Annotated in this window: 40 protein-coding genes and 1 rRNA gene (1 of these 41 cut by a window edge); 6 read left to right on the forward strand and 35 right to left on the reverse strand. The window is 56.3% G+C overall.

Annotated elements, in window-relative coordinates:
- From HMPREF2891_RS02130 to HMPREF2891_RS02195, 14 genes are all read right to left on the reverse strand, one after another.
- Positions 1–581: the start of an FtsW/RodA/SpoVE family cell cycle protein gene (locus HMPREF2891_RS02130; protein WP_070663732.1), read on the reverse strand. It extends 646 nt beyond the left edge of the window; 581 of the gene's 1,227 nt are visible here — the first part of the coding sequence; the start codon lies at positions 579–581; its stop codon lies off the left edge, out of view.
- Positions 574–2,073: a UDP-N-acetylmuramoyl-L-alanine--D-glutamate ligase gene (gene murD / locus HMPREF2891_RS02135; protein WP_070663733.1), complete on the reverse strand. Its 1,500-nt coding sequence runs from the start codon at positions 2,071–2,073 to the stop codon at positions 574–576. The genes HMPREF2891_RS02130 and murD overlap by 8 nt, the downstream gene beginning before the upstream one ends.
- A complete protein-coding gene (gene mraY / locus HMPREF2891_RS02140; RefSeq protein WP_070663734.1) occupies positions 2,055–3,143 on the reverse strand; it encodes a phospho-N-acetylmuramoyl-pentapeptide-transferase in 1,089 nt (362 codons plus the stop codon). The genes murD and mraY overlap by 19 nt, the downstream gene beginning before the upstream one ends.
- Before the next feature lie 21 nt (positions 3,144–3,164).
- Entirely contained in the window at positions 3,165–4,544 is a 1,380-nt protein-coding gene (gene murF / locus HMPREF2891_RS02145; protein ID WP_070663735.1) for a UDP-N-acetylmuramoyl-tripeptide--D-alanyl-D-alanine ligase, read from the reverse strand.
- 43 nt (positions 4,545–4,587) lie between these two features.
- The gene (locus HMPREF2891_RS02150) at positions 4,588–6,207 is read right to left on the reverse strand and encodes a UDP-N-acetylmuramoyl-L-alanyl-D-glutamate--2,6-diaminopimelate ligase (RefSeq protein WP_070663736.1); all 1,620 of its coding nucleotides are present in this window, start codon (positions 6,205–6,207) and stop codon (positions 4,588–4,590) included.
- A gap of 7 nt (positions 6,208–6,214) precedes the next feature.
- Entirely contained in the window at positions 6,215–7,969 is a 1,755-nt protein-coding gene (locus tag HMPREF2891_RS02155; protein ID WP_070663737.1) for a peptidoglycan D,D-transpeptidase FtsI family protein, read from the reverse strand.
- Positions 7,970–7,981: 12 nt separating this feature from the next.
- Positions 7,982–8,371 (reverse strand): cell division protein FtsL, encoded by a 390-nt coding sequence (locus HMPREF2891_RS02160; RefSeq protein WP_034510357.1) that lies wholly within the window; start codon positions 8,369–8,371, stop codon positions 7,982–7,984.
- Complete coding sequence (gene rsmH, locus HMPREF2891_RS02165; RefSeq protein WP_083311199.1) at positions 8,368–9,366, reverse strand: 16S rRNA (cytosine(1402)-N(4))-methyltransferase RsmH; 999 nt, start codon at positions 9,364–9,366, stop codon at positions 8,368–8,370. Before rsmH ends, HMPREF2891_RS02160 begins: the two co-directional genes overlap by 4 nt.
- A 97-nt stretch (positions 9,367–9,463) precedes the next feature.
- Entirely contained in the window at positions 9,464–9,895 is a 432-nt protein-coding gene (gene mraZ / locus HMPREF2891_RS02170) for a division/cell wall cluster transcriptional repressor MraZ (RefSeq protein ID WP_034510360.1), read from the reverse strand.
- 264 nt (positions 9,896–10,159) lie between these two features.
- On the reverse strand, positions 10,160–10,777 hold the full coding sequence (locus HMPREF2891_RS02175) for a response regulator transcription factor (RefSeq protein ID WP_070663739.1): 618 nt from the start codon (positions 10,775–10,777) through the stop codon (positions 10,160–10,162).
- Positions 10,778–10,779: 2 nt separating this feature from the next.
- On the reverse strand, positions 10,780–11,886 hold the full coding sequence (locus tag HMPREF2891_RS02180) for a sensor histidine kinase (protein ID WP_070663740.1): 1,107 nt from the start codon (positions 11,884–11,886) through the stop codon (positions 10,780–10,782).
- Positions 11,883–12,668: an ABC transporter permease gene (locus HMPREF2891_RS02185; RefSeq protein ID WP_070663741.1), complete on the reverse strand. Its 786-nt coding sequence runs from the start codon at positions 12,666–12,668 to the stop codon at positions 11,883–11,885. The genes HMPREF2891_RS02180 and HMPREF2891_RS02185 overlap by 4 nt, the downstream gene beginning before the upstream one ends.
- On the reverse strand, positions 12,665–13,567 hold the full coding sequence (locus tag HMPREF2891_RS02190; RefSeq protein ID WP_070663742.1) for an ABC transporter ATP-binding protein: 903 nt from the start codon (positions 13,565–13,567) through the stop codon (positions 12,665–12,667). Before HMPREF2891_RS02190 ends, HMPREF2891_RS02185 begins: the two co-directional genes overlap by 4 nt.
- A gap of 68 nt (positions 13,568–13,635) precedes the next feature.
- On the reverse strand, positions 13,636–14,115 hold the full coding sequence (locus HMPREF2891_RS02195) for a SixA phosphatase family protein (RefSeq protein WP_070619785.1): 480 nt from the start codon (positions 14,113–14,115) through the stop codon (positions 13,636–13,638).
- 77 nt (positions 14,116–14,192) lie between these two features.
- Here HMPREF2891_RS02195 and HMPREF2891_RS02200 point away from each other — a divergent pair, with 77 nt between their 5' ends.
- Complete coding sequence (locus HMPREF2891_RS02200) at positions 14,193–14,483, forward strand: hypothetical protein (RefSeq protein ID WP_070619782.1); 291 nt, start codon at positions 14,193–14,195, stop codon at positions 14,481–14,483.
- On the opposite strand, the gene HMPREF2891_RS02205 is transcribed toward HMPREF2891_RS02200, so the two are convergent.
- Positions 14,480–16,090, reverse strand: a complete 1,611-nt coding sequence (locus HMPREF2891_RS02205) for an ABC-F family ATP-binding cassette domain-containing protein (protein WP_070663743.1) — start codon at positions 16,088–16,090, stop codon at positions 14,480–14,482. The genes HMPREF2891_RS02200 and HMPREF2891_RS02205 overlap by 4 nt on opposite strands.
- Positions 16,091–16,151: 61 nt before the next feature.
- On the opposite strand from HMPREF2891_RS02205, the gene HMPREF2891_RS02210 reads away from it, so the two are divergent.
- The 4 genes from HMPREF2891_RS02210 to HMPREF2891_RS02225 all read left to right on the forward strand — a co-directional run bounded on the left by HMPREF2891_RS02210 (position 16,152) and on the right by HMPREF2891_RS02225 (position 21,085).
- Positions 16,152–16,823, forward strand: coding sequence for a queuosine precursor transporter (locus HMPREF2891_RS02210; RefSeq protein ID WP_070663744.1), 672 nt, complete (start codon positions 16,152–16,154; stop codon positions 16,821–16,823).
- Positions 16,816–18,144 carry a tRNA guanosine(34) transglycosylase Tgt gene (gene tgt / locus HMPREF2891_RS02215; RefSeq protein ID WP_070663745.1) on the forward strand — a complete coding sequence of 443 codons (1,329 nt, stop codon included), beginning with the start codon at positions 16,816–16,818 and terminating at the stop codon, positions 18,142–18,144. The genes HMPREF2891_RS02210 and tgt overlap by 8 nt, the downstream gene beginning before the upstream one ends.
- 9 nt (positions 18,145–18,153) lie before the next feature.
- On the forward strand, positions 18,154–19,245 hold the full coding sequence (locus HMPREF2891_RS02220; RefSeq protein ID WP_070663746.1) for a type II CAAX endopeptidase family protein: 1,092 nt from the start codon (positions 18,154–18,156) through the stop codon (positions 19,243–19,245).
- A 145-nt stretch (positions 19,246–19,390) separates the two neighbouring features.
- Positions 19,391–21,085 carry an AMP-binding protein gene (locus HMPREF2891_RS02225; RefSeq protein WP_070663747.1) on the forward strand — a complete coding sequence of 565 codons (1,695 nt, stop codon included), beginning with the start codon at positions 19,391–19,393 and terminating at the stop codon, positions 21,083–21,085.
- Positions 21,086–21,143: 58 nt separating this feature from the next.
- Here HMPREF2891_RS02225 and HMPREF2891_RS02230 read toward each other — a convergent pair whose 3' ends face one another.
- The 8 genes from HMPREF2891_RS02230 to HMPREF2891_RS02265 are packed head-to-tail and all read right to left on the reverse strand — an operon-like array spanning position 21,144 to position 27,769.
- Positions 21,144–21,551, reverse strand: a complete 408-nt coding sequence (locus tag HMPREF2891_RS02230) for a metal-sulfur cluster assembly factor (RefSeq protein WP_070619765.1) — start codon at positions 21,549–21,551, stop codon at positions 21,144–21,146.
- Positions 21,548–22,012 carry a Fe-S cluster assembly sulfur transfer protein SufU gene (gene sufU / locus HMPREF2891_RS02235; RefSeq protein ID WP_070619762.1) on the reverse strand — a complete coding sequence of 155 codons (465 nt, stop codon included), beginning with the start codon at positions 22,010–22,012 and terminating at the stop codon, positions 21,548–21,550. The genes HMPREF2891_RS02230 and sufU overlap by 4 nt, the downstream gene beginning before the upstream one ends.
- The gene (locus HMPREF2891_RS02240) at positions 22,013–23,308 is read right to left on the reverse strand and encodes an aminotransferase class V-fold PLP-dependent enzyme (protein WP_070619759.1); all 1,296 of its coding nucleotides are present in this window, start codon (positions 23,306–23,308) and stop codon (positions 22,013–22,015) included. It abuts the gene before it with no gap.
- A 13-nt stretch (positions 23,309–23,321) separates the two neighbouring features.
- Positions 23,322–24,074 (reverse strand): Fe-S cluster assembly ATPase SufC, encoded by a 753-nt coding sequence (gene sufC / locus HMPREF2891_RS02245; RefSeq protein WP_070663748.1) that lies wholly within the window; start codon positions 24,072–24,074, stop codon positions 23,322–23,324.
- An 11-nt stretch (positions 24,075–24,085) separates the two neighbouring features.
- A complete protein-coding gene (locus tag HMPREF2891_RS02250) occupies positions 24,086–24,412 on the reverse strand; it encodes a Rieske (2Fe-2S) protein (protein WP_070663749.1) in 327 nt (108 codons plus the stop codon).
- Positions 24,409–25,596, reverse strand: coding sequence for a Fe-S cluster assembly protein SufD (gene sufD / locus HMPREF2891_RS02255; RefSeq protein ID WP_070663750.1), 1,188 nt, complete (start codon positions 25,594–25,596; stop codon positions 24,409–24,411). Before sufD ends, HMPREF2891_RS02250 begins: the two co-directional genes overlap by 4 nt.
- Positions 25,597–27,045 (reverse strand): Fe-S cluster assembly protein SufB, encoded by a 1,449-nt coding sequence (sufB, locus tag HMPREF2891_RS02260; protein WP_070619750.1) that lies wholly within the window; start codon positions 27,043–27,045, stop codon positions 25,597–25,599.
- A gap of 10 nt (positions 27,046–27,055) precedes the next feature.
- Positions 27,056–27,769 (reverse strand): helix-turn-helix transcriptional regulator, encoded by a 714-nt coding sequence (locus HMPREF2891_RS02265; protein WP_070619747.1) that lies wholly within the window; start codon positions 27,767–27,769, stop codon positions 27,056–27,058.
- Positions 27,770–28,074: 305 nt separating this feature from the next.
- Between HMPREF2891_RS02265 and HMPREF2891_RS09835 the strand changes: the two genes are divergently transcribed.
- Positions 28,075–28,197 carry a hypothetical protein gene (locus tag HMPREF2891_RS09835; protein WP_261666660.1) on the forward strand — a complete coding sequence of 41 codons (123 nt, stop codon included), beginning with the start codon at positions 28,075–28,077 and terminating at the stop codon, positions 28,195–28,197.
- A 77-nt stretch (positions 28,198–28,274) separates the two neighbouring features.
- On the opposite strand, the gene HMPREF2891_RS02270 is transcribed toward HMPREF2891_RS09835, so the two are convergent.
- The 12 genes from HMPREF2891_RS02270 to rrf form a co-directional block, all read right to left on the reverse strand.
- Positions 28,275–28,919 (reverse strand): NUDIX domain-containing protein, encoded by a 645-nt coding sequence (locus HMPREF2891_RS02270; RefSeq protein ID WP_070663751.1) that lies wholly within the window; start codon positions 28,917–28,919, stop codon positions 28,275–28,277.
- Positions 28,920–28,928: 9 nt separating this feature from the next.
- Positions 28,929–30,551: a murein biosynthesis integral membrane protein MurJ gene (murJ, locus tag HMPREF2891_RS02275; protein WP_070663752.1), complete on the reverse strand. Its 1,623-nt coding sequence runs from the start codon at positions 30,549–30,551 to the stop codon at positions 28,929–28,931.
- Positions 30,552–31,364 carry a hypothetical protein gene (locus HMPREF2891_RS02280; protein ID WP_070663753.1) on the reverse strand — a complete coding sequence of 271 codons (813 nt, stop codon included), beginning with the start codon at positions 31,362–31,364 and terminating at the stop codon, positions 30,552–30,554.
- A complete protein-coding gene (locus HMPREF2891_RS02285; protein ID WP_070663754.1) occupies positions 31,357–32,367 on the reverse strand; it encodes a copper transporter in 1,011 nt (336 codons plus the stop codon). The genes HMPREF2891_RS02280 and HMPREF2891_RS02285 overlap by 8 nt, the downstream gene beginning before the upstream one ends.
- A gap of 11 nt (positions 32,368–32,378) precedes the next feature.
- Positions 32,379–33,581 carry a putative cytokinetic ring protein SteA gene (gene steA / locus HMPREF2891_RS02290; RefSeq protein ID WP_070663755.1) on the reverse strand — a complete coding sequence of 401 codons (1,203 nt, stop codon included), beginning with the start codon at positions 33,579–33,581 and terminating at the stop codon, positions 32,379–32,381.
- Positions 33,578–35,245 carry a DNA repair protein RecN gene (gene recN, locus HMPREF2891_RS02295; RefSeq protein WP_070663756.1) on the reverse strand — a complete coding sequence of 556 codons (1,668 nt, stop codon included), beginning with the start codon at positions 35,243–35,245 and terminating at the stop codon, positions 33,578–33,580. The genes steA and recN overlap by 4 nt, the downstream gene beginning before the upstream one ends.
- On the reverse strand, positions 35,242–36,081 hold the full coding sequence (locus tag HMPREF2891_RS02300; RefSeq protein WP_070663757.1) for an NAD kinase: 840 nt from the start codon (positions 36,079–36,081) through the stop codon (positions 35,242–35,244). The genes recN and HMPREF2891_RS02300 overlap by 4 nt, the downstream gene beginning before the upstream one ends.
- Positions 36,082–36,089: 8 nt before the next feature.
- Positions 36,090–36,923: a TlyA family RNA methyltransferase gene (locus HMPREF2891_RS02305; RefSeq protein WP_083311201.1), complete on the reverse strand. Its 834-nt coding sequence runs from the start codon at positions 36,921–36,923 to the stop codon at positions 36,090–36,092.
- Positions 36,911–37,048, reverse strand: coding sequence for a hypothetical protein (locus HMPREF2891_RS09620; RefSeq protein ID WP_156956943.1), 138 nt, complete (start codon positions 37,046–37,048; stop codon positions 36,911–36,913). Before HMPREF2891_RS09620 ends, HMPREF2891_RS02305 begins: the two co-directional genes overlap by 13 nt.
- Positions 37,045–39,819 carry an HAD-IIA family hydrolase gene (locus tag HMPREF2891_RS02310; RefSeq protein WP_261666828.1) on the reverse strand — a complete coding sequence of 925 codons (2,775 nt, stop codon included), beginning with the start codon at positions 39,817–39,819 and terminating at the stop codon, positions 37,045–37,047. The genes HMPREF2891_RS09620 and HMPREF2891_RS02310 overlap by 4 nt, the downstream gene beginning before the upstream one ends.
- 461 nt (positions 39,820–40,280) lie before the next feature.
- On the reverse strand, positions 40,281–41,003 hold the full coding sequence (locus HMPREF2891_RS02315; protein WP_070619727.1) for a hypothetical protein: 723 nt from the start codon (positions 41,001–41,003) through the stop codon (positions 40,281–40,283).
- A 521-nt stretch (positions 41,004–41,524) separates the two neighbouring features.
- Positions 41,525–41,642 (reverse strand): 5S ribosomal RNA (gene rrf, locus HMPREF2891_RS02320).
- Between the last annotated feature and the right edge of the window lie 119 nt (positions 41,643–41,761).

Raw genomic sequence — 41,761 nt, forward strand, 5'->3', positions numbered from 1 at the left:
ACCACGACTAGAGCTGTACCGAGGTCATGACCCGCCATAATGCCACCCAGGCCAACCGCGAGGGGCAAACCCACATTTACCGCGATGTGCGTAAAATTCGTGCGATCCAGATTCAGCCTGATAATGACCCAGCCAATAAACAGTGCCATCCCGACCTTTAACGCTTCTGATGGCTGGATTAGAAAGGATATGCCGGGGATCATGATCCAGTTAGTGTTACCACCGGATTCTACGCCCAGAGGGGTGACAACCAAGAACTGCAGTATTAAGGTCGCTATAAACACCCAGGGAGCAGCGCGATACCAAAACCGGTTTGGTAGCCTCATAGCCACGACCAGGGTGAATACCCCAAACGCCATGATTAGAAGATTGCGAAGGTAGGCAGTATATGGATTCTCTCCCTGCGATATGACACGCACGGTTGAGGCAGAAAACACCATCACGAAACCTATCGCGATGAGGCAAATGACCGGCACCAAAATCAGGTAATACGTGGTGACCGGAGAAGGCTCAGCGCGGCTTCCCGTTCCAAATTGGAGCTTCGGGATGCTTCTGGCGCGGGTCTTCAGCTTTTCAATCACCGGGTAGCTCCTGCGGGGTTTGCCACGCCTCGTCCAAACGTGCAACGGCCTCGCGGAACACGTCACCGCGTTCGGCGTAGCTATTGAATTGGTCCCACGACGCAGCGGCAGGAGCTAATACAACCGTGTCTCCAGGCCGCGACAAAGCCACGGCCTCATTGACCACGGAATACATCCAATCTTCATGCCCATCCACAACCACGTGCGGAATTTGCGGCGCAACGTCAGTAAGCGCACTCGTGATTGGCGTAGGGTCAGCACCTATCACCACCACGCCGCGCAATGCCGGCGCAACAGCCTTCACCAGGGAGTGGAAGTCCTGGCCCTTAGCGTCCCCTCCGGCGATCCAAATGACTGTTCCCGGGGCGAAACCTGACAGGGACGCGGCAGCCGCGTGCGCATTAGTAGCCTTCGAATCATCAATCCAAATCATGTCGGCAACCTCGCCAATCACTTGGCGCCGGTGCCCGGCCGGATGGAATGCACGCAGCCCCGCAACCACAGCACTAGAATCAATGTCCTTCTTCGAATACGCGCCGTAGGCTCGAGCAAGCGCGATTGCGGCCAAAGTGTCTTTGATGATCGCAGCAGAAGGGGATGGACCCGCGAAGTGAGCCACGTCGGCGAGCGTGGCAAGAGCCGCTGCCTGCGTATGCCGGTTAGCTACAAAAGCACGGTCAACGATGAGCACCTCATCCTCATCTTGGGCAAGGCCGATCTGGGACACCGCCGGAACGTCAAGAGCGTAGCCAATTGCTCGTGCCCCTTCGGTCACATCAGCCTGCATCACCATGTTCTCGACAACTAAATCTGCCGCGTCATACACACATGCCACGCGCGTGTTCTCATACACTCGCGCCTTCGCCTTCGCATACTCCTCAACCGTTCCATGCCAATCCAGATGATCAGCATCCACGTTCAGGCAGACAGACGCTACGGGCTCCACTGATTGCGTGGAATATAGCTGGAAGCTAGAAAGCTCAACAGCCAGCACGTCCACGTCCTCGTTCATCACAACGCTGACGATCGGCATGCCAACGTTGCCAACCACGCGTACACGCTCAGAAGCCGCCTCTAAAATCGCACCTAAAAGACCAACCGTGGTGGTCTTGCCGTTGGTGCCAGTCACGGTGAGCCAAGCGATGTCTTTACCGAGGTGCTGCTGGATCTGCCAGGCGAGTTCAACCTCGCTCCACACCGGTAAGTTCAGATTCCGCGCCGCTTGAAACACTGGAGAATGCGGGGCAACTCCGGGAGATACCACCACTAGGCCGAAATCATCCGCCAGAGCGCTAGCCTGTTCTGCCTCACCACCAATAACGAACTGCTGGTTACCCGATTCAAATGACGCAAACCCTTCGGGCGCCTTCAAGTCGAAGCCAACCGCCCGCACCCCAAGCTGACCTAAAGCATCCATAACCGCGCGGCCCGTAGTTCCCAGGCCGATCACCGCGACTTTAGACTCAAGCCAGCTCACAGTCCAGCCACCCATTCCGCGTAGAACAGCGACAGCCCAAGCACGGCAAACAAGCCTGCAATAATCCAGAATCGAATTACGATCGTGATTTCTTTCCAACCCAAAAGTTCAAAATGGTGGTGAAGCGGCGCCATTCGGAACACGCGCTTACCCGTCATCTTGAATACGCCAATCTGGATCACGTCAGACATCACGATAATCATGAATAGTCCGCCAATAATGATCGCCAGAAACTCCGTTTGGGTAAGAATCGACATTCCCGCAAACGCGCCACCCAGAGCGAGCGAGCCGGTGTCACCCATAAAAATCTGTGCCGGGGCTGCATTCCACCAGAGGAATCCAAACGCCGCGCCCACTATCGCCGCGGAAGCTACAGCGAGCCCCAGAGAATCCCTCACCTCATAACACAAGGCGGCGTTCGCAACCGTTACCGCACAGGATTGGTAGTACTGCCATATCGCGATCACGGTGTACGCGCCAAAAACAAACATCGATGAGCCCGTTGCCAGGCCATCAAGACCATCCGTTAAGTTCACCGCATTAGACCAAGCGGCCACGAGGAAATTCGCCCACAAAATAAACAGGATCACGCCTAGCGCCGTGCCGGCGAAAGCTAAGTTTGCCCAATCCAGATCGCGCACGACCGAAATCTTCATCGAGGCGGGAGTATTGCCCCTGGCATCAGGGAAGCTAAGCGCTAATCCGGCAAAAACCGTGCCGACGGCCAATTGTCCCAGGATCTTTGCCGCCGGATTCAAACCAAGTGAACGGTGTCTCTTAATCTTGATGAAATCATCCAAAAAGCCAACGATGCCAAGTCCAACAAACAAAAACATGAGCAGGCTAGAAGATAAGTCCGGCAACCGCCCAATCGAAATATGCCCTACCAGCCAGCCAATCAGCGAAGCAGCAATTATCACGACACCGCCCATAGTTGGCGTGCCGCGCTTCGTAAAGTGCTGGGTTGGCCCGTCCTGACGGATGAACTGCCCGTACTCTTTACGAATCAGCAGCTTAATAAAAGCTTTGGTGCCGAACAGCGCGATGACCAACGATACGGCCGTCGCAACGACAATGGCTACCACGTTTAAGCCCTCCGGTCCTAACTACGCTAAAAACTCGTCGGCGATTTTCCAGACCCCCGAACCATTCGATCCCTTCAAGAATACGAAGTCTCCCGCTTGAACCAAATCGCGCAACTTAGCTCCCGCCTCTTCCGCACTCTCAAAGTGATAAATGTCGGCCTTTCCAACAAGCGGCTCGCCAATTGGTTGAGCACCCTCACCAACCGTGATCAGCACATCCACGCGGGCCTCATCAGCCAGGCGCCCTACCTCCCGGTGCAGAGACGTTGAACTTTTCCCCAGCTCAAGCATCACGCCAAGCACAGCGATGCGCCGCGCCCCATTTTCTCCCAGCTTTCCAAGCACCTCCAGGCCCGCCTTCATCGAATCCGGATTCGCATTATACGAATCGTCGATTATCGTAATGCCGCGTGTGTGCGTGACACTCATACGGTGCGGGCTCTGCGCGCGTAGCGAATTTAGCGTCTCGACGATCTTTTGCGGATCCAAACCAAGAGTCAGGCAAACGCTGATGGCCGCGAGCGCGTTGGATACCTGATGACGGCCCACAAGGCCGAGCTTTACCTTCTTCAGAACGTCTCCCGCCTCAAGATCGAAGGTAGCGCAAGACGAGTCATCGAGCTTTACGTTAACGGCGCGCACTTCCGCGTCAGACTTACCTGCAGCAGAAAAGAACAAGACCGCGCCCTTGGCTAGCGACTGCATATCGCGAACATTTGGATCGTCGCGATTCAAAATTGCTGTGCCGCCCTTAGCTAGACCCTCAACAAGCTCCGCCTTAGCGTGTGCCAATGCCGGAACCGAGCCGAAACCACCCAGGTGCGCCTTGCCCACCGCAAGCTCAACTGCAATATCTGGAGAGGCAATCTTCGCAAGGTACTGCAAATGTCCCGGCCCGGAAGCCCCCATCTCCAATACCAAATAACGCGTGTTCTCATCCGCTCGAAGAACTGTCAACGGCATGCCAACCTCGTTATTAAACGAAGAAACCGGCGCAACAGTGGGCGCGAACGCGCGCAAAATTCCCGCCGTTAGATCCTTCGTGGTGGTCTTGCCTACAGAGCCGGTGATCCCCACAACGTCGATATCGCCCGCTTCGCGAAGCTTCTTCAGATGGGCCTGCGCCAGCAACCCCAGCGCCTTCGTTGCATCTTTCACCACGATCTTGGTCAGATTCTGCGGCCCCGCGTCCTCTCGCGTCACAATCGCCGCAACAGCGCCACGTTCAACCGCCGAATCAAGGTAATCATGACCATCGGCGTGCTCACCGACACGCGCAATGTACAACGATTCTGGGGTCACCTCACGCGAATCCGTGTACACGCCACCGGAAACGACCGTGTTATCACCAACCAGTCGACCGTCGACGACTTTCGCAATCTCGTCTGCTGAGTACCTCATTCGCCTCTCCATCTAAACGCCGCGACACGTCCTTGTATCAGTATTACTGAAAATCTTCCCACGTTTTGCTGATCATTCGTAACTTTGGCAACGCGGTTGTTGCCGGCTCGCCAGTTCCCAGCGACGAAGTGCGTGAGGAACGCTTCGAAAGAGCGGCTCGCGCCTCCACCCGATCGTCCAATACGTGGGGTTTTTCACCAATCATCTGGATCGTCTCATGTCCGCGGCCCGCGATCAGCACCGTGTCGTCCGGGCTTGCTGCCAGCACGGCCTCGTAAATCGCACTCTTGCGGTCATCACTTTCCCACGCGGCACGGGTCCGACCTGGTGCGCCTTCAAACCCAGCGGCAACCTCAGCGCGAATCTGTGCCGGATCTTCTCCGTAGATGTCGTCATCAGTGAGCACCACAAAATCAGCTGAGGCCAGCGCCACCGCGCCCATTTCCGGCCGCTTACCGCGATCTCGCTCTCCCGTTGCACCAAACAAAATCCACAACGCCCCCGGCGTTACCGGGTCTAGAGCCGCGCACGCGCTCGCAATGGCATCGGCTGTGTGAGCGAAGTCCACGATAACGAGTGGCGCGGACGGTGAGCGTTCCGCCACTACCTCCATACGCCCGGGGACCCCCGGCGTGCGAGCAAGCTCCTCGCACACCCTGGCAGTCTCAAAACCTAAACTGACCAAGATAGCCAGGGCCGTCAGCTCATTTTGCACGTTAATCATTCCCGGCAGTGGGCAATGCAGACGCACATTAGTCTTACCTTCGCGGATCGTCATATCCGTTCCCGCATCCACCTGGTTAAGCGAGTGTGAAATGACGTGCCAATCAGCCTCGGAATTGGTTGAAACCGTCACCGTGGGTATGCGCACCATTTGCGCCAGCCGTTCTCCCCACTCGTCATCTACACAAATCACTGCTCGCTTCGAAAGACAACCGTCAAACAGGCTGGCTTTTGCCTCGAAGTAGCTCTCCATCGTTTTATGGAAATCCAAATGATCGCGCTGCAGATTCAAGAATGCTGAAACGTCAAACTTCATCCCCGCCACGCGGTGCAGACTCAATGCGTGGCTAGAGACCTCCATGACCACGTTCTTTGCGCCGCGCTCTAATGCCCAGGCCAAAACACGATGCAAAACGGGTGCTTCGAGAGACGTGCGTGCAGAAGAAACATGCGTGTCACCGAGGCTCACCCCCACCGTCCCGATCAACAGCGTGGGTCCTGACATCTGCGAAAGCACGTGATGCACAAAGTGTGCAGTTGTGGTCTTACCGTTCGTTCCAGTAATTCCAATAACGCTCATGGACTCGCCGGGATTGCCATAAACTTGGGTCGCCGCCAACCCTGCGAATGCCCGCGGATCTGCTACCTCCAGCAGTGCAAAACCCTCTGTGCCCTCGAGCATAGAAACCCCTGCAGCGTCTGTGACAACTGCGACGACACCCCCCGCAATAGCTTTAGGGGCGAACTCTGCGCCATGACGTTTGAAGCCGGGAATCGCAACGAATAGGTCCCCTGGCTGCACATCCGCCGAATCGAGCGTTACCCCGGTAATCAGCGGATCGGAATCCGCACGGCGGATTGTAGCCCCCAGCGCACTCGCAAGATGCTGCGCGCTGATTCCCCTTACCGAGCTAGGACGTAAATCTTTTAGTTCACTCATAGCAGTCCTAAGGCTTCATCGGGTAAAGCACGGCCTCTTCAGACGAGCCTGGAATACCCAGATTTTGCACCGACTCTGTAACAATTGATTTGAACAACGGGCCCGCAGACTGAGCAGCAAGGATTCCGTACTTTGGCAGGTACAAGATAACCGAAACCGCAATAACCGGCTTATCGGCGGGAACAACACCTGCAACTGTCGTGGCCGTACCAATCGTCAGCCCATTCTCGAAAACCTCGGCACTACCCGTCTTCGCAGCTATGCGATAACCCTCAACGTTAAACGTATAGCCCGTGCCCTCTTCATCGGCCGTCGTTGATTCAAGCATCGTCAAAACCGTCTTAGCCGTATCTGCGTCGAGCGCACGTTCCGGTTCGCGCTGCAAAGCGGCCTCGTAAGTACCGTCCGGACTAGTCCACCCTTCAATCAGGCGGGCAGGCTGATACACACCCCCGTTAGCAAAGGCAGCCATCATTCCAACCTGCTGGAGCTGGGTTACCGCGTAACCTTGCCCAAACATAGTGGTGTAGCGCTGACGTCCATCCCACTGTGACGGCTCTACCAAAATACCGGGAGCCTCCCCCGGCAGACCGATATCAATTGCCTCGCCAAGGTGCATTGCTTTCATAAGCTTATAGCGCTCATCGTCAGTAACCATCGATCCGACACGGACGGTAGCGGTGTTAGAAGATTCCGCAAGGACACCCGTTGCGGTGAGCGTGTAGTCAGGATGCTCGTGTGAATCCTGAAACTCTTGCCCATCTGGCGTTGTGTACTTGTACTGCGACAGCACCGGGGTGACGGGGGTAATTTTTGCTTCGTCAAGGGCAGTGGCAAATGTCAAAATCTTGCCGATAGAGCCGGGCTCCACCGAGTATTGCACGCTCTTAACCGGCTGTGGCTGGTTGGTAATTGGTTTGTTTCCCGATTCGGCCATGGCCAAGATCTTGCCCGTAGAGATCTCTTGAACAATGGCGCTTCCCCACTGGGCCGAATAGGTTTCCACGGCCTTATTTACAATCTCCTCAGTGGAGTGTTGTAGATCCAAACGTAGCGTTGTGTGCACGGTCGCGCCTTGAACAGCTGGTTCCGAGATCGTTTTGCCACCCGGAATGACCTCACCGTATGGGCCATACTCTTGGACCATGCGACCAGGCTGACCCGTTAGCTTAGCGTCCTGCGTGAGTTCAAGACCCGACGAGCCCTTTCCTTCGGCATCGATGGTTCCAATAATCGAGGCTGCGACCGTGTCGTTTGGGTACACGCGCTTGTAGGAAGGCTCCCACTCGATGCCGTAAATCTGTAGTGCACGTACCTTCCGCCAGGTCTCAACGTCAACGTCTTTCTTCAGATAGTGGTACGTGGAGTTGCCAATCAGTTGGCCTCCCACCTCGGCCTCGTCCATCTGCAAAACCGGAGCAAGTTTTTGCGCAACAAAAACGGGGCCCGCCCCAATTTGGGTTCGGTTACCCTCTTCGTCGATGTCCCACACTTTGGTGTTGGCGATATTCACCTGGTTTACCGCAATGTGGTAGGTCTCCACTGTGGTTGCAAACGTGCTTCCATTAGCATCTACGATGTCTCCGCGCCGCGGATCAATCGTTGCCGCATGCATGCGCACCGACCTACCCTGCTCGGCCAGATCAGCTCCTTGACTTATCTGCACATTAATCAGCTGCAGCATAATCGCAACGAAAAAGAAGATAGCGATGCCAAAAAATACACGTGTCGCCGTTTGCGAGCCGGCCTGCGTTTTACTCACCTGGCCTCCTAACTAACGAACGGCTGCGATTCCGCCCTCTACACTACCTTCACTCAGTTTAATGAAACCCGCCTGACCTGCAGGGACCATGCCCTGCGCGTCCGCCGCCTTTTGCAACGCTGCCGGAGATGAGGCCACCTGCAACTTCTGCCGTAGTGTTTGCGTCTCTTCAGTCAGCCGAACAAGCTCCGCACGTGAGTCGCGAATCTCGTAGGCGGTTTGCGCCATTTGGGTAGTGATAAACAGGTTCACAGCAAGTACCGCGATCAACACCAACGCAACTATAGCAATCACGGGGAAAGCAGCTCGCGGACCAGCCTCGGACGCGATAACGCGAAGAGGAGGACGTGATTGCTCGCGCCTTGGCTGAGCCGGCCGCGTTCTTAGAGCGCTCGACGTCATTGGGAGCTCCTTTTATCTTGCTTGTTGTAGGGAGTGTTAAGTTGGACCGCGCGCAAGCGCACCGATTTAGCCCGCGGATTCACCGCAACTTCAGCCTCCGACGCTTGAATCGCCTTCCTCGTAAGAAGTTCCAAAGGAGCTTGCGGCTGTTCACTAGGCCGGATCGGTAACCCCTTTGGCATTTGCAGGGGTGTAGAGCCTTCTTTGAATAGGTGCTTAACGATGCGATCCTCGAGAGATTGGTACGACTCCACCACCAAGCGACCCCCAACGCGCAAAGTCGACAGCGCGGAGGGCAACGCCCGTTCCAAAATCGTGAGCTCATCATTTACAGCTATTCGAAGGGCCTGGAACGTCCGCTTCGCGGGGTGTCCACCCGAGCGCCGCGTTGCCGCCGGAATCGTTTCACGAACCAGCTCCGCTAGTTGCAAAGAGTCCGTAAGCGGCTGCTCCTCGCGTGTCAAGACAATGCGTCGCGCGATCCGGCTGGCAAACCTCTCTTCGCCATAAACTCGCAGGATTCGAGCAAGCTCAGCTTCACTAGCAGACGCGAGCAAATCCGCAGCACTCATTCCGCCGGTTTGATCCATGCGCATATCTAGGGGTGCCCGGCGTGAATACGAGAAACCCCGTTCATCGTCATCGAGCTGAAGGGATGAGACACCCAGATCCATGAACACCGCATCAACCGCTGATAGACCAGCCTGCGCAATGACGCTTTCAATCTGATCATAAGTGGCGAGAAACGGAGTAAAACGAGATCCGAACTGCGCAAGGCGCGCACTGGCCAGCTCAATCGCACGCGGATCTCGGTCAATACCGATAACCGAAGCATTTGGGAAGGCCTTAAGAACCGCCTCGGTATGGCCACCCATACCGAGAGTCCCGTCTACCAGCACACCACCATTGGCCAAAACTGGATCCAGCAATTCAAGAACGTTGGATACGAGAACGGGATCATGTAGCTCACTGATTGCTTCAGGCGAAAGCTCCACGATGCCCCCTCTCATTACGAACTAGTTCAGCCAGGACTCCCACCGCGTCCGCCGCCGGGGAAGTGACTTCGGATTCTCGGTTGGAGACCAGGATGAACTAGAACATTCCCGGAATAATTTCGTCGGCAGTAGACGAGAAGACCTCTTCTTGATTCTCGAGGTACATTGCCCACTGCTCGGCGTCCCAAATCTCCACCCGCGCGCCAGCTCCTATGACAGCTAGATCGCGAGTAAGACCCGCATAGGTGCGAAGGTTCTGCGGGATCGTGATTCGCCCCTGCTTGTCCGGCAACTCGTCTGAAGCGCCCGAGAGCATCACGCGAACGTAATCGCGTGCCTGCTTTGAGCTCAGCGGAGCCTGCCGTAGCTGGTCGAACATGCCTTCAAACTCGGACTTTGGAAACGCGTACAGGCACCTGTCCTGACCTCGCGTTAGCACCAAGCCTTCCAAAAGCTGTTCACGAAACTTTGCGGGCAAGATCACGCGCCCCTTCGGATCTAGCTTTGGCTCATACGTACCTAGGAACACGTTTCACCTCCCCGTCGCTAACCACACCTATTCGGTTATCACCACTTTACCCCACTTCCAACCCCATTGGAACAATATAAGCGCGATTTCCAAATGTTGAACATAAATAAAGCCTGCTAAATAGCCAAAATTAAGTGTGGAGTGAGGTGGAGGGATTTTTGTGTTTTGCGTCAATCTTCGGAACCAGGAGGAGCACCGTGGACGCGAAAATGGGCTGAGAGGAAAACCTCTCAGCCCAAACAGGATGCGTGGTTCGAAGTGGAGCTACAGCCAGCCGCGGTCCCGAGCTATCCTCGACGCCTCGTAACGGTTGTCTGCCCCAACCTTTGCTATAGCCGACGAAATATGGTTTCGCACCGTTCCTTGGCTTAAGCCCAACGCCTCGGCTACATGTTTGATCGACCCACCCGCAAGGGCGGCTCGTAACACGTCTGCCTCCCGCTCCGATAGCGGAGAACGCGGCGTAAACAAGGACTCTTCCGCGAGCGCAGGGTCGATCACGCGCAGACCGCGATGGACGCGCCGCACCGCTTCAGCTAGCTGCGACGATGGCGTGTCTTTGACGATAAATCCGAGGGCCCCAGCTTCAAGAGCTCGCTGTAAGTATCCGGGGCGACCGAACGTAGTGACTATTAGAACCCGCGCAGGCAGGTGAAGTTGCGATACTTTCTCAGCAACTTCAAGGCCAGTTAAGGATTCCTCCCCCATTTCAATATCCAGCACCAGCACGTCCGCTTCCTTGCGGCGCGCGATGTCAAGCGCTTCATTACCCGTTGCAACGTCCGCCACCACCTCAATGTCAGTTTCGAGAGCCAGCAGAGCGGCAAGTGCTCCGCGCACGAGATGCTGGTCGTCTGCGATTACGACACGGATTGCTTCCATCGCTAGTTCCTCCCCGCCATGCGAACTTCAACCGTTGTGCCCTCATCGCCCGTTATAGCGACGCTTCCCCCGGCCTCTTCGACTCTACGCTTCATACTGGAAAGACCGGACCCACCTGCGCCGACTTGCTGAAATCCACGCCCGTTATCACTAACGGTTATGGATGTGGGCGTGACGTTGATGGTGCAGGAAGATGCGTCCGAGTGACGCACCACGTTGGTTACGGCTTCACGAAGCACCCACCCAAAGAGATAGGAGTTCACGCCGGCGACGCGAGCTGACTCTTCTGGAGCCGGAGACTGGACTGCGATGCCTGCAGTTTGCAAAGCCCTTCTTGCAGCTTGCATCTCACCGGCAAAGTCTGGCATTCGGGTGCGAGTTACTGCAGCGCGCACTTCTGCGAGGGCAACTCTTGACAGGCCCGCGATCTCATCCAGGCTCTCTTTTACTACTGCGGTGTTCTCCGGCTGGCGTTCAGCTACCTTCGCCGCAACATCTGCCTTCAGGGAAAGGAGCGTGAGGGTTTGCCCCAGCAGGTCATGCAAGTCGGCTGCTATCTCTTCACGTTCGTGAGCTATCGCAACCTCGGCAGCGAGGGCATCTTGACGCTCAACCTTCTCCGACACAAGCGCGATTGGAAGCATCAGGATTGGCGACAGTAGCGCGTGGCCTAACCACACCATCAAGATCGTTTTACTTGGCGCAAAGAGCAGCGCGAGGACGGTGCACGCCGCCACCAATATTGCTGCCAGCCAAAGCCGCACTGGCCCACGTAGTGTGAATACCGTAATTGCGAACATGTAGGGAAAGAACACGTAGCTGAACAGAGGGCTCACAAAAATACTGAACCCGATTATGGGGATGCAGAGCACCGCCCACCAAAAAGCCACACGCTGACCAACTGGCCCCTCTGGCCAACTACCTAAATACCCGTTGGCAATGGGATACATCAGCGCGAACATGATGAGGAAGACGAATCCGAACGTGCGCTGCGGGCTAGGCATGTTATCCGTGGCTAGCGAGACGATCGAGAAAACTAAGAAGATTAGCCAGACGGAAGCATAAGCACTGTCAGTCCAGCTGAACTTCGCTGCGGCCTTCATTTTCATTGTCTCTCCAAGGTCCTCCTGCGAAGTAGCGCGGTTGCCAAGGCGAACACGGCCGCCCACACCAATATGTTAACTATCCCTACCCACAGATCATGCTGTACAAACCAAGGATCTTGAGAAATGCTTTGTGCCCCATCGGTTAGCCAGTAACGAGACAGTGCAGATGGACCATACATGGGTGTGAACATGCCGATCTTCAACATCGTGGGCGATATCGGGGCGAACATGTTGCCAAAAAACGCTAACGGAACCAATGCAGTAGCAGCGATTGACACGGCTGTTGGAGAACGAAACGCGTATGCGACTGCCGAACCATAGAACGTGAATGGAATGGATGACAGGCATGCAAACACGAAGCCAGTAGCCCAAGCCTTTGCGCTCATTTCAGATCCCGTCAAGAATCCCGTGAGGAACACGGCGGCAACCGGAAGTACGACACTCACCAAGGCGGGCACGATAAGCCCTGCTATCCTCTTCCCTCGAGTAAGTGGAGTGAGGGCGAGCTGGCGAGACCATCCGGTGTTCGATTCCACCACCACGCTGCCAATCTGCCCAACCGCCCCGGTTATTCCACCGTAAACAGCCATTGAGATCATCACGTAAGCCGCGAAGTTTCCGTGCGCCAAGCGTACATCCATGTCTGTCAAGGTGGCGCCAAAAACCAGGTAGAGAACAACGGGTAAGCCGATGCCAAATGCTAATAGCGACCAATCTGAAAGCAGCCTCTTTACGTTGTAAAACACGTACGCACCTGGGCGCGAAGCTACCAAGTTTGCGCTCATTTTCCACTCCTTTCCGTCAGCTCAAAGAACGTGTCTTCAAGCGAAGCTGAACTAATGCGAAGATTCGTTGCCCCAGCATCTAGCAAGCGCCGTGCAACAGCGTCTGAAAGACCCGTTGAGATAGACACCTTCTGCCCCTCCGGGTGAGCACTTAGCACCTCCGGCCATGCACGCACCTGCTCCAAAGTCAAGGCGCCATCAATATGGGCTTCCACCGTGGTGCCGGCAACCAGACCGCGCACCTCATCAACGGTTCCGTCAGCTACGACCTCGCCCTCATTCATAAAGATGACGCGCTTAGCAAAATGTTCCGCTTCTTCGAGGTAGTGCGTAGCGAAGATGATTGTGCGTCCGCGCTTAGCCTGTGACTCCATGGTGGTCCAGAAGTCGCGCCGGGCACGAGGATCCATGCCAGCCGTAGGCTCATCAAGGATTAGGAGGTCAGGAGCTCCCAGTAGGGCCAACGCAAACCGAATGCGCTGCATTTCGCCGCCCGAGCATTTCCCCACCTTGCGTCTAGCAATCTCGGAAAGGTTAGCCTCTTGCAGCACCTGCGCTACCGGAATGTGCTTCGGGAATGCGGCCGCGACCTCACTAACCGTGTCACGCACAGAAACGTTTGGTAAAAGACCACCCGTTTGCATGACGACTCCCACCAGGGATTTCGCAATGGCTTCGCTTGCGGTAAGGCCAAAAAGGCTAGTACTTCCGCTATCCGGCTTGGAAAGTCCAAGAACAGTGTCTATCAGTGTTGTTTTGCCAGCCCCGTTTGGTCCAAGAATCGCAACTATGTCACCACGTTCAATCTCGAACGACACGCCTTTTAGTGCCTGCACGGATTTGAACGATTTGGCAACTGAAGCAACCGAGACCGCGGGAGCATTCGTTTTTGTTTCCATACTCCAACTACACCAGGGATCGGCTTCTTGGCCCCCTGCCTGTAGTCACAATTTTGGCATTACAAAAGTCACCGAGCGGGCGTGACAATCAAATCTTTTAGGGCGGCGCTGGCCCGCCGTAACTGGGTTAAGTCGGGGATCTCGAACACGTAGGCAGTGGCGGTTGGACAGCCCCGGGCGACGATGAGGTCACTGCCCTCACCGAGTGCGATCAGCGCAGCCGCGTACGGGATGGTCGGCGCGTGACCTACCACCATCACAGGGCCGGTTAACGCAGGTATGGATCGCAACAGATCATATTCATCCGCGTAGTAAAGCTCGTTCAGTTGCAGAAGCTGACCGCCGCTCTCGCGGGCAATCTCCCGCGCGGTCTGTAAAGCACGGACCGCCGGAGAATGCAGAATCACACCATTGCCTATTAAATTTTTTACTCTACGGGCAAGTTGTCGAGCCTGCTCTTGGCCAGCCCTGGTCAACGGGCGCAACTCGTCCCGCATACCCCCGTGACGCGCCTGGGCGTGACGGACAAGAATCAGTGTTTGCCCCATGCCTCAACTCTAAGAGATCGCGCACTGGTTTTGTAGGGCGAATCGAGGACCTTGCGGGCAAACTATAGTATTGGGGCGTGAGCGAAAAGCATTTCCACGTCTGTTCAGCCCGCCAGTGCACCGAAGTAGCTCGCTGGGCGGTTATCTGGTCTAACCCAAAGATCCATGCTGCGCGCGAAAAAACCTGGCTGGCGTGCGAGAGGCACCGCGATTTCCTCACCGAATTTGTCAGCTTACGGTCTTTCCCCCATCGCGTTGTTCCTATCAGCGAGGTTGAAGCGGCCACCGCACCAGCCCCCAAGCCCGTAGACCCTCGCTCACTCACCGAAGAAGAGCGCGCAAGCTTAAACGATGGCCACCAGCTTTAAGTGAGAGTCACGAGCTCCAAGTAAGAGTCATCCCACAGGTCCTCATCCCCGTCGGGTAGCAGAAGCACGCGATCTGGCTCCAGCGCTTTCACCGCACCCGGGTCGTGCGTTACGAGCACCACCGCCCCCTCGTATGTTTTCAACGAATAGAGGATTTCCTCTCGTGAGGCTGGGTCGAGGTTGTTAGTTGGCTCGTCAAGCAGCAGAACGTTAGCGGCCGATACCACTAGCGTGGCCAGAGCGAGCCGGGTCTGCTCCCCACCTGACAACACAGCCGTAGGCTTATCCACGTCCTCACCAGAAAACAGAAACTGGCCAAGGACATTGCGAACCCGGGTGTCGTCGAATGCGGGTGCGGCCGCAACCATCGTCTCCAGCACGGTTTTGTTTGGATCTAGCGTCTCGTGTTCCTGCACATAGTAACCGAGCTTCAATCCATAACCGGCTTCAACCTCGCCAGTATCGGGGCTGAGAGCTCCAGCCAGGATCCGAAGAAGCGTAGTTTTACCCGCACCATTCAGCCCAAGCACTACCACTTTCGAGCCGCGGTCAATGGCCAAATCAACGCCTGTAAAGACTTCGAGCGATCCATAGGTTTTCGAAAGCGAAGAGGCACGCAACGGCACCTTTCCGCACGCAGCAGGCTCTGGGAAACGCAGACGCGCAACCTTCTCTACCTGTCGCACCGGCTCGACGCTGGCCTCGAGTTCTTCCGCGCGGCGAAGCATCTGCTGGGCAGCTACCGCCTTGGTTGCTTTCGCCCTCATCTTCTCGCCTTGCGCGCGTAGCGCCTCCGCCTTCTTTAAAGCTGTTGCCCGCTGACGCCTGCGCCGCCGCTCGTCTTCTTCTCGCTGCTTCAAATACAGATCCCAGCCCATGTTGTACTGGTCTACAACCGCGCGGTCCGCGTCCAGGTGCATCACATGGTTCACGGTCTCGCGGATCAGCGCCACATCGTGAGAGATGATTATCATCCCACCCGGATACGTCTTCAAGAAGTCGCGAAGCCAGATTAGGGAATCATGGTCGAGGTGGTTCGTAGGCTCATCAAGGAGCAGAACTTCAGCCTCGGAAAATAGGACGCGCGCGAGTTCAACGCGGCGACGCTGACCACCTGAGAGGGTCCCGAGGGGGCGCGAGAGCTGATCCTCGTTCAAACCGAGAGAGGACGCAATCTGGGAAGCCTGCGCTTTGGCGGCATACCCGCCCTGATTGGTGAACTCTTGATCTAGGCGCACATAGCGCTCCATAGCTTTCTGCTGGCGCGGCCCCTCCAATGTGCTCATCTGTATTTGCGCCTTCTCAATTTTCGCAAGCAGCTGATCAATGCCTCGCACCGATAAAATTCGGTCCAGCCCCTTCTGCTGCGGGTCCGCTACACGCGAATCCTGCGGCAAATAGGCGAGGCTGCCACGACGCACCACGGTGCCATCAAACTCGGCTTCACCCCGATCCGGTTCGCCGGCCAGCATGCGCATGGTTGTAGTTTTGCCGGCCCCGTTGCGGCCCACCAAACCGATCCGCATTCCCTTATCAACATGGAAGCTGGCGCCCTGCAAAAGGGTGCGCGGGCCAATCCGCACAGTAAGGTTCGAAACATTAATCACAATGACCAGTGTAAATGGGTAACGAATAGAGTCTAAACCGGCCTTGTAGTATGTTTACCGCGTGACTTTAAACAGTGTGAAAACCCGTGAGCCGCGCGTTTATGACATCGTCGCGATCTCATTCGTTGCCCTGCTAATCCTTTCGAATATTGCAGCAACCAAATTAATTGGAATCCATATCGGCCCCGCACTTTTAGTGTTCGATGGCGGTGCCGTACTGTTCCCCCTCACTTACATTCTTGGTGACGTGCTGTCGGAAGTCTACGGATTTTCCCGTGCGCGCCGAGCCATACTCGCCGGCTTCGCGTTCTCTATCCTTGCCGCTCTAACCTTCCTCGTTGTAGGTGCGGCACCAGCCGGTCCAGGCTATGAAAACCAGGAAGCTTTTGTTGCCGTACTGGGCTTTGTTCCGCGTATTGTGGCTGCATCTGTACTCGGATATTTGGCCGGTCAGCTACTGAATTCGTGGGTTCTAGTACGTATCAAGGCAAAGTGGGGGGAACGCCACCTGTGGGCGCGCCTGATCGGTTCCACTCTGGTTGGAGAGTTCGCGGACACCCTTATTTTCTGCACGGTTGCGTTCTACGGCGTGATTACGGGCGCGGAATTTTTGAACTATCTGTTTGTCGGCTACGTGTATAAAGTCGGGGTTGAGGTGATTCTTTTGCCCGTGACCTACCGAGTGATCGGTTGGATCAAGCGCATAGAAAGCTACGAGGAGTCCCATGTCTAACGCGCCAATCACGCAGGCACACCGCGAGCGCATCGAGGCTTCGCGCGGCTTCAAAGTTGCGGCGTGGTTGGATGAAGTCGAGGTGGAAACCGGCGACGGCCCGCGTCCTCTCGGGCGCGTTGGCACGCTTCAAACGGCGCACGGCACCATCGAGACTCCCGCCTTTATCCCGGTTGGCACCCTTGCCAACGTAAAGGGTGTGCTTCCCGAAATGATGAAGGAGCTTGGCGCGCAAGCCCTACTTGCAAACGCTTACCACCTCTACCTGCAACCGGGCGCAGATATTGTGGAGGCCGGGTGCGGCCTAGGCAAGTTCATGAATTGGGCCGGCCCCACGTTCACTGATTCTGGTGGTTTCCAAGTTCTGTCGCTTGGCTCTAACTACAAGAAAGTTCTCTCGCAAGAGTTTGCCGGCAAGAAGGTAACTGCCGAAGATGAAGCCGCGGAGGCCGTTCGCCGCAACCGCGCCGCCGTGGACGAGGACGGGGTGGTGTTCCGCTCGCACATTGACGGCACTAAGCACAGGTTCAACCCCGAGATTTCGCTAAGTATTCAGCATCAGCTGGGGGCAGACATCATGTTTGCCTTCGACGAGCTCACTTCCCTGCTCCACCCCTATGACTATCAGGTTGAGTCACTTGCGCGTACGCACCGCTGGGCGCAGCGCTCCTTAGATCAGCATTGGCGCCTCACCGCCGAGAATCCCGACAAGCCGTACCAGCAACTTTACGGCGTTTTGCAAGGAGCACAGTACAAAGATTTGCGTAACGAAGCGGCGCGTACCCTCACCCAAATGCGCACGTCACCAGACTTGGAACAGCTGGGTATTAACAGCGAAGGCTTTGACGGATTCGGCTTGGGCGGCGCCCTCGAGAAAGAAAATCTCGGGCTTATCGTCTCTTGGCTAACCAGCGCACTACCCGATAATAAGCCTCGTCACCTCCTGGGCATCTCTGAACCTGATGACTTCTTTGCCGCGATCGAGGCGGGTGCTGACACGTTCGACTGCGTCAACCCGTCACGCGTGGCACGCAACGCCGCGATATACACTCCCGATGGGCGCGTTAACATCACGAACGCACGGTTCAAACGCGATTTCGGCCCGTTAGCTGACGGATGCGGTTGCTACACGTGCCAAAATTACACAACCGCCTACGTCCACCACCTGTTCAAAGCTCACGAAATACTAGCTTCGACACTTGCAACGATTCATAACGAATGGTTCACCGTTCACCTTGTGGATAGCATCCGCGAATCCATCCGAAACGGTGAGTACACCGAGTACAAGCAAGAAACCCTTGCCCGTTTCTACGGCAACTAGGAGGCCGCTTTGCTTCACCTACCGCAAATCCAACCGCGAGAGCCCGCCGAATACCACAAACTCTCTGCCGGCCCAGACAGGCGCTGGTACCGACCTCTTCTGGCGATCGTTATTGCGCTGGTAGTCTTCCTTGCCCTATCAACCGTGGTAACATTACTTCCCCTAGCCTTACCCGCCCTCCACAGCCCCGGATACGAGCAGCTATTTACCGGCGAGATCGATGCTACGGATCCAGTTGTCTTCACCGTCCTAATGCTTAGCATCGCCGTTCTGATTCCCGCCGTATTAGCCGGCGTGGCGTTGGGCGCACGTACGGGCGTGGGCTACTTTTTCTCGGTTGAAGGTCGCTTGCGCTACAAATGGCTGGCCACTTGCTTCGCCATTGCCATACCAATCTTCGCGATCTTCTTCATTCCAATGAGTTTGCTTGAGGGCACGGAATTCAAACCCGGACCACAACTGGCCATCCTCCTACTACTCACGCTCGTGTTGGTCCCGTTCCAAAGCGCTGCAGAGGAACTGGCATTTCGCGCTGGATTCCTGCAAATGTTCGGATCGTGGATCCCTAATCGCTGGGCTTCTTTGATCGTAGCCACCTTGGCCTCTGCCCCGGTATTCGCGCTCCTACACGGATCGTTGGACGTGTGGATCCTCGCCGACCTGGTCGTGTTCTCTTTGTGCGCAGTATTTCTCATGTGGTATACGGGCGGCGTTGAGGCTGCGGTTGCCATGCATGCTTCCAACAACATGGTTATCTTTACCATCGAGGCGTTTTCTAACACTTCCGATTCCCTCATCAGTGAAGAGACCACTTCTACCCCGCTTTCGTTTTTGCTATCTGCAGCGATCATGAGCACCGTTACCACTGCCCTCGCTTTCGCGGCGAAGAAGGCAAAAGTAAGCCGCGTTCACGACCCGAGTAAGACGCCGCAGCCCGATGCCGTTTACTTGGCCGGAGAGCTTTCCAAGGGACGTTTCTACCCAGAATGGCAAGGCCTCTATCCGCAATGGGTGCTGGCCCAACGCGGCATCATTCCGCCTGCACCGTCTCAAGCCCAGCCGCGTGCGCAGGAATCACACGGCCCGGATTACTTCCAGTAAAACCACCTGCTTTATCCCGACGCATTTTGCCCACCCTTTGAGGCGGGCAAAATGCTACACAAAGGTGATCTAGACGCGATAAATTATGCGAGGGGCAATAACTTACGCTAGCGTAAGATAAGAGCATAGTTCCTTTAGGAGAATCATGTCGACCATCACCGAGATGGCGCGCTCGCACTACGAAAAAGGCGTGCCTTACGAGATCGCGGAGCCAGAAACCTCCCTCTACCAGGTGCTAGAAGAAACGGCACGCTTCTACCCAAATCGACCCGCAACCCAGTACTTTGGGCAGGAACTTACCTACAGTCAGCTAAAGACCGAAGTTGATCGCGCTGCAAACGTCCTTCGCCTCGCGGGAGTTCGCAGAGGAGATGCCATTTCTATCGCGCTACCAAACTGCCCACAACACGTGATCGTCTTCTACGCCCTCATGCGCATTGGAGCGATTGCTGCTGAACACAATCCGCTCGCCCCAATATCAGAGATTGAACAGCAAATTAAACGCCACCGCGGCAAAGTAGCCGTCGTATGGGAAAAGTCAGTCTCCAAGTTTGCCTTTGGCCCCGGCCACCAGCTCCAAACTGTTTTTACCGTCGACATCACTCGCTACATGCCGGTTACTAAGAAGACGATGCTAGCGCTTCCCATCGCCCCGGCCCGCAAAGCTCGCGATCAGATGCGCTTAGCAGCTCCGGCCGGCACCCTATCCTGGGATGACAAGGTGCGTGCAGCCAGCCCAATTGACCCGTCAACGCCGCATGCAATCGGCTCTGACATAGCGGCAATCTTGCACACGGGAGGAACTAACGGCGTACCAAAATCGGTTCCTTTGACCCACAAGAACATCGGGTCAAACGCAAACCAGAACCTGTCGTGGGTTTACAGGTTGCACGAGGGCGCTGAGAACTTCTTCTCGTTGCTACCCTACTTCCACTCGTTCGGACTTTGCTTCTTCCTGGTTTGCGCGGTGAAGTACGGAGCCTGCCAGATCATGCTCCCCAAGTTCGACGTTGATATGGCTCTGGCCGCTCACTCGCGAACGCCGGTGACGTTTTTTGTTGGCGTTCCGCCCATGTTCGACCGGATTGAAAAGCGTGCACGCGAAAAGAAGATCGACATTTCTTCGATCCGCTACGCAATCAGCGGCGCCATGCCGCTACCGGCCGATGTTGCTGAGCGCTGGGAGAAATCCACTGGCGGGTACATTATCGAGGGGTACGGAATGACCGAGACCTCGCCCACAATGTGTGGTTCCCCCATGACTAGCCAACGCCGCCGCGGCGCTCTAGGCCTTCCCTTCCCCTCCACGCAAATGCGTCTGGGAGACCTCAACGACCCCGATGTTGAACCAGCTGAGGGAGAGCCGGGCGAGATCCTCGTGAAAGGCCCACAAGTGTTTTCCGGCTACCTGGATGCGGACGAAGAGAACGCGCAGGCATTCACAAAAGATGGGTTCTTCCGCACCGGCGATATAGGCATGGTGGACGACGGGTTCATTTACCTTGCAGATAGGCGCAAAGAGCTAATCCTGTCCGGCGGCTTCAATGTCTACCCCACGCAAGTCGAGGAGGCGATTCGCTCCATGCCCGGAGTTAAAGACGTAGCCATCGTTGGCATGCCTGTTCCCGGAGGAGAAGAGGTTACTGCGGCCCTCGTGCTAGATGAGGGCGTTGAAAACATCACGCTAGAGGACGTACGCGCCTGGGCAGAAAAGAAAATATCCCACTACGCCCTCCCCCGCTCTTTGGCAATAGTCTCTGAACTTCCACACTCCCAGATCGGAAAGATCATGCGCAGAGTTGTGAAAGATCGACTCATGATAGAGCGTGGCGGCAAATAACTCTTACCAATTGGTTTTGGCTCCGCATTTGCGGAGCCAAAACCATACGTAGCAAGAACTACACGTTGAAGCCGATTGCGCGTAGCTGTTCGCGACCGTCCTCAGTAATACGGTCCGGCCCCCATGGTGGCAGCCACACCCAGTTCAAGGTAACGCCACTTGCAACACCATTCAGCATCATGCGCACTTGGTTCTCAATCACATCCGTAAGCGGACAGCCGGCGGATGTTAGCGTCATGTCAATATTCACGTGATCATTTTCGTCAATCATGATGCCGTATAGCAGGCCCAGGTCAACGATGTTGATACCAAGTTCAGGGTCAATAACGTCACGTAGGCAGTCTTCAACTTCCTGCGCGGTAAGTTGTCCGAGGCTCTCGTGATCCACCGTAGCGGCGGCCTCCTCAGGTACGACCTCCTGGAAGCGCTGTTCCACGGGCTCGGGATTAGCCATGGGATTACTCATTGTTGATCCTCCAATGCGACTCCTGCCTTCACCAGCGCGTCTTTCAACGCGTACCAGCCCAGCAGTGAGCACTTGATGCGGTTTGGAAACTTAGCGGTGCCCTCAAACGCGGCGCCGTCCTCTAAACGATCAAGGAGCTCGTCAGGAACGCCCTTTCCGCGCGAATGCATCATGGTTTCAAAATCCTTGTACAGCTGCGAGATTTCCGCAATCGACTTTCCGTTGATTAGCTCTGCCATCACCGAAATTGAGGCCTGTGAAATCGAGCACCCATCACCTGCCCAGGTGTAGTCAACGAGTTCGCCATCCTTCACGTGAACGCCGAGCGTGATCTCGTCACCGCAGGTGGGATTAACCTGGTAGGACTCTCCATCTACGTCCTCAGGAATCTCCCCCTCACCAACACGCCTGCGTGAATGATCGAGGATGACCTGCTGATACAACGTCTCCAAGCTTGACACTTACACTCCTCCAAAAAAACCACGAACTCGCGACAAGGCTTCACCGAACCGGTGCACCTCATCCAGCGTAGTTGTTAATGCCGCCGAAGCGCGATTCGATGAGCGCACCCCAAAAAACTTATGCAGAGGGATCGCGCAGTGGTGTCCCACGCGCACGGCAACGGACTCCGAATCGAGGTATTGGCCCACATCGTGCGGATGCACGCCTTCCACGGCGAACGCCACCACCGCTAGACGATTCTTAGTATCTGCTGGTCCGAGTAGTTGCACGCCGTCGGCGTTTTTAACCACATCAAGTAGAGCAGCTGTGATTTGCTCCTCATGCGCCGCAATCCGATCCATGCCTACCTCGCTCAGGAAGTCGAGCGCAGCCGCCCAACCCACCGCTTGAGCCACCGGCTGCGAGCCGGCTTCAAAACGGTTTGGCGGAGGCAAATAGATCGATTTTTCCATCGTCACGTTCGCAATGACAGAACCGCCCACCAGTACCGGAGGCATCGCCTCAAGCAACTCGTAGCGCCCCCAAAGTGCACCTACACCGGTTGGCCCAAGCATCTTGTGCGAAGAGAACACGGCGAAGTCAACACCTAGTTCGCGCACGTTTATGGGCATGTGCGCTGATGACTGGCACGTATCAAGCAGAACGAGGGCACCCGCGTTGCGCGCTGCGGCCACGATCTGTTCTACCGGCGACACCGCGCCTGTCACGTTTGATGCGTGAGTAAAAGCAACCAGTTTGGTGCGCTCATCTATTACGTTCAACGTTTCAAGGTCAATGCGACCATCTGGAAGCAGGTCGAGGAACGCGAACTCGGCACCCGTGCGGGCTGCGAGCTCTTGCCAAGGGAGCAGATTCGCATGGTGCTCGGCGCGTGTGGCAACGATTTTGTCACCGGGCCCAACCCGGAAGCGCTGCGCCTGAGTTCCTCCCATACCGGCGGCTACGTTAGACATCGCGTAAGCCACAAGGTTGATAGCCTCAGTTGCGTTTTTCGTCCAGACAATCTCACGGGCGTCAGCCCCAACAAAGTTCGCAACCGTTTCGCGCGCAGCCTCAAACGCTCCCGTTGATTCATCGCCCAGCATGTGCGTGCCCCGGTTTACCGCCGCGTTATGCAAACGGTAAAACTCAGCTTCAGCCTCGATCACTCTAACGGGCTTTTGCGATGTAGCCGAAGAATCGAGATAAATGATCGGCTTACCATCGCGTCCAATGCGTCCAAGAATAGGAAACTGCGTGCGCAGATGCTCCACTTCCTGGGCAGAAAGCGCTTTGGCAAGCCGATCAGTTGTCATCAAAATCTCCGGACTAGTTGTTCAGGTAACGGTCGTAACCTTCTTCTTCAAGACGGTCAGCAAGCTCCGGACCGCCCTCGTCAACAATGTGACCATTCACAAACACGTGCACAAAATCCGGTTTGATGTAGCGCAGGATTCGCGTGTAGTGCGTGATCAGTAGAACGCCGAGGTTCGACCTGTCGGCCACGCGGTTCACACCTTCAGACACAATACGCAGAGCATCAATATCTAGGCCAGAGTCCGTCTCATCCAAGATAGCCATCTTCGGATTCAGCATTTCCATCTGCAAAATCTCCAGACGCTTCTTCTCGCCGCCCGAAAAACCTACGTTTACCTCACGCTCCGTGAACGCCGGATCCATACGGAAGTTATCCGTAGCTTCCTTAAGTTCCTTCACCCAAGAGCGAACCTTTGGAGCCTCACCATCAATGGCGGTCTTAGCGGTGCGCAGGAAGTTCGACACGGTCACACCCGGCACTTCAACCGGATACTGCATCGCGAGGAACAGACCAGCCTGGGCACGCTCGTGCGGATCCATCTCCAAAATATTCACGCCATCAAGCAGGGCCTCACCGGAATCAATCTGGTACTTCGGGTGGCCCGCGAGCGCATACGCGAGCGTGGACTTACCAGAACCGTTCGGCCCCATGATTGCGTGCTTCTCGCCAGAATTGATAGTCAGGTTTACGCCCTTGAGGATGTGCTTCATTTCCTCGCCGGTATCTACGCTGACGTGCAGATCCTTGATTTCAAGGGTAGTCATTTAAGTTTTCCTTACTCTACTTCCAGATCAACCAGAACGTTCTGGCCTTCAAGCTTCACGGGATAAGTACGCACAGTTTCGGTCACAGGTAGCGTGGCCTCCCCCGTCTTTAAGTTGATTTCAGCGCTGTGTGCCCAACATTCCACACATGCTTGCGAAATGTCTCCCTCGGACAAAGACACGTCCGCGTGGGGGCACGTATCGTCAATCGCGTACCAGTCGCCTACCGTGTCACGAATGATCGCGATCGGAAGCTCGTCTCCCGCCTCATTCGTCAGTTCGATCATGCGGGCCTGGCCCGCTTCTAGGTCTGCAGGGCATGCAACTTGGAAGCTCATCGCGACACCAGCTTGTCCATTGAGCCGCCCTTTTCCAGCTCAGCCTCGATGGTTTCCATAAGGTGTTCCTGGACGGAGGGTACGCCAATCTGGTTTACCAGCTCGCCGAAGAAGCCTAGTACCACGAGGCGGCGCGCGTCGCGTTCAGAGATGCCGCGGGCCATCAGGTAGAACAGCTGCTCGTCGTCAAAACGGCCCGTTGCGGACGCGTGACCCGCACCCTCAATCTCACCATTTTCAATTTCAAGGTTTGGCACGGAATCTGCACGTGCCCCCTCGGAAAGCACGAGGTTGCGGTTCAGCTCGTAAGTGTCCGTTCCGTCAGCGTTTGCGCCAATCAGACAGTCACCCACCCAAACAGATTGCGCATCCTTGCCTTGAAGCGCACCCTTGTAAGTAACGCGAGAGTAGCAATGCGGCTGCGTATGTGCGATGAACGGGCGATGTTCCAAATGCTGGCCAGCATCAACGAAGTACAGGCCGAGCATTTCAATATTGCCGCGCGGAGACGCGAACTCAGTATCTGCGCTCAGACGAACCAGGTCGCCTCCGAGCGTGACTACCACGTGACGCAACTGCGTGTCGCGCCCCGCCCGCATGCGATGGTTCGACGCGTGAGTCGCGGTGTCATCCCACTCTTGAAGGGAAACCACCGTTAGCTTTGCTGCGTCAGCCGCATCGATCTCCACGGTCTGGTTCAGCTTTCCCTTACCCTTGTGGTTGATTACTACCACTGCCTCGCTAGCTTCGTTAGCGCGAACGTAGATACGCTGACTGCGGGGCGTTTCATCATCGCTTGAGACATTGATGAATACGGGCTCCGAAAGAGCCTTACCCTTCGGAATCTCAATGAGGTTTACCGAGTTTGCACGGACCCACGACACAACCGCGGTGCGATCGCCGGGAGCCAAGATCTTATCGAGATCGAAATCCTTAGCATCCACAACGCTCACCGAGACCTCGCTCGGAGCGGTCACGGAAACCGGAAGGTCCGCCTCGGCGTAGCCAGACTCATCAAAAAGCGCCTGGATGCGCTTTATAGGCGTAAAACGCCAGTCCTCTTCACGCCCGTTTGGAACCGGAATATCAGCCGGGTTGAAGGAGCTGGGGCGGTCCGCTCGCGACGAGTACGTCGCCTGGGTGCCCGCGCCATGTGAATGGGCCCTAGCCATTGCGTTCGACATTTAGCCCACCGATCCTTCCATCTGTAGTTCAATAAGGCGGTTAAGTTCAAGCGCGTATTCCATCGGAAGTTCGCGCGCAATCGGCTCCACAAATCCGCGGACGATCATCGCCATAGCTTCGTTTTCTTCTAGCCCACGCGACATCAGGTAGAACAACTGATCCTCTGAAACCTTCGTCACAGTTGCCTCGTGGCCCATTTCTACGTCGTCGTTACGAACGTCAACGTACGGGTACGTGTCGGTACGAGACTCCTTATCAACGAGGAGGGCGTCACAAAGGACGTTCGACTTCGAGTGGTGCGCCTTCTCATCGATCTCAACGAGACCGCGGTAAGACGCGCGGCCACCGTTACGGGCAACGGACTTCGCAACCACTGTTGAAGAGGTGTAGGGCGCCATGTGATGCATTTTTGCGCCCGTCTCCTGGTGTTGACCTTCGCCCGCAAAACCGATAGAGAGTGTCTCACCACGAGCGTGCTCACCCATGAGGTAGCAGGCCGGGTACTTCATGGTTACAGCGGAACCGATGTTGCCATCGATCCACTCCATAGTTCCGCCCTCTTCAACGACAGCACGCTGAGTCACAAGGTTCAAAACGTTGTTAGACCAGTTCTGAATGGTGGTGTAGCGAACGCGCGCATCCTTCAAGACGAAGATCTCCACGATTGCCGCGTGAAGCGAGTTGGTGTCGTAAATCGGCGCAGTACAACCCTCGACGTAGTGAACGTAAGAGCCCTCATCCGCAATAATTAGCGTTCGCTCAAACTGGCCCATAGCTTCAGTATTGATACGGAAGTAAGCCTGGAGCGGAATCTCCACGTGCACGCCCGGAGGTACGTAGATGAAGGAGCCGCCAGACCACGCGGCGGTATTCAACGCAGCGAACTTGTTATCGCCAGCCGGAACGGCCTTACCGAAGAAACGCTCGAACAGCTCCGGGTGTTCTTTCAAACCCGTATCGGTATCGAGGAAGATAACGCCCTGCTTCTCCAAGTCCTCCTGGATCTGCTGGTACACAACCTCGGACTCGTACTGGGCTGCTACACCTGCGATCAAACGCTTACGCTCCGCGTCTGGAATACCGAGACGCTCGTAAGTTTCTTTTATCTCGGGCGGTAGGTCATCCCACGAGCTCACCGGACGATCGGACGGGCGAACGTAGTACTTAAACGAATCGAAATCGATGTCATCGAGGTTTGGACCCCACTTAGGAATGGGTTTACGTTCCCACGCCTTGAATCCCTTGAGCCTACGCTCAAGCATCCACTCGGGTTCTTCCTTAATGCTCGAAATATGACGAACAAGGGCTTCAGTTAAGCCACGCTCCACGTCAGCGCCATACACGTCAGTGTCGCGCCAGCCGTACTGGTACGCACCAATCGAGTCGATGATCTCGTCATCGGTGCGCGGCTTGTCTTCACCTCGTTCAACTTTCGTTGTAGTGGTCATTAGTTCCTTCCTAGTTCGAACGCTCGTGCGCTCGATCTCCACCGTGGCGCCAGCCGTTTCTTCTGGTCAGCGCCGCCACTGGAATGTGCGTTGTACACACGTGCTCGCCCCCTGCCAAAGTGGCGAGTCGCTGCACGTGTACGTCTAGCAGGCGTCCAATCGCCTGTGTCTCCGCCTCGCATAGTTGCGGAAAATCTTCCGCTACCTCCAGGATCGGACAGTGCCCCTGGCACAGCTGGATAGCAAAGTTACCTCCCCCAACGTCGCGCACGCTGGCCGCATAGCCATCCTGAGTAAGGGCGTCTGCAAGCGCCACCGCGCGCGCCCTCGGATCACGACCCGCAGCGCGAACCACGGGTGCATACTTGCGTTCAATTTCGCGCGAACGAACTGCGGCAAAGTTCTCGATTGCTTCCACTCCAGCTGTTTGCGCGAGGTATGACATAGCCCTCGTCGCAATTTCTGAATAGCTATCATGCAAGCGTTCGTGAGCAACGTCCGTGGCAATGTAATGGCGAGCCGGACGGCCCCGCGAGCGCTTCGTCGACTGCGGCTGCTCGCGTTCAGCTATCTCACCGGACTGCTCCAAAGTGGTGATATGACGGCGAACCGCAGCGGTTGTAAGCCCTAGAATTTTAGCGATAACCGATGCTGTTACCGGGCCTTTTTCAACTATGAGGTCGAGGACGAGTTCGCGCGTCCCCTGATCTACTGGTTCTGCCAAGGCGCCCTCCCTTCATGGCCGTATTCACACGTCGGCAACGCTTCTCATAACCGACTTTTGCAAGTCTACCTTCTTTAAGCAACATCTTCATTACGTAATAGCTCGAATGTCGCGTCTGCACCCGAGATCACACCGAAAACAAGCGAAGACAAAGCTCGGCAACGAGAGGATAAGCCGCCTTAGTCAGCACCGCTAGACGGCCATATACCTATGGGGGTATTTCTGATATGATTTTGATGACTCCACAGAAGAGTCTGAAAAGGACGAGTCCATCAGGACGCGGTCCCCGAGCTTAGGAGCATGGCATGTGTAGCCCAATTCGTTGCGCAAAGTGTGGCAAGACCACTTGGACCGGTTGCGGACAGCACGTAGATGAGGTTAAGGCAATGGTTGCCGACTCTGACTGGTGCACCTGCAACGAAAACTAATCAACTAAAAAGTGGGCGGTTAGCCGCAAAACGGCTAACCGCCCACTTTATTTTTGCTTCAATAGCGAGCTACGCGCCTAGTCGCGTTGCTTGCGGCTGAACGGCGACCTCAGCCACGGAGCGTCCGCGGGACGCAGACAGCTCCAGCCTTGCGCTCGCGCCGACTGCGCTGCCAAGATCCCCACCACCGCTGAGGGATTGTGCAACCTTCCGTCATGAATGGCAGCCACCGCCTCACGCATCGGAATCCAACGCAGTTGCATTGTGGCCTCTTCATCAGTTCGTTCAAACCGCTTCCCTGCGGGCACTTCTCTGACGTCGCGCGCCAAGAAAATACGTAGCCCCTCCGTGGTACCTCCCGGCGAAGTGAAATAGTCAACCAGAGTGTGCCAGGTATCTGCCTCGAGATCAGCCTCTTCAAACAGCTCACGTTTAGCAGCATCCACCGGCTCCTCGCCTTCAATATCAAGCAAGCCAGCAGGGATCTCCCATAAAGTCGCCTGCACCGGGTGGCGGTACTGGTCAACCAGGGCGACCTCGAGGTCCTGGGCCCCCTCACGAAGAGCCACAACAGCTACTGCCCCGGTATGTGCCACGTAGTGTCGCGTCACCACGTTGCCCTCAGTTACTTCAACGCGGTCCTCATCCATGTCGAACACCGCACCCGTCCACACGCGTTCGTGCGAGTGAACCGGCCTTGTATCCCTACGATCGGCTATCATGACGAACTCCTAGCTGTCTTTGTCTTCCATGGATTGCAGTAAGCCGGCCAGCACCGACTTCTTTCCAAGTGTGTACACCACTCCCGCGAGGATCGTTAGCCCCACGAAGCCGGCTGCGATTACCGCCAGCACGTGCCCCAAGCCTTCACCTAGAGCGGAAATATGCGTCGTCGCCAATGTTCCAAGCGCAGTTGTTAACCCCAACGGAACTAGCGAACGTGCGACTACAACCAGCATATCGCGCGTGCCGTAGCCATCCGTCACCTTGTGAATCGATACGAGCACTCCGATCGCCGCTACTGTCATCCCCACTGAATGTCCACCCGCGATTGCGCGTAGCGTTGCAACGCCATCACCCTCGGCTCGCACAGATACTGCAACTAATGCGGCTTGTGCCGCCGCGACCGTTACCCAACCAGTGGCTGCCACCAGCCAGGCTAGCCGCGGATGTGAAAGCGCGTAAAGCGCGCGTTGGCCGTAGAACAGCAAAGAAAATCCGATTAGGGCTGGAGCCATAATCGTAAGAGCGGAAGCCATCCCCGGAACGGGCGTGAGTAGCTCGAAGAAAGCCTGTGCCACCGGCGCCATGATGACCAACAAAGCAGAGCCGAGCAAGGCCGCAATCAAAACTTTTTGCATCGCCCTCGCGGACGTAACTTTGAACTGATCCGTGCATCCGCTCTCTCCCTGCTCGGAAAGGAGGGGGAATGCCGCGGTTGCAACCGGATAGACCGCTACGGCATAGGGCAACCAGTAGACCGCCTGCAGGTACTGAAACACCGCTACCGTTCCTGAAGCACCGTAGGAACGCATAAGCCAAAGCGAGACGACCACAGCAAACTGCTGCGCCACCAATGCGCCCAGGCCGGAGGCTCCCAAACCGATCGCACGTCGACGCTCATCGGTCCCGAGGCGCAGGGTGGGGCGAAATCGGAATCCTGCCTTATGAGCAGGGACGAACAGTGGTAGCGATAGTGCCGCCACACCCAGGGTTGTCCCCCAACCCAGCACCTCAACAGCCGTTTGCGGCGGAGCCTGGTCACGCGCCGGGTTCAAAAGCGCATAGCCAAAGAACGACGCGATCACGGTCAAGGATGACAGCGCTGGGGCTATTGCCGGCCAGAAGAACTTCTTATGTGACTGCAACACGCCCGTCAGCACGATAGAGACCCCGTACAGCGGGATTTGCCACGCAAAAATCTGCAAGAAGCGGGTCACCAATGCCTGTTGGTCGGCTACGATGGCATCCGCTGGCACGGGAAGCGCCTGCGCAATCCACGGGGCGGCAAGGAACACGACCGCTGCCACCGCAACAAGTATCAAGGTAACCCATGACAACAGTGCAGAAGCTACGCGATTAGCATATTGCGCACGCCCCTTTGCAAGAGGCGCTGACAGTAGAGGCACCGTTATCCCGGCAAGCGCTCCGCCCACCACGATCTCGAAAATAATGTTTGGAATCTGATTAGCAGAAGCGTAGGCCCCTGCGGTAGCTCCAGATCCCACCAGGGCGGACTGCATGAGCCATCGCAAGAACCCGATAAGCCGTGAGGACAAGGTCGCAATTGCGATTATGCCCACGGCGCCGGTGAGGACGCCTCGCAGTCTTACCAGCCCGCCCGATGCCTTCATCTACTTAGATTTCACGCCCAACTCATCGAGCGTTGAAAGCACCTTCGAGCTTTCAATCAGCTTCGAGAAAGACACCACCTCGCCTGCCCCAATTACACCCAGGGTGAGCGCGGCCATTACCGTTCTGAAGGCCCGAGAAGACGGAACTATCGCGAGCATACCTACCTGCAAGCCAAGCGTATTTGCACCCACGTCACCAAGCATGGTTTTACCCGCCAGATCAGAGGGGGCGCTTCCGACTATTGTGCCAAGGGTTGCGCCAAACGAGCGCGGGCTGACGCGACTCGCAGACGCTATTAAAGAGCAGGCGGCTGAAGCTTTGAGCGCTCTACCTGGACGCAAATCAAACAGGTTTACGATATTGGCAGATCCCGCCACAATAATCGAATCAATTATCCAGTCGTAAAACCCGCGATCATAGCGATTGCAGTGGACTAGCGCGTAACCGGTAGCAGAAGAACCAATCGCCGCTACCTTTACAGCGCCGGTAGTAATGTTGCCACGCTTAAATGCTTCAAAGTGGCCAGCTAGTCCCTTCGCTTTTGGGGCGTCCTCACGCAAATCCTCAATGTCATCAGCGAGGCCCGCATTAGCAGTGGCAGCCAGAGCAGCGGCGGCCGCAAAGTCACGCCGCGCCACAGCGGAGCCAATCAAAGCTGTGGCCGCTCCTACGCCTTCGGAGAGACTAACCTGCTCGCCCGCGTGATTTGTACGTTGCAATGATGGCGCAGTGCGAATCACGTTTGTGACTATTGCCGTCAGCGCCGCCGCACCCACGCCACCTGCAAAAGCGATCGCAGACCTACTATTCACCAGCCGTTGCCTCCGTCTCGCTCGGTTGCGTAGCCTCGGTCTTGGCCTGCGGTAGAGGTGGTACAAGCTCGCTTGCTGTTGAGGCTGTACCAAATGCGCGGGCCGTTCGATCCGCGCTCAGCAGTGCAATCACGGTAGAAGCATGCCCCATGGAGGTACCCACCGAGTCAACCGAAGTTACCGTTACTCCCTGGCCGCGCACTAGCGAAATCAAAGAATCCGAAGCCGAGGCATCGCCAACCACAACACCTGCAGAAGGCGCCTTTGCAGCCATTCCCGCAACCGCAACCAGCATCTGCGAGTCCGAGTTACCTGCCGTGGCGTCCTCCTGGTCGGCCTGATCGTCTGTTTCCTGCGTGGCAGCCGTTGTTGCATCTTCTACCACCGGGCGGGGACCTACAAAAATAATCGAGTCTGACACGACCTGATCGGCTTCAAACGAAAGCAATGCGTTATCGGCATCGGCCAAGATTTCACGTAGCAGCTTGGTCTCATCGTTCGTCTTCGTAATAATCTCCAGCAGAGCCTGAGACAAAATTTCTGCTGCGGGTGCCTCCGCCGGCACCTCACCCGACAGGTGCGTAGCAACCGGGCCGGCCAAAGAATCACGGAACTGCGACATGTCCTCCGAATACCACGCATTCGTGAGCACAACGCGTTGGTTTACAACACCACCAGCAACATCAATGTACTTCGCGATGCCGTCAACGTCTTCGGCGGCCGCGTCCTCCGTCGATACAATCGCGATCTTGCGATCCTTCAATGTGCCGGGCAAAACCTGATTCACCGACTGCTCAATCCACGCATTACGATCCGCAACATCCGTGCGCAAACGCTCGATTTCCACGGACGTGCGCGCCTGCGACTCACGCAAGACCTCGACTTGGCTGGTAAGCCCAGATGCAATTGGTCCCTGCAATGGGCCCGCGCCGAGCACCACTCCAACCGCAAGCGCTAAAAATACTGAAATCAGTGAAACCAAATGGTACCTAAAATCGACCAATGTTCCTCCACTCACGTAAGGGGCGCACCCGGCGCCAAACCAAGCCAGCCGCGCAAGACGTCAACGACGTCAGAAAAATACACTGCCATAATCTGCAAAAAAGTTTGCCCCGCGGGCGTAACCGCAAGCGCAATAATCAAAGCCAAAATACCCGCAGCTGAAAGCATAAACAGCTGGAACGAAGAGATTCTCGTGCGATAAATCCTTGACACGCCCTTCGCGTCCACCAACTTTGGGCCCACAACCAAACGCGTAAAGAACGTGGAAGCCATGCCGGAGCGGCCCTTATCCAAGAACTCCACCAGCGTTGTATGCGTGCCAAGAGTGACGATCAGACTTGCCCCCTTAGCATCACCGAGCAACATAGCCGCGTCCTCTGACGTGCCCGTTGCGGGAAACACCACGTGTTCAACGCCAATGCGTTCCACGCGCTCCAAACCAGGGGCTCTTCCATCACGATACGCGTGCACCACGATCTCAGCACCACACGTTAATGCCTTATCAGACACCGAATCCATGTCGCCAATAATCATGTCCGGCTTGAACCCGGACTCTAAAATCGCATCCGCACCGCCGTCAACGCCAACTAGAACGGGTCGGTAGTCGCGGATGTATGCCTTCAAAAGAGCAAGGTCTTCCTTGTAGTGGTAGCCGCGCACAACCACCAACATATGGCGGCCCTTGAACTTCGTCTTAACATCGGGAATACCAACCGCGTTAAGCAACAGGTCCCGTTCACGCGCCAGATACTCCATAGTGTTAGCTGCGAACGCCTCAATCTGGCTCGACATTCCATCGCGTGCAAGCGCCATCGCCTGCTCATTCGTCTCTGTGGTTTGACGAATACCCTGCGCCACGAGCTTATCTCCAGCGAATACTGAATCTCCATCAATACTCACCGCCTGCCCCTCATGAAGGGTCATGATGTCCGGCCCAAGATCATCAATCAAAATGATTCCAGACTCAAGCAGGATCGACGGACCCAAGTTGGGATAGCGACCTGTGGTTGACTTCGCCGCATTCAGCACGGCCACCGGTTTGGCGGCCACCAAAGACTCGGCCGCAACGCGGTCAATATCCTCGTGGTCGATAACCGCGATCTCGCCCTCTTCCAAGCGGCGCGCCAGCTTCTTCGTGCGCTCGTCCACGCGCACTCTTAAGCCTTCGCCCGGTAACTCAACCTGGTTCTTAGCTTTCTTGAAAAAACGCTTCACACTCTTGATTGTGCCACCTTTACCTGCGAACGTAGCTCAGCGGCATGCGCGCGCGCCGTTTGTGACGATTCCGACCCTGAGAGCATGCGCGCAAGTTCCACAATCCGCTCCCCTTCTGTGAGGTGGTTCACTTCGGTAGTGGCACCCGACTTTGTGATGAGCAAGTGGCTATCCGCCCATGCTGCTACTTGCGCCAAGTGGGTCACCACCAGCACCTGCCGATCACGAGCTAGCCGGGCCAACCGTTTTCCTACCTCACGCGCTGCGCGGCCACCAACGCCTGCATCTACCTCGTCAAACACGTAGGTTAAGTTCGCTGCGGATGCCTCGCTGTGCTCAGCCAGCACCACCTCCAACGCCAACATTACGCGCGACAACTCGCCTCCAGATGCTCCACTTCCTAGCGGCGCCGGATTCGCGTCGGGGTGTGCCTGCAGAAGCATCTCAACATCCTCGAGACCATTCGGCCCCGGTTTTTCACGCTCTTTAAACTCTACGACCAGACGCGCATCTTTCATCGATAGGCCCGCTAGCTCTGCATCCACCAACTTCGAAAGTCTGCGTGCTAACTTGTGCCGCTCATTAGAGAGTTTACGACCGACCTCAATTACCTGCCCTTGCGCATTCGCGAGTTCGGCCTGGAGCTCAGCCATACGATCATCGCGCCGCTCCAGGTCATCAAGCCTAGCCTCGGCCTGATCAGTCCACTTGAGCAGCGCCGGAATATCAAGAGCACGGCCACGCAGAAGAGAAGTTATGGCGCGCCGGCGCTGATGTACATATTCCAAACGAGACGGATCGGCGTTTAATCCCTCCAAATACTCGGCGAGGTCGTCGCGGACCGTTTCTAACTCGACCAGTTGCGCATTCAAACGCCGAGAGATTTCCGCAAGCTTTGGGTCAAGCCCCTCGAGCTTTGCTACCTGGCCGGCAGCCAATCCAAAAGCATCCACAGATCCCGCACCGTCTTCCCCCACAAGTGCGCGATATGCGAGCGCGATGCCGCTGCGCAGCTCCTCCATGTTCGTAATGCGCTCAGCTTCAAGGCGCAGAGCCTCATCCTCGCCCTCAACTAGGTCAAGGGAACGGACCTTTTGCACCACCGGACGCAACTGCGCAATCTCCGCTTCAGCCTCGTCAAGACCTCGCGAAAACTCATCGAGGGCGCGCTTAGCATTTACAGCCTGGTTCCAGGCGTCCGTATAGCGCTGAACCAGATCAGCGTGGCTCGCTCCTCCAAACTTGTCTAAAACCTCGCGCTGTGCGCGCGGTGAACGCAACTCAATCTGATCGGACTGGCCGTGAATAACCGCCAGATTGGAAGCAAGATCTTCAAGTAGCGACACCGGGGCGGGGCGCCGATCCAAATATGCCCGCGAGCGCGACTGCGACACCTTTCGTGAAACCACAACTGTTTCACTTTCAAGGTCAAACTCATCTAGCACATTCGGATCTATGGTGAACACGCCATCAACCACTGCTTGCGACTGGCCGGTCCGGATCTTAGATGAATCTGCCCTCTGTCCAAGCAACAGCTGAAGCGACCACAAAACCATCGTCTTGCCAGCACCCGTCTCGCCTGTAAGCACCGTTAACCCAGGTGAAAACTCTACGTGCGCTGATTCGAGAACACCCAGGTTCTCAATGTGGAGCTCTTCGATCAAGACTCCTCCAACCCCAGTCGCCGCCAACCCGAGACCGGAAGGTCAAACTTAGCTACCAAACGAGCCGAGAACGGGGTATCCGATAGACGAGCGAGCTTCACCGGAACTTTGGAGGGGCGGCACAGGATTCGAGTACCTGCGGGGGCGGTGATGCGACGGATACCATCGCACCAAACCTCAATGTCTGCCCACTGTTGCTTCAAGATTGAAACCTCAAGTTCTGAGTTTGGGCCAACAACCAAAGGCCTCGTAAACAAGCCGTGAGCGGCCAACGGAACCATCAGTACAGCCTCGGTATCTGGCCACACAACTGGCCCGCCTGCCGAATACGAGTAGGCTGTAGATCCCGTGGGAGTGGACAAAATTATTCCGTCCGCCCCGTACGTGGAAACCCCCTGCCCATCAACGCCGATACCAAAGTGTGCCGGATGCGCCAGATCGGTACGCATGATTGCCGCCTCATTAATCGCCCAATCATGTTGCATGCTACCGTCAGGCATCTGCACGTCAAGTTCTAGCGTCATGCGCTCTTCCACCGCGTAGTCGGCCGCTGCCACTCGATCTACTAGGGATTCCAACGAACTAACCTCTGCCTCGGCTAAGAAGCCCATATGTCCGAGATTCACGCCCAAAAGTGGGACGGACCGCTCGCGGGCCGCCTGTGCCGACCACAAGATCGTACCGTCGCCACCGAACACGAGAACCAGTTCGATATCCCGGTCAGACTCCGCGCCCACAACGTCTATTTCGCGCTCTTCGAGCGCCACTTGCACCTGGGAGGCCAGCTTGGCTGCGTCTTCACGCTTCTCGTTCACGACCATCATGATCGAGCGCATTAAGGCTCCTAACTTAGGTGGTTACCGGCCGGACCATCAGCGATTGCCTGTGCAATCCGATCATCCAGATCCGCCTGACTAATTGCGGCCGGATGCTCCGACTTCAACGCCACAAAATATTCAACATTTCCAGCGGGGCCGGGAAGAGGACTAGCCGCCAAACCGTAAGCCTTCAGGCCTAACTCACCGGCTTTGTCTAAGACTTGGCGCACAGCGAAGTGATGCAGTTCCGGATCCCGAACCACGCCTTTTGCCCCTAGCTTATCCTTGCCCACCTCAAACTGCGGTTTCACCATCAACAAGAAATCAGCCTGTGGATGCGCAACGCCTTTCAAAGCTGGAAGCACCAAAGTTAGAGAAATGAAAGAAAGATCCGATACCACAACCGTTGGTGGTGGCGCCACGTCTTCAGGCAACAAATAGCGAACGTTCGTCCGGTCTTTAACCTCAACGCGCGGATCGGACTGCAGGCGCCATATCAGCTGCCCGTAACCCACATCAACGGCTACCACCTTCGAGGCACCCGCGCGTAGTAGTACGTCTGTAAAACCGCCGGTCGACGCTCCCGCATCCAGGCAACGCTGACCGCGGATCACAGGAGCAAGATCACCGAGAATCTCAAGCGCACCCGCAAGCTTATACGCACCTCTAGACGCATAATCTGGCGAGGAACTTTCATCCACAATCAACGCCTGCGCCGGATCCATCTGCCTGGCGGGCTTGGTGACAACCTCCCCATCCAGCTTCACAAAACCAGCATGGATCAGTTCTTGCGCCTTCGAGCGAGATGGTGCGAGCGAACGTCGCACCATCTCCGCATCGATACGTCTTAGGCGTGCCACTGCTCGGTCCCGCCCTCAAGCTGGGCAGACAGCTCCGCCTCAGCTTGCTTCAGCTTCGCAAGACGCTGGGCTAGAGGCAGGTTGTCAGCCTGCTCCCAGTCTTCCTCCCACTGCTCCAGATTCACTCAGACTCCTGTGATTCCTCGTCCTCTTCCACAAGATGACGAGTCTCTTCAAGTAGCTCCTCCAGGTCTTCCTCACCGGGAAGGAATGCCGCAACGGATTCCACATCCACCTGCGCAAGCTCCTCATCGCTTACATCCGAGGCGGGCATATCGTCCAGATCTGTCGATTCTGCTACTGCAGGCTCTTCCACCTCGGGTTCAACGGGCTTCAAGATTCCTGCAGGATCATCGTTATCCACAACGGTGATCGACGGGCAAAAAACCTTCGAATCGTTTTCCCGCGCGTACTCCCAGGCAGCCGCAATGAGGGCCCGGTAGGAGTCGAGCGTGACGGTGGCGCCGTCTTCCAGAAGTGCTACGCCATCGAGAGTCAGCCTGCCTGCCACGACCTTTGCGATCTGACCGACGCCACAGCTCCAGGTGCCGTCACGGTGGTGACGGGGGCGAGGATGCGGCTCATTCAGGCCGCGCATATCTGTGTGTACGAGCTGGGGACGAAGACCGCGATCCGCGAGGATTACCGAGCGTGCGTCATGGACGCCAGTCAGCACGTGCATCGACGGGATCGAAGCTGAAAGCGCTCCAGCGACATCGGTCTCCAGCCTGTCGCCAATGGCGATAGCATGCTCTCCCCCAACCATCTCAATAGCGCCGCGGAAAATAGCGGGCAACGGTTTGCCCGAAACCTTGGGCTTCTTACCACTCGCGTAGCGCACGGCGCGCACAAGAGCGCCGTTGCCTAGAGCAAAACCACGCTCGGTTGGGAGTGACCCGTCCATGTTGGTGGCATAGTACGCGGCGCCGTTAGTAACCGCATACGCAGCTTCAGACAGCTCTGCCCATCCCAGGCTCTTATCAAGCCCCTGTACTACGGCATCCGGGTTGTCATCGGCGGACTCTACGATCTCAAATCCACCATTCGTGACAGCTTCGCGCAAGCCTTCGCCACCGATTACGAGTACTTTTGCCCCCGGTTCGAGGTCTTCACCCATTAGCTTCACCGCGTCCATCGCGGAAGTCATGACATCCTCAGGCTCCGCCGGGAAACCCAGATCAGCCAGCTGAGCGGCGACAGCTTTTGGCGAGCGCGAGGAGTTGTTCGTTACAAACGCGTGCTTCATGCCCGAATTCACAGCCTGCGAAACACTCTGCGCAGCGTGCGCAACGGGCTGACTACCGTGGTAGCAAACTCCATCAAGGTCAAGCAGGAGAGTGTCGTAGCGCTGTGAAAGCGGCTCATCGGAGCCCTTCAGATCAGAGCGCACGTCATCCACATCGGATTCCGCCAACATCTTAAGGTCAAGAATGTCGTTGTCCTCAGGCAGGGCCGGCATTGAAGCCTCGACTTCGTCAGCTTCGCCGTCGCGACCAAGAGAACGCAAGTGGTCAGCCTGTGCACTCATCAAACGGTTTCGAAGTTCATCGTCGCCGTCTGGGCCGAGCTTAGCCAGAGCATCTTCGACAAGCACCAGTGCGGTGTCGGTCTCCCCCAAATCGGAGCGAGCTCCAGCGGCTACAAGAACCAGCTCAACCTGCTCTGCAACGTCAAGCTGGGAAAGATCGGTTTCATCAATGAGCTCAAGTGCCTTTTCTGGTTTTCCAAGGCCGCGCTCACAATCTGCCTCAACTGCGCGGAGCGAAAAATCGTTACGCATACGACGCACAGCCCGCACTTCACGCAGAGCCTCCTGGTAGCGCTCCGTAGCATAAGCGGTGAGAGCGGCGGCCTCGCGCACAATATCGACGCGGCCAGCACGGCCAACCGCCGCCTGGGCGTACGTGTAGGCACGCTCCGGATCCATATCAATCAGCTGACCGGCCATGACGAGAAGCTTTGCAACCTCTTCCTGGCTGTGTGCACCTAGAGTTGCGAGGGTCTCGTACGCTGCAGCATCGAGCTCCTGTCCCTCCAAGCCCTCCGGAATCGGCAATCCCTGAATCTGGTTGATACGCTCTGCAAACTCGTCATCGAATTTGTCGTAGGCTGCGGCTGCCGCATCGTACTGGTCTTCAAACCGATTAGGCCGCTCATTGTGGTACCTGTCGGAATCGAAATTCCGACGTCCGCCGCCATCACGGTTGAAGCGGGAACCGCGATCGTCCCTGTCAAACCTGCGACCACCCGGGTTCTTACGGTCAAAGTCACGTTCGCGCCTATCATGGTGGTCAAACCTGCGGCCCGGGCGATCTTCACGGTTAAACTGGCGCCCTCCACGGTCATCGCGCCGGTAATCACGCCCACGTCCGCCAAAGTCGCGTTCGCCGCGTCCAAATCTGCGGTCCGAACGCCCGTCGCCCGAGAAGCTACGATCGTCACGGTCAAAACGTCGACGCGGGCGCTCTTCATTCTCAAAGCGTCGGCCTCCACGGTCGTTGCGGCGGAAGTCGCGATCGCCGCGCTCAAAACGTCGTCCTCCTCGATCATCGGAGTCAAAACGACGGCGAGTATCATCACGGCGGTATCCGCGATCGTTGTCGAAGCGCCTTCCGCCACGCTCGTCACGATTAAACTGGCGTGGGCCGCGATCATCCCTGCGGAAACCGCGATCATTGCGGTCAAAATTCCGATCTCGTCGGCCTTCTCCGTTGTCGTCACGGCCGAACCGCCCGCCACGGTTTCCAAAATCCGACCGTTCGCCGTCGAATCTACGTCGGCCGCCCTCGCTCCTATTTTCGAAGCGTCGTCCTCTATTGCCAAAATTATTCTCGCGCCCTCCGCGCCACTGCCTGTTGTCGAAGTTTCGGTCTCTGCCGCGCTGGTTTTCGCTCATTATTCCTCTTGTCTTCCGCAGCCATGTCCTCGGTTGGCACGTCTCCTACCTCAGGATTATGCAACCTTCATAATACCGCCTAATAGGGATACTTTGAGAGCACATTTTGGTGAGCTACCGCGCTATCGAGATTCATGAAACACGAAAATCACCCAGTCTTTACAGCCTATGCGCCGAAGGTGCACGAGCCTTAAATGCTCTCCCATGCGGGTCACAAAACGTGACCATTACGCCACGACTAATGAGCTTGTTAATACTGTTACGCACACTAATTAGGCGCTCATGAGTGCGAGATGTCCTATCGCCCTAAATATCCTATGATTCCAGGGGCTTTTGTGTAATCGGGCCAGTGTGAGCAAGTAGATTGGTTTGGGTTTATATATGAGTTTGGCCGGGTGCAAAAGCACCCGGCCAAACTCATAGTTCTGGTTAGTCTCCGCTTGGCAGAGTTGAACTAGTTGCTAGAGAGAGCGACGCCTCGTTACGAGGAGTGCGCCACCGCCTGCAAGCGCAGCTGCTACGCCACCGAGCAGGGCGACGGAAGCGCCAGTCTTAGCAAGCTTCTTCTCACCAGCAGCAGCCTTGGTCTCGCTGGCCTTCTCCGAAGCAACAGTGGTGGTCTCGCTGGCCTTCTCGGTCTGCGAAGCATCGGTAGCGTCCTCAGAAGCCTCCGGCGCCTTCTCGGTTGCGGAGGTGTCCGGCGTGGTCGGACGGAGCGTGTTCAGACGATCGGTGGCCTCCGCGCACTTGGCCATGTCGTAGTACTCGGTGCCTTCAGCACAGAACCAGGTGACGTCCAGCTCGGCGTCCTTGATCTTCGCATCCTTGATTTCGCCGCGAGTCTGACCGCACTTAATGTGATCAAAGTATTCGGTGCCTTCTGCACAGAAGTACTGCTCGTCGAGCTCCTTATCAGCAATCTCATTCTTCCAGAAATCACCGGAAGGAGCAGCATCCTCTTTGTCCTCCTCAGCGGGGGCCTGCTCCTCTGCCTGCAAAGCCTTTAGAGCAGCCTCAGCATCCGCGCACTTGGCCATGTCATAGGACTCGGCTTCTACAGTGCAGAACCAAGCGACATCGGCCTCCGCCGCGCTAAGGGCGGCATCGTCAGCTGCAAGTGCAGGCGCGAAAGCAACACCGGCGCCAAGTACGGCAGCGCCGGCAACAGCTAGAATTCGCTTCATTTTTTAATCTCCTAAATGGACGCAACTGTCCTGATGTGATTAGCATGCATGAAACATCGTATATGCCCCCCCCCCCCCCGCGTCAAACGTTATCCAGCATTCGCTTAACATCACAGGCGTGTCGCCACTTTTTAAAGGTTCTTCACATGCTAATGTGGGACTTTGGTGCCATATTTCGGATGGATTTGTCGCTAGCGTCGCTGCAAATACCGATTGAAGCCTGTGCCTAGCCCACTTTCTAAGTGTGCGTATTCTGGTGGGCATGCCAATACCGATCCACTTGTGCCAAGGTGACCAATTCAAACATGTTTCCAACTGTCGCTGCGCGATTACACGATCACCTGTGAGCCACAGTTACACCTTGAAGCTACTTCATTCGTCTTTGAACGGCGCAAAAACAGCTGTGTGTGTGTTTGGTTTATGTGCGGGGTGTGTGTTTAGGGCCCCACCATTTGGTGGGTGGATTGTTTTGAGGGGTCCTAACCAAACACTGGTTAGGACCCCTCAAAAATGAAGAATGATAGCGGTGGTTTCCTACTCTCCCACACCCTACCGGGTGCAGTACCATCGGCGTTCACGGGCTTAGCTTCCAGGTTCGGAATGGAGACTGGGCGTTTCCCCGTGGCTATGACCACCGCAAAACTATTGCCAACACAGCAAAACACGCTAGTAACGACCAAAATGGTTTACCAGCAGTGTTTGCCTGCACACACGCCTTTTGGGGGTGTGTGGGGTTGGTAGTGGTTTGCATAGTAGTT

The organism is Actinomyces sp. HMSC065F11 (genome assembly GCF_001813085.1).
Classification (GTDB): domain Bacteria; phylum Actinomycetota; class Actinomycetes; order Actinomycetales; family Actinomycetaceae; genus Gleimia; species Gleimia europaea.

Coding starts and splice junctions, on each gene's coding strand:
- murD (WP_070663733.1), bottom strand. CDS start 2,073: ATGGGTGGCTGGACTGTGAGCTGGCTTGAGTCTAAAGTCGCGGTGATC.
- murF (WP_070663735.1), bottom strand. CDS start 4,544: ATGAGGTACTCAGCAGACGAGATTGCGAAAGTCGTCGACGGTCGACTG.
- HMPREF2891_RS02150 (WP_070663736.1), bottom strand. CDS start 6,207: ATGAGTGAACTAAAAGATTTACGTCCTAGCTCGGTAAGGGGAATCAGC.
- HMPREF2891_RS02160 (WP_034510357.1), bottom strand. CDS start 8,371: ATGACGTCGAGCGCTCTAAGAACGCGGCCGGCTCAGCCAAGGCGCGAG.
- HMPREF2891_RS02175 (WP_070663739.1), bottom strand. CDS start 10,777: ATGGAAGCAATCCGTGTCGTAATCGCAGACGACCAGCATCTCGTGCGC.
- HMPREF2891_RS02180 (WP_070663740.1), bottom strand. CDS start 11,886: ATGAAAATGAAGGCCGCAGCGAAGTTCAGCTGGACTGACAGTGCTTAT.
- HMPREF2891_RS02185 (WP_070663741.1), bottom strand. CDS start 12,668: ATGAGCGCAAACTTGGTAGCTTCGCGCCCAGGTGCGTACGTGTTTTAC.
- HMPREF2891_RS02190 (WP_070663742.1), bottom strand. CDS start 13,567: ATGGAAACAAAAACGAATGCTCCCGCGGTCTCGGTTGCTTCAGTTGCC.
- HMPREF2891_RS02195 (WP_070619785.1), bottom strand. CDS start 14,115: ATGGGGCAAACACTGATTCTTGTCCGTCACGCCCAGGCGCGTCACGGG.
- tgt (WP_070663745.1), top strand. CDS start 16,816: ATGTCTAACGCGCCAATCACGCAGGCACACCGCGAGCGCATCGAGGCT.
- HMPREF2891_RS02225 (WP_070663747.1), top strand. CDS start 19,391: ATGTCGACCATCACCGAGATGGCGCGCTCGCACTACGAAAAAGGCGTG.
- HMPREF2891_RS02230 (WP_070619765.1), bottom strand. CDS start 21,551: ATGAGTAATCCCATGGCTAATCCCGAGCCCGTGGAACAGCGCTTCCAG.
- HMPREF2891_RS02240 (WP_070619759.1), bottom strand. CDS start 23,308: ATGACAACTGATCGGCTTGCCAAAGCGCTTTCTGCCCAGGAAGTGGAG.
- sufC (WP_070663748.1), bottom strand. CDS start 24,074: ATGACTACCCTTGAAATCAAGGATCTGCACGTCAGCGTAGATACCGGC.
- HMPREF2891_RS02250 (WP_070663749.1), bottom strand. CDS start 24,412: ATGAGCTTCCAAGTTGCATGCCCTGCAGACCTAGAAGCGGGCCAGGCC.
- sufD (WP_070663750.1), bottom strand. CDS start 25,596: ATGTCGAACGCAATGGCTAGGGCCCATTCACATGGCGCGGGCACCCAG.
- sufB (WP_070619750.1), bottom strand. CDS start 27,045: ATGACCACTACAACGAAAGTTGAACGAGGTGAAGACAAGCCGCGCACC.
- HMPREF2891_RS09835 (WP_261666660.1), top strand. CDS start 28,075: ATGTGTAGCCCAATTCGTTGCGCAAAGTGTGGCAAGACCACTTGGACC.
- HMPREF2891_RS02270 (WP_070663751.1), bottom strand. CDS start 28,919: ATGATAGCCGATCGTAGGGATACAAGGCCGGTTCACTCGCACGAACGC.
- murJ (WP_070663752.1), bottom strand. CDS start 30,551: ATGAAGGCATCGGGCGGGCTGGTAAGACTGCGAGGCGTCCTCACCGGC.
- HMPREF2891_RS02300 (WP_070663757.1), bottom strand. CDS start 36,081: ATGCGCTCGATCATGATGGTCGTGAACGAGAAGCGTGAAGACGCAGCC.
- HMPREF2891_RS02310 (WP_261666828.1), bottom strand. CDS start 39,819: ATGAGCGAAAACCAGCGCGGCAGAGACCGAAACTTCGACAACAGGCAG.
- HMPREF2891_RS02315 (WP_070619727.1), bottom strand. CDS start 41,003: ATGAAGCGAATTCTAGCTGTTGCCGGCGCTGCCGTACTTGGCGCCGGT.